This window comes from Vibrio sp. 10N.286.48.B8 (genome assembly GCF_003050085.1).
GTDB classification, from domain to species: domain Bacteria; phylum Pseudomonadota; class Gammaproteobacteria; order Enterobacterales; family Vibrionaceae; genus Vibrio; species Vibrio crassostreae.
Genome location: NZ_PIGD01000028.1, coordinates 1 through 43639 on the forward strand (window position 1 = coordinate 1; position 43639 = coordinate 43639).

At 45.3% G+C, this 43639-nt stretch carries 43 protein-coding genes, 1 tRNA gene and 2 rRNA genes; 32 read left to right on the plus strand and 14 right to left on the minus strand.

Annotated features, from left to right (window positions below):
- The 3 genes from CWO08_RS21930 to CWO08_RS21940 all read left to right on the plus strand — a co-directional run.
- Nucleotides 1-657 (plus strand): 23S ribosomal RNA (locus CWO08_RS21930); the annotation flags it as partial.
- A 131-nt stretch (nt 658-788) separates the two neighbouring features.
- Nucleotides 789-904 (plus strand): 5S ribosomal RNA (rrf, locus tag CWO08_RS21935).
- Between the two features lie 45 nt (nt 905-949).
- A tRNA-Asp gene (locus CWO08_RS21940) sits at nt 950-1026 on the plus strand.
- 578 nt (nt 1027-1604) lie between these two features.
- On the opposite strand, the gene CWO08_RS21945 is transcribed toward CWO08_RS21940, so the two are convergent.
- Genes CWO08_RS21945 through hemC form a run of 4 tightly spaced genes read right to left on the minus strand, consistent with a single transcriptional unit; the run spans nt 1605 to nt 5700 of the window.
- Nucleotides 1605-2786: a heme biosynthesis protein HemY gene (locus CWO08_RS21945; protein WP_048662859.1), complete on the minus strand. Its 1182-nt coding sequence runs from the start codon at nt 2784-2786 to the stop codon at nt 1605-1607.
- The gene (locus tag CWO08_RS21950; protein ID WP_048658902.1) at nt 2786-4012 is read right to left on the minus strand and encodes a uroporphyrinogen-III C-methyltransferase; all 1227 of its coding nucleotides are present in this window, start codon (nt 4010-4012) and stop codon (nt 2786-2788) included. Before CWO08_RS21950 ends, CWO08_RS21945 begins: the two co-directional genes overlap by 1 nt.
- 18 nt (nt 4013-4030) lie before the next feature.
- The gene (locus tag CWO08_RS21955; RefSeq protein WP_108021112.1) at nt 4031-4759 is read right to left on the minus strand and encodes a uroporphyrinogen-III synthase; all 729 of its coding nucleotides are present in this window, start codon (nt 4757-4759) and stop codon (nt 4031-4033) included.
- A gap of 2 nt (nt 4760-4761) precedes the next feature.
- Entirely contained in the window at nt 4762-5700 is a 939-nt protein-coding gene (gene hemC / locus CWO08_RS21960; RefSeq protein WP_048658900.1) for a hydroxymethylbilane synthase, read from the minus strand.
- 344 nt (nt 5701-6044) lie between these two features.
- Between hemC and CWO08_RS21965 the strand changes: the two genes are divergently transcribed.
- Nucleotides 6045-8573: a class I adenylate cyclase gene (locus tag CWO08_RS21965; RefSeq protein ID WP_108021113.1), complete on the plus strand. Its 2529-nt coding sequence runs from the start codon at nt 6045-6047 to the stop codon at nt 8571-8573.
- 71 nt (nt 8574-8644) lie between these two features.
- On the opposite strand, the gene cyaY is transcribed toward CWO08_RS21965, so the two are convergent.
- Entirely contained in the window at nt 8645-8959 is a 315-nt protein-coding gene (gene cyaY, locus CWO08_RS21970; RefSeq protein ID WP_048658898.1) for an iron donor protein CyaY, read from the minus strand.
- Between cyaY and CWO08_RS21975 the strand changes: the two genes are divergently transcribed.
- The 8 genes from CWO08_RS21975 to CWO08_RS22010 all read left to right on the plus strand — a co-directional run bounded on the left by CWO08_RS21975 (nt 8939) and on the right by CWO08_RS22010 (nt 19005).
- Nucleotides 8939-9151 (plus strand): lipoprotein, encoded by a 213-nt coding sequence (locus tag CWO08_RS21975; RefSeq protein ID WP_017104751.1) that lies wholly within the window; start codon nt 8939-8941, stop codon nt 9149-9151. The two genes, cyaY and CWO08_RS21975, sit on opposite strands and share 21 nt — an antisense overlap.
- Nucleotides 9152-9192: 41 nt before the next feature.
- Entirely contained in the window at nt 9193-10446 is a 1254-nt protein-coding gene (gene lysA, locus CWO08_RS21980; protein ID WP_108021114.1) for a diaminopimelate decarboxylase, read from the plus strand.
- A gap of 11 nt (nt 10447-10457) precedes the next feature.
- Nucleotides 10458-11288 (plus strand): diaminopimelate epimerase, encoded by an 831-nt coding sequence (gene dapF, locus CWO08_RS21985; protein WP_017061013.1) that lies wholly within the window; start codon nt 10458-10460, stop codon nt 11286-11288.
- Nucleotides 11289-11332: 44 nt separating this feature from the next.
- Nucleotides 11333-12031, plus strand: coding sequence for a DUF484 family protein (locus CWO08_RS21990; protein WP_108021115.1), 699 nt, complete (start codon nt 11333-11335; stop codon nt 12029-12031).
- Nucleotides 12000-12932 carry a tyrosine recombinase XerC gene (gene xerC / locus CWO08_RS21995; RefSeq protein WP_017061015.1) on the plus strand — a complete coding sequence of 311 codons (933 nt, stop codon included), beginning with the start codon at nt 12000-12002 and terminating at the stop codon, nt 12930-12932. Before CWO08_RS21990 ends, xerC begins: the two co-directional genes overlap by 32 nt.
- Before the next feature lie 15 nt (nt 12933-12947).
- Nucleotides 12948-13664 (plus strand): 5-amino-6-(5-phospho-D-ribitylamino)uracil phosphatase YigB, encoded by a 717-nt coding sequence (gene yigB / locus CWO08_RS22000; RefSeq protein ID WP_102432584.1) that lies wholly within the window; start codon nt 12948-12950, stop codon nt 13662-13664.
- A gap of 168 nt (nt 13665-13832) precedes the next feature.
- On the plus strand, nt 13833-16331 hold the full coding sequence (locus CWO08_RS22005; RefSeq protein ID WP_102432585.1) for an EAL domain-containing protein: 2499 nt from the start codon (nt 13833-13835) through the stop codon (nt 16329-16331).
- 193 nt (nt 16332-16524) lie between these two features.
- Nucleotides 16525-19005 (plus strand): EAL domain-containing protein, encoded by a 2481-nt coding sequence (locus CWO08_RS22010; RefSeq protein WP_108021116.1) that lies wholly within the window; start codon nt 16525-16527, stop codon nt 19003-19005.
- A 145-nt stretch (nt 19006-19150) separates the two neighbouring features.
- On the opposite strand, the gene CWO08_RS22015 is transcribed toward CWO08_RS22010, so the two are convergent.
- A complete protein-coding gene (locus CWO08_RS22015) occupies nt 19151-19747 on the minus strand; it encodes a tRNA-uridine aminocarboxypropyltransferase (RefSeq protein WP_108021117.1) in 597 nt (198 codons plus the stop codon).
- A gap of 2 nt (nt 19748-19749) precedes the next feature.
- Entirely contained in the window at nt 19750-21294 is a 1545-nt protein-coding gene (locus CWO08_RS22020; protein ID WP_108021118.1) for a COG3650 family protein, read from the minus strand.
- A gap of 39 nt (nt 21295-21333) precedes the next feature.
- Here CWO08_RS22020 and CWO08_RS22025 point away from each other — a divergent pair, with 39 nt between their 5' ends.
- Nucleotides 21334-21801: an EVE domain-containing protein gene (locus tag CWO08_RS22025; protein ID WP_048662869.1), complete on the plus strand. Its 468-nt coding sequence runs from the start codon at nt 21334-21336 to the stop codon at nt 21799-21801.
- A 74-nt stretch (nt 21802-21875) separates the two neighbouring features.
- Here the strand turns inward: CWO08_RS22025 and CWO08_RS22030 are convergent, their stop codons facing one another.
- Nucleotides 21876-22703: a Cof-type HAD-IIB family hydrolase gene (locus CWO08_RS22030; protein WP_102432589.1), complete on the minus strand. Its 828-nt coding sequence runs from the start codon at nt 22701-22703 to the stop codon at nt 21876-21878.
- 190 nt (nt 22704-22893) lie between these two features.
- A complete protein-coding gene (locus CWO08_RS22035; RefSeq protein WP_108021119.1) occupies nt 22894-23874 on the minus strand; it encodes an alpha/beta fold hydrolase in 981 nt (326 codons plus the stop codon).
- 81 nt (nt 23875-23955) lie between these two features.
- Here CWO08_RS22035 and rhtB point away from each other — a divergent pair, with 81 nt between their 5' ends.
- The 7 genes from rhtB (at nt 23956) to CWO08_RS22070 (ending at nt 30400) form a co-directional block, all read left to right on the plus strand.
- Entirely contained in the window at nt 23956-24573 is a 618-nt protein-coding gene (gene rhtB, locus CWO08_RS22040) for a homoserine/homoserine lactone efflux protein (protein ID WP_108021120.1), read from the plus strand.
- 45 nt (nt 24574-24618) lie between these two features.
- Entirely contained in the window at nt 24619-25839 is a 1221-nt protein-coding gene (locus CWO08_RS22045) for an EAL and HDOD domain-containing protein (RefSeq protein WP_048662873.1), read from the plus strand.
- A gap of 99 nt (nt 25840-25938) precedes the next feature.
- Complete coding sequence (locus CWO08_RS22050) at nt 25939-26280, plus strand: helix-turn-helix transcriptional regulator (protein WP_102432591.1); 342 nt, start codon at nt 25939-25941, stop codon at nt 26278-26280.
- Nucleotides 26281-26321: 41 nt separating this feature from the next.
- Nucleotides 26322-27326, plus strand: a complete 1005-nt coding sequence (locus CWO08_RS22055; RefSeq protein ID WP_048658885.1) for an ArsJ-associated glyceraldehyde-3-phosphate dehydrogenase — start codon at nt 26322-26324, stop codon at nt 27324-27326.
- An 18-nt stretch (nt 27327-27344) separates the two neighbouring features.
- On the plus strand, nt 27345-27836 hold the full coding sequence (locus CWO08_RS22060; RefSeq protein WP_108021121.1) for a cyclin-dependent kinase inhibitor 3 family protein: 492 nt from the start codon (nt 27345-27347) through the stop codon (nt 27834-27836).
- A gap of 206 nt (nt 27837-28042) precedes the next feature.
- The gene (gene arsJ, locus CWO08_RS22065; RefSeq protein ID WP_048658883.1) at nt 28043-29263 is read left to right on the plus strand and encodes an organoarsenical effux MFS transporter ArsJ; all 1221 of its coding nucleotides are present in this window, start codon (nt 28043-28045) and stop codon (nt 29261-29263) included.
- A gap of 123 nt (nt 29264-29386) precedes the next feature.
- A complete protein-coding gene (locus CWO08_RS22070; protein ID WP_102478821.1) occupies nt 29387-30400 on the plus strand; it encodes an acyltransferase in 1014 nt (337 codons plus the stop codon).
- A 72-nt stretch (nt 30401-30472) separates the two neighbouring features.
- Here CWO08_RS22070 and CWO08_RS22075 read toward each other — a convergent pair whose 3' ends face one another.
- A complete protein-coding gene (locus tag CWO08_RS22075; RefSeq protein ID WP_017061032.1) occupies nt 30473-30802 on the minus strand; it encodes a DUF2500 domain-containing protein in 330 nt (109 codons plus the stop codon).
- A 244-nt stretch (nt 30803-31046) separates the two neighbouring features.
- Here CWO08_RS22075 and CWO08_RS22080 point away from each other — a divergent pair, with 244 nt between their 5' ends.
- From CWO08_RS22080 to CWO08_RS22100, 4 genes are all read left to right on the plus strand, one after another.
- A complete protein-coding gene (locus CWO08_RS22080; RefSeq protein ID WP_004736595.1) occupies nt 31047-31421 on the plus strand; it encodes a hypothetical protein in 375 nt (124 codons plus the stop codon).
- A gap of 927 nt (nt 31422-32348) precedes the next feature.
- The gene (locus tag CWO08_RS22090; RefSeq protein ID WP_048658881.1) at nt 32349-32969 is read left to right on the plus strand and encodes a lysoplasmalogenase; all 621 of its coding nucleotides are present in this window, start codon (nt 32349-32351) and stop codon (nt 32967-32969) included.
- A gap of 90 nt (nt 32970-33059) precedes the next feature.
- Nucleotides 33060-33296: a YecH family metal-binding protein gene (locus CWO08_RS22095; protein ID WP_102432594.1), complete on the plus strand. Its 237-nt coding sequence runs from the start codon at nt 33060-33062 to the stop codon at nt 33294-33296.
- Between the two features lie 231 nt (nt 33297-33527).
- The gene (locus tag CWO08_RS22100; RefSeq protein ID WP_048658880.1) at nt 33528-34112 is read left to right on the plus strand and encodes a YhgN family NAAT transporter; all 585 of its coding nucleotides are present in this window, start codon (nt 33528-33530) and stop codon (nt 34110-34112) included.
- A 117-nt stretch (nt 34113-34229) separates the two neighbouring features.
- Here the strand turns inward: CWO08_RS22100 and CWO08_RS22105 are convergent, their stop codons facing one another.
- Nucleotides 34230-34496, minus strand: coding sequence for a DUF1145 domain-containing protein (locus tag CWO08_RS22105; protein WP_016784000.1), 267 nt, complete (start codon nt 34494-34496; stop codon nt 34230-34232).
- Between the two features lie 10 nt (nt 34497-34506).
- Nucleotides 34507-35109, minus strand: coding sequence for a 16S rRNA (guanine(966)-N(2))-methyltransferase RsmD (gene rsmD / locus CWO08_RS22110; RefSeq protein ID WP_048658879.1), 603 nt, complete (start codon nt 35107-35109; stop codon nt 34507-34509).
- A gap of 230 nt (nt 35110-35339) precedes the next feature.
- Between rsmD and ftsY the strand changes: the two genes are divergently transcribed.
- The 6 genes from ftsY to glpG all read left to right on the plus strand — a co-directional run bounded on the left by ftsY (nt 35340) and on the right by glpG (nt 40953).
- On the plus strand, nt 35340-36566 hold the full coding sequence (gene ftsY / locus CWO08_RS22115) for a signal recognition particle-docking protein FtsY (RefSeq protein ID WP_108021122.1): 1227 nt from the start codon (nt 35340-35342) through the stop codon (nt 36564-36566).
- Nucleotides 36567-36644: 78 nt separating this feature from the next.
- Nucleotides 36645-37322 (plus strand): cell division ATP-binding protein FtsE, encoded by a 678-nt coding sequence (gene ftsE, locus CWO08_RS22120; RefSeq protein ID WP_004736585.1) that lies wholly within the window; start codon nt 36645-36647, stop codon nt 37320-37322.
- On the plus strand, nt 37309-38277 hold the full coding sequence (ftsX, locus tag CWO08_RS22125; RefSeq protein ID WP_017061038.1) for a permease-like cell division protein FtsX: 969 nt from the start codon (nt 37309-37311) through the stop codon (nt 38275-38277). Before ftsE ends, ftsX begins: the two co-directional genes overlap by 14 nt.
- Before the next feature lie 177 nt (nt 38278-38454).
- Nucleotides 38455-39312, plus strand: coding sequence for an RNA polymerase sigma factor RpoH (gene rpoH / locus CWO08_RS22130; RefSeq protein WP_017055518.1), 858 nt, complete (start codon nt 38455-38457; stop codon nt 39310-39312).
- Between the two features lie 428 nt (nt 39313-39740).
- Nucleotides 39741-40061, plus strand: a complete 321-nt coding sequence (gene glpE / locus CWO08_RS22140; RefSeq protein ID WP_048658877.1) for a thiosulfate sulfurtransferase GlpE — start codon at nt 39741-39743, stop codon at nt 40059-40061.
- 49 nt (nt 40062-40110) lie between these two features.
- On the plus strand, nt 40111-40953 hold the full coding sequence (gene glpG, locus CWO08_RS22145) for a rhomboid family intramembrane serine protease GlpG (protein ID WP_107899489.1): 843 nt from the start codon (nt 40111-40113) through the stop codon (nt 40951-40953).
- Between the two features lie 80 nt (nt 40954-41033).
- Here glpG and CWO08_RS22150 read toward each other — a convergent pair whose 3' ends face one another.
- Entirely contained in the window at nt 41034-41441 is a 408-nt protein-coding gene (locus CWO08_RS22150) for a flagellar basal body-associated protein FliL (RefSeq protein ID WP_048662879.1), read from the minus strand.
- Nucleotides 41442-41603: 162 nt separating this feature from the next.
- Between CWO08_RS22150 and CWO08_RS22155 the strand changes: the two genes are divergently transcribed.
- Together CWO08_RS22155 and ubiA are read left to right on the plus strand one after the other, a co-directional pair.
- A complete protein-coding gene (locus CWO08_RS22155; RefSeq protein WP_165886754.1) occupies nt 41604-42146 on the plus strand; it encodes a chorismate lyase in 543 nt (180 codons plus the stop codon).
- Nucleotides 42147-43001, plus strand: coding sequence for a 4-hydroxybenzoate octaprenyltransferase (gene ubiA, locus CWO08_RS22160; RefSeq protein ID WP_048658874.1), 855 nt, complete (start codon nt 42147-42149; stop codon nt 42999-43001).
- A gap of 59 nt (nt 43002-43060) precedes the next feature.
- On the opposite strand, the gene CWO08_RS22165 is transcribed toward ubiA, so the two are convergent.
- The coding region (locus CWO08_RS22165) for a transposase (RefSeq protein WP_146161775.1) at nt 43061-43639 on the minus strand (579 nt) is incomplete at its 5' end.

A 43639-nucleotide genomic window follows, 5' to 3' on the forward strand; every position in this document is an offset into this window, starting at 1 on the left:
CTGGGGCGGTCTCCTCCCAAAGAGTAACGGAGGAGCACGAAGGTGGGCTAAACACGGTTGGACATCGTGTGGTTAGTGCAATGGCATAAGCCCGCTTGACTGCGAGAATGACAATTCGAGCAGGTGCGAAAGCAGGTCATAGTGATCCGGTGGTTCTGAATGGAAGGGCCATCGCTCAACGGATAAAAGGTACTCCGGGGATAACAGGCTGATACCGCCCAAGAGTTCATATCGACGGCGGTGTTTGGCACCTCGATGTCGGCTCATCACATCCTGGGGCTGAAGTCGGTCCCAAGGGTATGGCTGTTCGCCATTTAAAGTGGTACGCGAGCTGGGTTTAGAACGTCGTGAGACAGTTCGGTCCCTATCTGCCGTGGGCGTTGGAAAATTGAAAGGGGCTGCTCCTAGTACGAGAGGACCGGAGTGGACGAACCTCTGGTGTTCGGGTTGTCATGCCAATGGCATTGCCCGGTAGCTAAGTTCGGAATCGATAACCGCTGAAAGCATCTAAGCGGGAAGCGAGCCTTGAGATGAGTTTTCCCTGGCGCTATAAGCGTCCTAAAGGGTTGTCGTAGACTACGACGTTGATAGGCAGGGTGTGTAAGTGCTGCGAGGCATTGAGCTAACCTGTACTAATTGCCCGTGAGGCTTAACCATACAACACCCAAGGGGTTTTGTGGACTCAAAGAAATACCAAACGCTTGAATGAGTTTGAAGAGACTTTTAAATCAGTTTTCCAGATTATTTGCCTTCAGTTTTTTAAAAACTGAAAGTAAAAGCAAAATTTGCTTGGCGACCATAGCATTGTGGACCCACCTGATTCCATGCCGAACTCAGAAGTGAAACACAATAGCGCCGATGGTAGTGTGGGGCTTCCCCATGTGAGAGTAGGACATCGCCAGGCTTTAAATTATGAACGACTTGTCAGCGACGACAAGTAGTCCACTGCGGAGTGGTAGTTCAGTTGGTTAGAATACCGGCCTGTCACGCCGGGGGTCGCGGGTTCGAGTCCCGTCCACTCCGCCACTTATTAGAAAAGCCCTGCTAGCAATAGCAGGGCTTTTTTACATTTGAAGAAAAGTGTTTTGCTGTTAGGTTATATGAGTGTTGTTAAGATACCGAGCCCCTGCACTTCACGCTATTCCGGCACATATTAGAAAGCCTAGTCTGACGACTAGGCTTTCGTCGTTTCTGACGTATGAATGTTATTACTCAACTGCGAGTTTTGTAGAAGTGTTGCCCGTTGATAGCGAACTTTGATATTTCGACATCTATTAAGCAGCCCTACTATTTTTAGTAGGGCTTGGTTGCGTTAGTTGATGTTGTTTACCGCCTTAAAGATTAACCTTTCCTGAGTCTCTTCTAAGAGCTTGTTTCTAAGAATTGTAAAACTACGTACAGACACAATTAAAGCAGTTCTCCGTGTGTTTGATAGACCCTAATGCACAACTTCATAGTTACTTTAATACACTTGGTTTGGTGGCGGTAGACGAGTAAAGACTCGATAGATTATGGTTTATAAGTATCGTTGAAGTTATTTGGGGATAAACAACAGATATAAAAAAGCCGATGCTTGGCATCGGCTTAGTTTGAGTTGTTTTGACTTAAGCTGGCTGAACTAGAGCGAGCGCTTTACGAGAAACCTCATGAGCTGCTTTCGTCAAGTTTTGCTTCTCTAGTGCGTCGGATAGGTATCCGTAATCTGAAACATTTGAGCGAAGTGCTAGGGCTTTTTCGAAGTGGCTTTGTGCTTCCGCCCACTTCTGCTCTCTTAGGTAGAACTGAGCCAACGCGCTGTGTGCTTCGGCATTACCACTGTCTTTACTGATTGCACGTTCTAGCATGACCACTACTGGATGGTGATCGGCAAGGTTAAGCTCTGGAAGCAGCATGTAGAGCTCATTTGAACTGCTCTTAGCAATGTTCTCTTTGATCACTGTGAAGGCTTCTGAGTCGGCTTTACGAGCGATCAGTTGTTTCACAAAGCATGATACAAGGTGTGAGCTCTGCTTCTGCTTTCTTGAAAGCTTGTTCCAGTGACTAATTAAGCCTTCGCTACCTTGCTGTTGTGCGACATCATGAAGTAAACCACATTGTGCTTTCTGTTCTAACTCAACTTGCTCATCAGTCGTAAGAAGCTTGTTTTTAGCTAGCTTAGGCGTTAACTCTAGTAATGGCTGCCAGAGTTTAAGCTGCATGTAGGTGGCTTTTAATAGGCCAAGTACAGCGGTGTTATTAGGGTATGTACCTTTTAAGGTCGAAAGTGTATCGAATGCGGCTTCGTAGTTCGACTCACTGATCTGTTGTTTTGCTTTAGTTAGCTCAACAGCCAGTAGAGAGTCGTCCTGCTGGCTAGCAAGCTCGATGTACTTATCACGCTCTTTCGTATTACCCTGTTCGTGAGCCGCTTGAGAAGCGACTAAATAACAAAGTAGAGGCATGTCGTGGTGATTCGCCCAGCGAGTTACCTTTTTCTCTGCGCCTTTCCAATCACCCTCAAGAAGCTTGATGATGCCTTCATTGGTATAACGACGCGAGCGTTTTAGTTTACGAACGCTGAACCAGTTCCAAGTTGTTGAGCTCGCGTACATAAGCTTCTTAAATAGGTACTCTAAGCCAAACAGTGCGGCCAAAAGGGCAATCACAAAGATAGCCATTGTTGTCACACTCATCTCAATCGTCTTATTGGCAATTGAGATCAGCACATAACCTTGTTGACCCGAGAACTGAGTACCGACAAACAGACCCGCACCGAGTACAAGGAAAAGAAAAATCAAACGAATCATTATTTCTCCTCCGAGGTCATTACCGTTACCTCACGGCGTAGACGTTCACGAATGACATCTGACAACTCATTTTGAGATTCAAGCTTTACAGGGTATTTCACAGAGATGTTCTGTTCACTTAACTGTTTAATTGCTTTCTCAAATTCAATCACTGAGTTGTTATCTTGGTTTAGATACGCTTTCGACCATTCGCTAGCGGTATTAAGAGCTGCGCTATAGAGTTCACCTTGTTCTTTGTAGACGGCGCGAATCGCGGTTTCTAATTTACCTTTGATGTTTTCACGCAGGTAGAAGTGCTGTTCTGGTGATAGTAGAGGGATAACTTCGCCATCACGACTGCGGAATGTGATGAAGTTTTCTGAGAAGTCTTTCATCGACGTCATCAGGTTGTTCTGCCAATCATTAATATCTTGCGATACTGCTTTTTTCTCAACAACTGCGGCTTCAGGAAGAATCGCATTGGCAAGCGGCAGTGTATCGACTTGCTGTTGCAGACTTGTGATGCGGAGAACTAAACCGTCACGGTCGATCAGAGGAATGGTGCGAAGTTTAGTAATGTCATTGGTCATTGATTGACGCAGTGACACTAAGCTAGGGTCGTTCAGTGCTGCGATACGTTGATCGGCACTTTCCATTAACTTGGTTGCGCTAACGGCATCATGCTCTAGGAACAGTTTACGTCCTGCTAGTTTCACAAGGTAATCGGCTTCGGCAAGTAACCAGTCATTCGGGCGGCGACCTTTAACGTCAGCCACTGCTAACTGTAGGCTTTGAATACTCTTCTGCTGTTGAGACTGTACGACCTGAGTTTTCTCCACCGCGTGTGACGCTTCTTGGATAGTCTCTTGCTTGATGGTTTGTAGGTCTTTATTTACTGCAGATTGGGTATTTTGAAGCTGTGCTTGAAGAGCGGCGATTTGAGCTGAATACTCAGCGCTCTTTTGCTGCATTTGAAATGCGATACCGCCACTGAAAATAATCGAAATAGCGATCGCAATAGCGCCTAGTTTGACACCGCGCTTACCTTGCTTTTCTGCTTTCTCTACTTGCTCTTTATGCTCAGTTTGAGGCTGTTCATTTTTAGCGGTCTTTGACGCAGAGGCGTCAAGCTTCTGTTCGGGCTGTTTTGTCTCTGTAGAGTCAGCTTTTTCGTTTTCAACAACTACTGGCTGAGTGTCTTGTTTCTTTTCAGGTTCAATATGCTCGTTATTTTTTTTGCTTGTCATGCTTATTTCCTGTTCTAGCTAGGGCCGGAGAGCAGCCAGTAATATTTGGTTCGTAGCACTGTGAGTATTGGTCACGTTCGAGAAGCCGAGTTGTTGTGCTCGTTCTACTATGCGCTGACTTGGGACAAATAGGTGTCTTGTTGAAAGCCAAGTCAAATACTCATCAGGGGTAATTGAGCAGAGATACTCCAATTGTTCCTGACTAGTGATGACAACTTTGGACGCTTTTTTGTTTATCCATGTTTGATAGGTATTGTGGTCGCTAATGGGAATATATTCTCTACGGTAGGTCTCACAATAAGAGACTTGTGCACCTCGGTTGAGTAGAGAATCTCTAATGAGCTCACGCCCACCATTACCACGTAGTATCAAAATGGACTTATTTTCTACGCCATTAAGTTCAGTAAGTTTAAGAAGGTTTTCACTATCACTAACTTGAGGGTAGTTTACTTTTTGTTTACAGACTTTGCTTAAAACGTGCGCAGTTTTTTGACCAACGCCAAGATAAAGCGGCGAAGTAGGCCAAATGGATGAGGTTTTCGAAAGGATGTTTTGGGCAGCGGTCACGGCGTGGTGACTGACGGCGATGATGATATCGCTGTTACTGAGCTTGGTGCTTAAATCCGCAGAGTTTGGATTATCAACGATACGAATCAGCGGATGATGGATTGCTTGAATCCCTTCATCCGCTAGTTGTTGGCAAAGCGATTGCCCCTCTGAACCGGGGCGAGTCACCAACACTGTCATGATTATTCTTGGTCAGCGTAGAGCTTGGTTAGGATTTCTCTTGCACCATCATCCAGCAATTGATTTGCTAGAGTCACGCCAAGCGCTTCTGCATCCTTACGAGAACCAGAGATCTCACCACGAACCATCTTAGAACCATCCGGTTCACCAACTAATGCACGTAGCCAGATATTGTCGCCGTCTAATAGTGAATAGCTACCGATAGGCACCTGACAACCACCTTCTAGAGTAAGGTTCATTGCTCGTTCGCAAAGCACGCGATCGGCTGTGTCTTGGTGGTTTAGTGGTTCAAGAAGTTTAATCAGACGCTCATCATCAAGACGACATTCAATGCCAACAGCACCTTGACCGACAGCCGGTAGAGACTGCTCTGGTTCGATAAAGCTACGGATACGCTCTTCAAGTTCTAGGCGCTTAAGGCCAGCTGCCGCTAGGACGATAGCATCGTATTGGCCATCATCGAGTTTACCTAGGCGAGTACCAACGTTGCCGCGTAGCTCCTTGATGATTAAGTCGGGGCGAGACTCAAGTAATTGACACTGACGACGCAGGCTGCATGTACCAACGACAGCACCTTGTGGTAGCTCATCAATATTGTTGTAAGTGTTTGATACGAATGCGTCACGTGGATCTTCACGCTCACAAATCGTTACCAGACCTAGACCTTCAGGAAAGTCGACAGGTACATCTTTCATTGAGTGAACGGCTAGGTCAGCACGACCTTCTAGCATTGCTACTTCAAGTTCTTTAACGAACAGTCCTTTACCGCCCACTTTAGCAAGAGGAGTGTCGAGGATGATGTCACCTTTGGTCACCATAGTTACCAACTCAACCTCTAAACCAGGGTGAGCAGCTTGCAGTGCATCCCTTACAAAGTATGCCTGCCAAAGGGCAAGAGGGCTTTTTCTGGTCGCGATACGGATTGGTGCTGAATTTGTCATGGTGGTTCCGATATAGGTTCTGTAATAGCCTAATCCTACCATTATGAGGCGAGAATTCTTACTGTTTGATCATTTGATACTTTGATAGCTCAGAGATTTTCATTAGTTCACCAAAATAGTGTGATTGGTATCTCATTTGAAACATGGGCTATTATTAGAAATAGTCAATAAAGAGGACACTACGGCGCCGTGAGTTTAACTTTCTGTCATCAAGGAATTGACCAGTATGACAGGTTCCTTTGCTTTACCATTAAGGCTAAAAGTGTTAAATTGATCACGTTTTGTTGCTGCTTTCGTTCAGTAACTAGACAGAACTGCACTTAACCTCAAACCAAGGACTTACCTTGCAGGCTTACACTCAAACTTTGATTCAACGATTAGACAATCTAAATCAGCAGCGCATTGATCGTGCGTTGGCGTTGATGAATGTGCAAGGCCAGCGAGTTTTCAACCTTATTCCCGCACTGCTTCACTTTAATCACCCGATGATGCCTGGTTATTACGACCAACAAGTTCCTTTTGGAATTCGTAGCTTCACGCTTAATGAATTCCAAAAGCAATTTGTCTCTGATACCGAATTAACGCTGGGTGGTAAACTTACCGAGGCTGCTGAACCTGCCATCCTTGGCTTGTACACCATGGGTAGTACTTCTTCTATTGGTCAAAGCACTTCAAGTGATCTTGATATCTGGGTATGTGTGTCTCCAGATATGGATGGCGCATCTCGCGACAGCCTAACCAACAAATGTCTGCTGATTACCGATTGGGCTGAAACCTTAGGGGTTGAAGCTAACTTCTTCTTGATGGATGAAGAGCGTTTTCGTTCGAACCATTCAGAAGAGATGACCGGTGATAACTGTGGCTCTTCGCAGCACTTGTTATTGCTTGATGAGTTCTATCGTTCTGCGGTTCGTTTGGCTGGCCAGCGCTTGTTGTGGCAAATCATTCCTCCAGAAATGGAAGAGTGTTACGACGAGTATGTTCAAGGCTTATGTCAGGATGGCTATCTTGACTGCTCACAGTGGATCGATTTCGGTAAGCTGAATCGTATTCCCGCTGAAGAGTACTTTGGTTCTAACCTGTGGCAGCTCTACAAGAGTATCGACTCACCGTATAAATCGGTGTTAAAGGCGATCTTGTTAGAAGCTTATTCATGGGAATACCCAAATACTCAATTGTTGAGTATTGATACCAAGCGCCGTTTCTTTGCGGATGAACCTGATCTGTATGGTATGGATAGCTACTATCTGATGCTAGAGAAGGTGACGCGTTACCTAGAGCGTATCAATGACCACACTCGATTGGATTTGGTAAGACGTTGTTTCTACCTAAAGACTCACGAGAAGTTGTCACGCGAAGCTGGCATTGGTTCTGTTGCATGGCGTCGTGAAGCCTTAACTGAGATGACTAAGTCTTGGGATTGGGGACAGGAAATCATTGCTGAGCTCGATAACCGCCGTAACTGGAAGGTTGAACAGGTTAAAGTGGTGCACCATGCACTGCTTGATGCCTTGATGCTGAGCTACCGCAACCTGATTCAATTTGCGCGTCGTAATGACATCACTTCAGCCATCAGCCCACAAGATATCAGTATCTTGGCACGTAAACTTTACGCTGCGTTTGAGGTCTTGCCTGGTAAAGTGACGCTACTGAACCCACAAATCTCTCCTGATCTGCATGAACCCGACTTGAGCTTCATCGAAGTTCGTCAGGGTCAGTCGAATAAAGCCGGTTGGTACTTGTATAAACAGCCACTGGTAGCGCATCGTATTCTTGGTCAGCCTTCTCTGGAACACCATGAGTACTTGAGTAAGTTGGTTGCTTGGTCATTCTTTAATGGCTTGATTACTGAGTCGACACGTCTGCACTCTGTGGTGCGTGATGCCCATATTGATATCGATAAGTTCTATCAAATGGTGAGTGATCTGCGTAATACCTTCTCTTTACGTAAGCGTCGCCCAAGTATGCAGGCCCTGGCTAGCCCATGTGAGATTAGCCAGTTGGCGATGTTCATCAACTTTGAAAATGACCCGACTTCTGAATTAAGTGGTCGTGCATTAAAAGTGGATCTCAAGAATGCGGATATCTTCAGCTTTGGTGAAGAAGGTAAGAGTTTAGTCGGTAGTGTTGATTTGGTTTATCGTAACTCTTGGCATGAAGTACGTACGCTGCATTTCCAAGGTGATACGGCGATGCTGGATGCGCTTAAGACGGTACTTGGCAAAATGCACCAAGATGCGTTGCCGCCAGAGTCGGTCGATGTGTTCTGTTACAGCAAAAACCTGCGCGGTGTGATGCGTAACATGGTGTATCAACTGCTTGCCGAGTGTATCGACCTAAGATTGAAACCGATTGAACCAGAGAAGCGCCGTCGCTTTAAAGCCATTCGCTTAGCGAATAAGATGTTTGGCCTGTTTTTTGAGCGCCGTGGTGTGTCGGTTCAGATGTTGGAAAACTCGGTCGACTTCTACCGTAGTATCTCAACCAACAAGCTGAAGGGGTCGCCTTTACTGATGCTGGATAAAGAGCAAGAGTATCAACTGCCAGAAGTGGTGGATGGTTTTGCGAGTGAGGGCTTAATTCAGTTCTTCTTTGAAGATACCGATAAAGGTTTCAATATTTATGTATTGGATGAGTCGAATCAGGTAGAGGTGTATCACCAGTACAGCGGCGAAAAAGATGAGATGATCGCGAGTGTGAACTCTTTCTATACGTCGGTAAAAGATGAGTCGAAGATGTCGTCTAAGTTGATTAACTTTAATTTACCTCAGTACTACCAGATTGTTCACCCTGAAGAGGGTTGCTCCTACGTTGTGCCTTACCGTAACGATGCGACGTTAGCTTCTCGGAGTTCAAAGATAGTCAACATCTAGGCTTATTAAGACTGATTGATATTAAAAAAGGAGTGATTGATTCACTCCTTTTTAGTTTTGCTTACAAATGATTAGACCCAATCGATCTCTTCACCTGCATGCTTCACGCATTCTTCTTTCACCATCTCAAACAGCTCCATGCCCGTCTTTGAACATGTCCACTTGTCGTCAACTAGCTTGAAGTGAAAGCCACCAGATTTAGACGCTAACCAGATTTCTTTCATTGGTTCTTGGCGGTTGATAATGATTTGGCTGCGGTTCTCAAATTCGAGTGTCATTACGTTACCAGTCACTTCGTAATCAATATCTGCCTCTGATTCATCGATAGCTTCTTCGATGTTTTGCATCTGTATATCGACCAGTTGATGAAATTCAGTCTCGTTCATCCTTTCTATCCTATTGCTTTTCCTGAGTGTGGTGCGATTATAGGGGGCATTGAGTTAATAATCACGATATGCAAAATGAAAAAATTAATTACCGCTCTGTTTATGGTGTCCGTTATTGGACTTTCTGGTTGTGGTCAAACGGGTCCGTTATACGATCCTGATGAAGTTCAACAGACTGAACAATCACAATAAGTGAAGCACGCAGAAATCGTTATTTATAAGGGATAAGAACTTTGGATTACTTCAACTATCAGGAAGATGGCCAGCTTTGGGCTGAGGACGTCGCACTTTCACAATTAGCAGAGCAATATGGTACACCGCTGTATATATATTCTCGTGCAACATTAGAACGCCACTGGAATGCGTTTGATTCATCGGTTTGTGAGCATCCACACTTGGTGTGTTATGCCGTTAAAGCTAACTCAAACCTTGGCGTATTAAACACTTTGGCTCGTTTGGGGTCAGGTTTCGATATCGTTTCAGGCGGTGAGCTAGAGCGTGTGGTTGCTGCCGGTGGCGATCCAGCTAAAGTTGTATTCTCTGGTGTCGGTAAAACAGCTGCTGAAATGAAGCGTGCGCTTGAGTTGAACATTAAGTGTTTCAACGTTGAGTCTGAGCCAGAACTTGAACGACTGAATAAAGTGGCTGGTGAGCTTGGTGTTAAAGCACCGATTTCACTGCGTATCAACCCAGATGTTGATGCCAACACTCACCCTTATATTTCTACAGGTCTGCGTGATAACAAGTTTGGTATTGCTTTCGACCGTGCTCCTGCTGTCTATGCGTTTGCACAAACACTCGATAACTTGTCTATCCATGGTATTGATTGCCACATCGGTTCTCAGTTAACGGATATCGAACCTTTCATTGATGCGACTGACCGTTTGCTTGCTCTGATCGACCAACTACGTGCTGATGGTATTAACATTAAGCACCTTGATGTTGGTGGTGGTTTGGGTGTGGTATATCGTGATGAATTACCACCACAACCTTCAGATTACGCAAAAGCACTATTGGCTCGTTTAGACAATCATTCTGATCTAGAGCTGATTTTCGAGCCAGGAAGAGCGATTGCTGCTAACGCTGGTGTACTATTAACGAAAGTTGAGTTCCTCAAGCCAACAGAGCACAAGAACTTTGCCATCATAGATGCAGCAATGAACGACCTAATGCGCCCAGCACTTTACCAAGCTTGGCAGGATATTGTTCCTGTGAGCCCGCGTCAGGGTGAAGCGGTGACTTACGATTTGGTTGGCCCAATTTGCGAGACAGGCGATTTCCTAGGTAAAGATCGTGACCTTGTTCTTGAAGAAGGTGATCTGCTAGCGGTTCGTTCTGCGGGTGCTTATGGCTTCGCGATGTCATCTAACTACAACACTCGTTCGCGTGCGGCTGAAGTGATGGTGGATGGCGATAAAACTCATTTGGTTCGTCAGCGTGAAGAGCTTACGAGTCTGTGGGAACTTGAAAACATTCTTCCGGAGTAATTTTAAGCGTTATGCACTTCCACTTTTCTAAAATGCATGGTTTGGGCAATGATTTCATGGTCGTGGACTGCATTACTCAAAATATTTTCTTTTCTCCAGATTTGATCCGTCGTTTGGCGGATCGTCACACTGGTGTGGGCTTTGACCAGCTACTTGTGGTTGAGGCTCCCTATGATCCAGAAACTGATTTCCATTACCGCATATTTAATGCGGATGGCAGTGAAGTGGAGCAGTGTGGTAATGGCGCTCGTTGTTTTGCACGATTCGTTCGCATGAAAGGCTTAACGAATAAGTACAGCATCAACGTGAGTACCAAGAAAGGTAAAATGGTTCTCAAGATTGAAGAGAATGACCTGATCACGGTGAACATGGGCATTCCTGAGTTCGAACCTGGCAAGATTCCATTTAAGGCGAAGCAGCCAGAGAAGACGTATATCCTAAGAACGGATGTACACACTTTATTCTGTGGTGCAGTAAGCATGGGTAACCCGCATGTGGTGACTGTTGTTGATGACGTCGACACGGCTGATGTGGATACCTTAGGCCCGCTTCTTGAATCACATGAACGTTTCCCTGAACGTGTTAATGCTGGCTTTATGCAAGTGGTTAATCGTGAAGAGGTTCGCTTACGTGTTTATGAACGTGGTGCTGGTGAAACTCAAGCATGTGGCAGCGGTGCATGTGGCGCGGTTGCGGTAGGCATTACTCAAGGCTTATTGGCTGAGAATGTAAAAGTTCGTCTACCTGGCGGTGACTTACACATTAGCTGGCAAGGCCCGGGAAAACCTCTGTTTATGACTGGCCCAGCAACGCATGTATTTGATGGTCAACTTTCTTGCTAGTAACGACCAAAAACAAATAGATTCATAAAAATAAAGGATAGGTTTTGTCTTACGTTGAAGCCGACGCACTCACCGCAGAAGTGGTCGCGGAATATTTACGTGATAACCCAGATTTTTTCCAAGACCGAAAAGATTTGGTTGATCGCCTTGCTATCAATAACGTTGAACAGGGTGCTGTTTCTCTGGTTGAGATTCAGCTTAAACGCCAACGTCATCGAATCGAAGAGCTTGAAGAAGAGATCACTGGCTTGATGTCTCTGGCTGCAAATAATGATAAAACCTTCTATGAATTTATGGATCTGCAAGCGCAAGTGCTGAAATGCAGTGACTTCATGCAGGTGATAAAAGCCGTTGAACAAAAAGCGTTAGATCTTGGGCTTAAAGCGCATGTTCGAATTCTTTCGCAACCGGGTTTTTATCAACTTAGTGCCGAGGGTTACTCGAAGTTTTCGCTTAACCATTTTAATGGCAAAGATGCTTATCTAGGACGCCTGAGAAAAGCCGATAGACACGATTTGTTTGGTGATTATCCAGTTCCAGAGCTAGGCTCTTATGTAGTACTACCGCTTGCTAAGCAGTCTCCATTGGGCTTGCTCGCCTTTTCTAGTGAAGATGGCGGACATTTCCAACCCCATATGGATACGCTCTTTTTACGCCATTTAGCACTTGTTGTCGCTCATTTGGCGGACACCTTACCTTGGCAGATAAATAATGAGCCTAGAGCCCAAAATACCTCTTCCTAACAGCCTTCAAAAGCCACTTTCTCGCTTCTATGAATATCTCAGAAGCGAGAAGGGACTCAGCTTACACACCCAACGTAATTACAAACAACAACTTGAAACCATGGCCGGTCATTTAGTTACTCTAGGGCTAAAGGATTGGGGCCAGGTCGATGCGGCGTGGGTAAGACAACTTGCCAGTAAAGGTATGCGTGAGGGAATGAAAGCGAGCAGCATCGCAACTCGCTTGTCGTCACTACGCAGCTTCTTTGATTTCCTTGTGTTGCGTGGCGAAATGACCGCCAATCCAGCCAAAGGTGTCTCTGCACCTCGCAAGCAACGCCCTTTGCCTAAAAACCTCGATGTCGATGAAGTCGGTCAACTGCTTGATGTTAATGAGGACGATCCATTGTCTATTCGTGACCGGGCGATGATGGAGGTGATGTATGGTGCGGGGTTACGATTGGCAGAACTGGTCGGTATCAACCTGAAAGATGTGTTGGGTCGACAAGGCGAAATTCGAGTGATTGGTAAAGGCGACAAAGAACGCAAAGCGCCTTTTTCTGGTTTAGCTAAAGAGTGGGTCGATAAATGGCTCAAAGTCCGTGGTGAGTTGGCTTCACCGGGTGAAACCGCACTGTTTGTCTCTAAGCTCGGGACTCGTATTTCTCATCGAAGCGTGCAAAAACGTATGGAAGAATGGGGCAAGAAGCAATCTGTCGCGAGCCACATCAGCCCGCATAAACTGCGTCACTCCTTTGCAACGCATGTGCTGGAATCGAGCCAAAACCTTCGTGCTGTTCAAGAATTGCTTGGCCATGAAAACATCTCGACGACCCAAGTGTATACCCACTTAGATTTCCAACACTTAGCACAAGCTTATGATCAGGCTCACCCGAGAGCGCGTAAGAAGAACAAAGACTAGATTTAAGGGTTTATTATGCGAATTTATCGAGGGTTAAAGCCCATCAAAGCCATGACCTTTGACTTGGATGACACCCTGTATGACAACTGGCCTGTGATCATGAAGGTTGAGAAGGAGATGGCACAGTGGCTTTATCAAAAGCACCCAGTGTCGGCTTCTTTATCGCTCGAAGAGTGGCAGGGCATTAAGCAGCAAGTCGCATCTGAAAACCCAGCTTTGAAACATGATGTCACCGTGTGGCGTGAAACTCAGATTAAGAGTGGTTTGCTGCAATTGGGTTATTCTCAGCAGCAAGCAGAGCAAGCGGCTCGAGAAGGCATTGAGCATGCCTTGTGGTTGCGTAATCAAGTCGATGTGCCTGACGAAACACATCGAGTGATGACTGAGCTTAGCCAACGTATTCCTCTAGTTGCAATTACTAATGGCAATGTCGACCCGCACAAAATTGGCTTAGGGCTGTATTTTCAGTTAATCCTTAAAGCCGGCCCTGATGGCAGAGCTAAACCTTACCCAGATATGTTTGAAAAAGCTCAGCAGCACCTAGATTGTAATGCTGAGAATATTCTTCATGTTGGTGATCACCTCAAAACGGATGTCTACGGAGCCAAGCAAAATGGCTTCCAAGCATGCTGGTTTAATGACACTGGTTCCAATTTATACCACTCCCCGAAGGCGAGCCTGCTTCCTGATGTTGAAATAGACCAACTTAGCGATCTTATGCGACTAATTTAATGGCTAGGTAGGCTTATTGTGTCGCATTTATGATAGTGAATTGTTACATTAGTCGCCTATAAAAGCCTGATTAGGTTAGGATAATTGGCGACTACTTTTTAGCGATTCATTTCAGTCATAGCAGTGGTTGCGGGTTGTTACTTCACTCGATTTTGAACAAGGGTTGGCATGCAAACATTTACATTTCTCGCAAATACTGAGGCGTTATTTAGAGCTCAATTTGATCAGCGAGAATGGTGTGACAGCAAACAGTACCTTATTCAAATCTTCTCAGCTCAATCTTCAGATCTGGCTCGTCAAATCGCGAGTGTTGCCCTCAATCGCTTAAACAATGCGACGCTAATCGGTCAGAGTGCTCGTCATGTTATCTGTGACAACTGTCTTGAGAGTACATGTACTTTAGTCATCATCAGTGAGTTTAACGAAACCCATCTAACCTCTGCGGTTCAGCCGTTTACTGGCAATCCAACTCAAGACAGCCAAGCGCTTGCTTCTCAGCTAGGCCTAACCAAAGACACCAAAACCGTTATCAGCCTATGTGATCAGGTAGAAGGGCGTGATTACCCTATCTATAGCGCTTTTGAGAATTTGCCTTACGCCTTGCCGATCGCTGGTGGACTGTGTCATGAGAATGAATTTGGCCGTTGGGTTATGTATAACGAGCAAACCTACCAGCACGCCTGTGTTGCGGTGGCTCTGACTAACCCAAGATTGAAGGTTTGGTCGGACGCGTACTCTGAGTGGAACCCGATTGGGATGAAGCTACGAGTCACACACGCAGTTGGAAATCGCTTATACGCGTTGAATGACAAGCCGGCTATTGAGGTATTCAAACATTACCTTGCGGATGGCAAAGACCTTCCTTTTAGTCAACTGATGAGCTTTCCGCTTTATCGAGAGCTTGGCAGAAAGAAGGGTATCTCGACGCCTCTGCGTATTAATGATGATGGCAGTATCGAGTTTGATAGCCCTTGGCATGTTGGTGAAGAGGCGCAGTTTTGTTATAACCACCCCTCTTTGACCGCTGAAAAGGTACGTCATGGTGCCGAGATGCTTGCGATGCATCAGCCTGAATCGGTGATCATCTATAACTGTGTATCTCGACTTGAGTTTATCGACAGTAAACTTGAGCTCAAGCCATTTGAAGGGATAGTGAACACGTGTGGTGCCTACTGTATGGGGGAGCTATACCGTAATGAAGACCGTCAAGAAATACTGCATCACAGCCTGACTTATATTGCTATGCGCGAGTCTGACGAGATCAAAGAGTTTCATTGTGAAGACTTTCAGTGTGGCTCAACAGTGTCGCCATTACTTAACCTGGTCAGAAATGCAGTCGCTGATCTCGACAGTATGAATACTCAGATGGAAAAGAAGCTCCATCAACAAGCGCGTCGTTTAACCGAGAGCTATCGCATTGACTCACGCACTGGCTTGCCGAATCGTATCGTATTAAAAGAACGCCTCAATACGATTCTATTTAGTGAACACTTACTCACGTTAAAGCTAACGAACTTCCATCAAGTTAATGAAAAATACGGCTACCAAGTGGGTGACCAGTTACTGCTTGATCTGTCTAATCACTTTATCGAACGATTGCAGCTTCGTGTCGTGAAAGAGCCTCGCGTGAAGGTTGAGCTGTTCAGTATTGGTGTCGGAGAGTGGGCGATTATCTTTAATGCCAGTGTTGGTAGTGCGAGAATAAAAGAAGGTTTCGTTGAGTTCGCGGATGACATCGAACACATCAACTTTGAGCCGTATGGTTTGGCTGATATTGATTACCTGTCAGTTTCTTTGTGTGGCGGTTTTGCCAGTCGTTGTGATTTCTTAACCGACAGCGGTGACGAAATCTTATTGAAAGCGATCGAAGCTCGACGTTATGGGGTGCGGAACAATACCCACATCACCAATGCCAAAGACATCCAGGTGAGCGAAGAAGACCGCAAAGAGCAACTCGGTTGGCTGAGCTGTGTAAGTCGTGCGATTTTAGATCAGAACATCATCACCTACTCACAGCCGATTGTGGAATCGGGTACGCACGAAATGATTGGCCAAGAGTGTTTGGTCAGAATCATGGAGTCGGACGGTACCATTGTACCACCAGGAAAGTTCTTACCTATCATTGCTGACACCCATCTATACACGCGTCTTAGTCGACACATGATTAAGAGTACTATCGGCTACATGGCGGATAAGCAGAGCTCATTTTCTATCAATCTATCCCCACAAGATTTGTTGAGCGACAAGACGCTTGAGGTGCTCGAGGCTGCGATCAGTGGCATGAACGATCCCACTCGATTAGGTTTAGAGGTTCTCGAGTCAGAACAGATTAAAGATTATGGCCGCATGATTGAGGTGTGTGATCACTTCCGAGCACTCGGGGCGAGAATCATTGTTGATGATTTTGGCTCTGGTTACTCCAATATCGATGAAATCATCAAGCTAGAGCCGCAGATCATTAAGCTCGACGGTAGCTTGATTCGTAATATCGATAAAGACCAAAAACAAAGAAATATCGCCTCTCAGTTGGTTCGCTTATGCCAAGTGTTCAATGCCAAAACGGTCGCTGAATTTGTCCACAACCAACAAGTTTGTGAGATAGCAGAACAAATGGGTGTCGATTATCTGCAGGGTTACTACTTCGGTGAGCCTAAGCGACTGTTTTAGCTGTTAAAGCTTCTAGTATCAGTATAACTACTGACGATAAAAGTACTGCGCCGCCATTAATGACTGCTTTTTGGCGGAATGAATGATGTCTTACTAAGGTCACATTATTCATAGCACGATCGTAAGTATTCCGTGCAAGCCTTATCTATAATAAGCACAATAACAGATCATTAACGTAACGATTAATGTGAATATGCAGTCGACTTCTCTCCTGATACAAGACATTGAGCAAACCCAACTTGAATTGGAAAAGATAGATTTTCATCAACATGAAAGCCTACTGATTCAGGTGTTTTCGTCTTTCGAGAAAGGTTCTGTTTTGGCTGCCTGCCAAGTGATTCAATCGACATTCCCCAATGCCAAACTGATTGGTTGCAGCGCTAACCATTACATTAGCCAAGGTGTCATCCTACACCAAGGTCTTTATCTGATTGTTACCCGCTTTGACACGACGTCTTACTCCTGTGGTGTTGTCGAATATAGCGAACAACCATTGTCTGATAGCCACGCTATGTGGCAACAGCTTGAGTGCAATGATAATACTCAAAGCATCATTTGTTTCGCAGACCGCTTGCAGATAAATAACCGAGATCTATTTTCAGCATTTGAGCAGTCGAGGTATTCATTACCTATCTGTGGCGGTGCATCGACCATCACAGATAATGGGCGATGGGTGATGTTAGACGGCATTTGCTATGAAAATGCCTATGTGATGTTGGCGCTGCACAGTGTCGAACTCTCCATCGCTAAAGGTTATTACACTGAGTGGAATCCGATTGGTCGGACTTTCCGAGTGACAGGTGCTCAAGATAACCGGTTGCTGGAATTGGATGGCATGCCTGTTCGCGAACTCTACAATCGTTACCTCGCTGATGGCTTCGAAGTGCCTTTTGAGCAACTGCATAACTTTCCGTTGATGGTCGGTGAGCCGAAAGAGCAAAACATTCACTTACCGCTCAAGGTAGCGGAAAGTGGAGAGATAGAATTCAGCGGCCAGTTCCAAGTGGGCGATGAGGTCCGGTTTTGTTATGACCATCCATCATTGACCCTAGAGCAAATACGACTTGGCGTGCAGCAGATCGCCTCTCATAGGCCAGAACAGTTCTTCATTTACAACTGCACATCTCGCATCGACTTTATCGATGGCAACCAAGAGGTAGAGGTTTTCCAAAAATTGGCCGACAGCTATGGCGTTTACTGCATGGGAGAACTTTATCAAGAGAATAGCCAACAGCGAATCTTGCACCATAGCCTCACTTACCTTGCGCTTAGAGAAGGCGAGGGTAAGGTGGTATTGCCATTAGAGACACAACCCGCGACCAATATATCCCCTCTGTTTTCATTGATTCGAAATGCACTGCTTGATGTCGATGACATGAACAACAGCATGGCGAGTAAGATTCAGCAGCAAGCTACTGCATTGACGGCGAGCTACCGAATTGATCACCGTACTGGCTTGCCCAATCGAAGTGTGTTGCGTGAGAAGCTGTCGAAGATGAGCAGTGATAGCCACTTGCTAGCTTTGAAGGTCACGACCTTTGGTCAGATCAATGAGAAGTACGGCTATCGAGTGGGTGACAAGCTTCTGCATGATTTGAGTGAGTACTTTCAAAAGGCGCTGTGGCAGTTCTTTGATGAGGGCTGTCAGCTCTACAGTATCGGTATTGGTGAGTGGGCGGTGGTGTTTGATAGTTGGGCGAGCCAAGAACATATCCACCAGCGATTCTCGGAATTTGCTGATCAAACCGAGCATGTGAATTTTGAGCCGACCGGTTTACCCGATATTGATTACTTGTCGGTGTCTATCTGTGCGGGTATTGCCAGCCGTCGAGATTTCCCGACTACCTCTATTGATGACTTATTGTTGAAGGCGATTGATGCGCGGCGTAGCGCCGTCAGCCAAAACAAACACTTAGTGAGCGCCAAGGCACTCATTCAATTGGAGAAGCATCGCCAAGAACAACTTGGTTGGCTGTCGTGCGTGAGTCGCGCTGTGCTTAATCAGAATATTGTGGCGTGTTCTCAACCGATTGTCTCAGCACACAGTCATCAGGTAGAGAGCCACGAGTGTTTGGTTCGAATTGAAGAGGACGGTCAGCTGATTGCACCGGGTAAGTTCTTACCAATCATTGAAGGAACCCATCTCTATACACGCCTCAGTCGTCAGATGATAACGCGCACCTTCGATTTTATGAGTCAGCGAACCGATTCGTTCTCAATTAATTTAGCACCACAAGATTTCAGCAATGAGAAAACCATTCTTCACCTTGAGCAAGCCATCAAGAAAATCAGTCACCCACAGCGTATTGGCTTGGAGGTGCTAGAAACGGAACAAATTCAGGATTACGGTCGCTTGATCGAGGTGTGTAACCACTTCCGCGATCTTGGTGTGAATATTATTGTTGATGACTTTGGTTCGGGCTATTCGAACATTGATGAGATATTGAAGCTAGAACCACAGGTGATCAAGCTTGATGGCAGTTTGATTCGCAATATTGATAAAGATAAAAAGCAACGCAAGATCGCTCAGCAGTTAGTGAGCTTATGCCAGATTCTGAATGCTAAGACGGTGGCTGAGTTCGTTCATAATGAGCAGGTGTGTCGTATTGCCGAAGACATGGGGGTCGATTACCTGCAAGGCTATTACTTTGGTCAACCTCAGCGTTTGTTTTGATGGAGCGAGCGTTTCACGTGAAACACTGGTTGGCTCAATAACTAAAGTACGATGTAAAAAGGGTGAGCTTATGGCTCACCCTTTTTGTTTTTAGTATCGGTCTTGTCCTGAAATGTGTTTATTGCCTCGCGCGCGCCTGCTTGGTCTATTTGAGGGCGTGGCCACACTTGTCTGCATGGAAGACTTTTAGATAATGCTGGTAGTAGTCATCAATGAGCTTGGCTGACTCGCTGTCACCTAAAGATTTGAGTAACTCAATACCCACTTCACAAGTACACAAGTGGCCGCTGTCTTGATTGCGGCGCAAGGTATATGAAGATTCGCTGGTAATGTCGAGGTGAACTTGCGGGACAGCTTGTAACCACGAGCTCTTGTTAAGCATCTTCTTCGCTTCTTGCCATGTGCCATCCAAGATGATGAATAACGGCTTACGACTCTGGGCTTGGGTCACTACGGCTTGCTGACACTCGATACTTTGATCACTTGGGAATAACAGAAACGGTTGTCGTGTTTCATCTTCAAGCAGCGCGATTAGCTCCGCTGGTGGTGTTTTCCTTTGCCATACAATGGACTGACACTGCTCAAGGGATTGCTGAAGCAGCTTTCCGGTGTTGGTATCGCGTGACAGTTCATTCTCATGAGTGAGCAGCACAAGATCGATTTGGCTTTTGACACTAGGTATCAAGTGACAAATACATTGGTGAGTGAAGCCACAACCAGGGCAAGCTTGTTGGTTACTCATGTTTACAGCTTCACTCCACTTTGTGCGGGTGAGATACCATCAGCAAACAAAACCACGTCGCTGATATCAGCATCATCTGCAACTGGAGCAACACTTGGGTTTAGCGGGTAGCTGACACCTGAGTATGACAGGGTGTGTTTTGCAGGTGTAGTACCGCCGCCACTGACATTGAAGATCAGATCCTGCCAGCCGTGGTTTTGCGATTTACCTAAGCGTATGTCGCCCTTAACCAGTGTCACTCGGCTATTGAAGCGCCAGTTATCTTGATGGTTTTCGAAAATCAGCAGTGTACAGCCACCAGAACCACACCAATCGAGTTGGGCGAACAGCTCTTCTTTGCCGTCACCGTTGAGGTCGTAGGTTAACCAGCGGTACTTGGTATCGTCAGGTGAGCTGTTGTTGATCTTAAAATACTCGCGGATCGCTTGGTCGACTTTTGGATCAAGTTGATCACTGGAGTTCACCTGCTTCGCGGTCAGATCAACGTTAGCTTTGGTGTTTACTTGCGCTTGCGCACTCTTAGCTTCGAACAGTACCAGACCTCCATTGGCAATCGGATAGACAACGTTGCCCACTTTCTCTTTTTCAGCGACCAGCTTGCCGTTATCAAGCGTGAAGATGCGCTCGGAGATCAAATACTGTTGCTGATGGCGAGTCATCACCACTTGTACCTGATTTTGGTTCAGTTGCTGCCAGAAGCCCTGCTCAACAATAGAAGGGTCTCCATTGCTGTATGAATAAGTCGTGATAGCACTGTGGTCATCGTTGAGTTCAAGATTGATAGAGAACCCTGAGTTTTGCGTTGAGCTAGCGAAGTAGAGTCCGCTCCAGTTCAGCGTTGGATCTTGGTTAGAGAGCGTTGCACAGCCATTGTAGCTGCTGTCGTTGAGGTTGAGCTTGGCTTCCCAGCCATAGATAGAGTCGCTCATGCCGTCGCTACAGCTTTCTTTGATCAGGTTGAGTTCGCCTTGCGCTGATTGACCTTCTAGTTGGTAGTCACGAGTGCTTGGAGTGGTGCGGCTGGATTCAATGCTGAGGATCTGTGGCTGTTCGCCCATCTTGGTGTATTTCTGCTGGTCTTTATCAAAAGTCGCTGACCAGAATGGTTCATTACCGAACACACGAGTAGAGCGCAAAGGTTGGCCACAACGATCAGGGTTCTCTGCAGTGAGGATATTGACTTGGTCAACCACGAAGCGTGCGGTGAAGTCGGCATTGTATCCAGTTTGGCTTGGTACCGTTAGGTGACCGATGAGCTCACCATACAAGGCTTGATAAGGTCTGGTCGCTAAGCCTTGAGCCTCGAGTGCTAGCTCTGGCGATAAGTCTAACCAGTATTGTTGCTGGCTACCGCAAGGGGTAAAGGTTCGGCTCTCATGGCCAACCACAACCTGACCACGCATGATGAAGGTTTGCGGTTGAATGCTCAGTGGCTCGTCCAAGGTTGCTGGTGGAACTTCAGGTTGTTGCTGCGTATCTGGCGCCGTTACACAACCTTGTAGCGCGAATGCGACTAACCATGTCACTGGGTTTTTCATTACCTTCATGTTATATCTTCCTCGGAGCAACCGTTAATTGGATTTATTATGGCATATTGGTTATTTAAAACAGAACCTGACACCTTTTCTATTCAGACTCTTAGAGTACAAAAAACCTCTTGTTGGGAGGGTGTACGCAACTATCAGGCTCGAAACATGATGCGTGATGACGTCAAGCTTGGCGATCTGGTGATGATATACCACTCATCATGTAAAAAAGTTGGCGTAGCGGGGATCGCTAAAGTAACCAGAGAAGCCTACCCAGACCACTTTCAATTCGATCCTGAGAGTGATTACTACGATCCTAAGTCTTCACCCGATAACCCACGTTGGATAATGGTTGATGTCGAGTTTGTACGAGTGACTGAGCGTTTGATTCCCTTAGCAACATTGAAAGCAATGCCAGAGCTATCAGAAATGCCATTGGTGAAGCGCGGTAATCGCTTGTCCATCATGCCTGTTACAGCGCAGGAGTGGCAGAGCATCTTAAGCAAAGAAGTGCTAGGTTCTCGATAGCGTTAGAGAGAGCTTTTTACGTAAGGTTCAAAAAAGGCAGCCAGTTGGCTGCCTTTATGTTTTATTGGGACTGCTTAGAGTAGGTTCTTTTCTAAGTAGTGAGCAACGGCATCATCTGCGTTGCTGCCAATCACTTCATTGTCTGGCAGAGCTTTCATCACTTTTTCATGTGATGTGCCCATGATTAGGCCTTTACCCGCCATCGCCAGCATTTCAGCGTCGTTCATACCATCACCAAAGGCAACACAGTTATCCAGTGTCAGGTTCAATGATTTCGCAACAGCGTCTAAGGCGTGGCCTTTAGATACTTCAGCAGCCATCACTTCTAAGCACCAAGGTGTAGAGAAGGCGATGTTCAGTTTGTCGCCAAAAGCATCTCTTAGCTTTTGTTCAAACGTGACGAGATATTCGTGATCCTGATCTGGGTGTGTGAAGAAGACTTTCGCGATGCCTTCGCTTGGTGCGTTGTCAGCTTCAAAGCGTTTGTAACTAAAGCCAGATTCACTGTGGAACTTAGCCAGCATTTCATCTTCACGGTCTAGTAGCCAATCTTCATTCTGGTACATGTGAATAAAGAGGTTTGGATCTTGGCGAACGATATCAATAACAGGCTGAACGAGTTCCTGAGGTACGTTCTGGCTATACATCAATTGATCGTTCTGGTCATGCACACGTGCACCGTTTGATGTGATCATGTACGCCGGAATGCCTGCAATCTGACGAATACCCGCCACATCGACGTGGTGACGACCCGTAGCGAAGATGAAGGTATAACCTTGGTCGTGTAATTTCTTTAGCGTCAACTTGGTAAAGTCGCTTAGCTGATGGTTGGGAGCCAAAAGCGTACCATCTAAATCAGAAGCGACAATTTTCACGGAATCTTTAAGTGCAGGAATACTCATTTAACCCTCATTGCAAAATGCTGAATCAATATTGACGCTAGCCAACGCTAGAATCGTTTTAACTACAATATCTCTAGGTAGAAATTGTATGCCAAATTCATGCAAGAAAAGAGGGCAAAGCTCACTTACTTCTCTTCCTCTTTAGCGACTCTCTCTGTTGTCCGTTACTTTTCTTGTTGTCACGCTAACGCTAAGCAAAAAACTGAGTAATAGCCCCCAATGTTGGATTACGATACTCATCTTTCTCAAACAACACCTCATGTCTAGAACCTTCGATGACCTTAAATTGGCAATCCGAGTTGGTTTTCTTCAGCTTATTGATGAACTTCACTTGAGCATCGTTACTGACAATCTTCTCTTCCCCAGCTTGAATCAATAGTAGAGGGATTTTGATTTGGCGAGTTTGTTGAATCGCTTGCTTGGCTGCCATTAATCCTTGCCATACCCAGCGCGTACTTGGCCCACCCACCTGCAAAGAGGGTGACTCGTCATATAAGCGACGGAACCACTGATAGCGAACCTTGCTGTGGCTCAGTAAGTTGTTTTCGAAAGGCTTCGAGTAATACGCTTGCTGCCCCGGCGCGTAAACTGGCTTGGCGTGATATGCGGTAAGCACTTGTCCAACAATCATCGCGATAGGTTTTAGGTACCATTCAGTGTTGATGCCAAACATCGGCGCACACAGAGTGACCTTATCAAACGGATGGTCTGGATGAGTTTGTAGGTAGCGAGTCGCGATGGTACTGCCCATTGAATGCGCGAGCAGATAGCGATTGGAATACTTACTGAGATCAAAACTGGCAATGACGTCAGACATGTCAGATGCATAATCATCAAACTCATGAATGTGACCGATGTCAGAGTCTGTTACCATACGTTCAGACTGGCCTTGACCTTGGTGGTCAAATGAATAAACGTCATAGCCTTGTTGATAGAAATCATAAAAGAGTTCTTGGTATTTTTGGCAGCACTCGATACGGCCATTTGAAATAACAATCGCCTTGGTATGCGCCTTTGAAGTAAGGCTACACCAGTACAGCCTCTTTTTACCGGATGATGTTACATACCCATCTTTTCGTTGTTGCCAAAGGGTGGGGATCGGGTGTTTAATCGCTTGCTCGAATTGAGGTTCTTGCGTGTACGAAAACGGGGCGGCGCTGTGGTTTTCCATGGGAAATTACCTGAACTGGTGCATGTGAGAGCTTTATCGCTACTAATGTTGTTAGATTAAAGAACTAGTAAGGAAATGCAAATGGATACTCATGTTTGGCTTGCTTATGTCGTCACGGCGATTTTGTTCAGTTTGGCTCCGGGCTCAGGTACCGTTAACTCAATCAGTAATGGCCTAAGTTATGGCACTAAGAAGTCACTCGCGTCGATCGTAGGTTTGCAGCTTGGCCTTGCATTTCACATCATGCTGGTGGGCGCGGGTATTGGTGCGTTAGTCGCTCAATCTGCATTGGCGTTCACCATCATCAAATGGGTGGGTGTGGTGTATCTTCTTTGGTTGGGTATTCAAAAGTGGCGTGATAACTCTAGCCTAGTGGCTTCTGAAGAGAGCTCAACGTTATCGAGTGGCAAGCTGCTAAGAAATGCGGTGCTGATCAACCTTACCAACCCTAAATCTATCGTGTTTTTGGTGGCTCTGTTCCCTCAATTTATCGATCCAACACAACCGCAAGCACCACAGTTATTAGTGCTAGGTGTGACGACGGTATTCATTGATAGCGTTGTTATGTTGGGTTACACCTCATTAGCGTCACAAATGGGACGTTTTATTCGTTCAGATCGCATAATGGGTAAGATAAATAAAATCTTTGGTGGTATGTTCATGGGCTGCGGCGCATTGCTGGCTGCCGCTAAAGCCTAGTGAAAGCAATAGAGTTATAGTTCAACCAATTAGAGTTATCAAGAAATGACCGCTACCTACGTTGCTCGACAACCTATCTTAAACCGAAACAAAAACACGCTTGGTTATGAGCTGCTGTTTCGTGACGGAGAAAGGAATGCCTATCCAGCGCATATAGAGTCTAATCGAGCAACGTATCGTCTGATTGTTGAGAATTTCTTGTCGGTCGGGCTGAACCCTTCGATCCCTTCTTCACGCTGCTTTATTAACTTCCCGTATCAAAGCCTGATTCGTCGGCTGCCACTGAGCTTGCCGAAAGACAAGGTGGTGGTTGAGATCCTTGAAACCTGCCAACCGACCGACGAGTTATTAGAAGCCGTTAAAGAGCTCTACCAAGCGGGCTACATGATCGCCCTAGATGATTTTACTTCGACTCCAGAATGGGAACGTTTCCTCAGATATACGCATATTGTTAAGCTCGATATCATGCAGATGGGCTTAGATGAGGCGTGTAATTTGGTTAGGGCGCATCAAGGGAAGAAATTTAGCTTTCTTGCTGAACGAGTCGAAAACGAACAAGAATTCCAGCAAGCGAAAGAGGCGGGTTTTAAGTTCTTCCAAGGCTACTTCTTTAGCAAGCCGGAAATCATCAAGACCAAGTACATCAGCCCTGAACAAGTGATTGCCATGGAGCTGTTCCAAGAAGTGTGCAAGCCGGATGTCGACTTTCAGCGTGTCGAGAGCATCGTCGCAAAGGATGTCGCTTTGTCTTATAAGCTACTGCGTTTTGTGAACACCATGTCGCCTCGTCTTGAGGTGACCATCTCGTCATTTCGTCAAGCCTTGGTTTACTTGGGGCAAGAGAAGCTGAAAATGTTTGTTTCGCTGGCGGTGGCGTCTTATGTCTCTGATAAAAAGCCGAAAGAGTTGTATGGCTTGTCTTTACAGCGGGCGCAATTTTGTCAGCGCATGTCTCGTTACCAAGCGTTTGAAGGGCACACTGAGCAAGCCTTTATGATTGGTTTGTTCTCGTTGCTGGATGCATTGCTCGACCTATCGTTAGAGAATTTAGTTGAGCAACTGCCTTTGTGTAAAAGTATCAAGGTGGCTCTGCTTCGTAGAGAAGGACCATACGGTACCTTACTCGCGCTTGAAGAGAGCTTTGAACATGCCGATTGGCAACAGATTGATGAGCACTGCGCTGATTTAGGGTTAAGCGTGGATCAGGTCAAAACGGAGCTTACTGAAGCTCGCCGTTGGAGTCATACCGTGACCAACAAGCTCTGATGTTTATTCGTTAAACTTTTATGACAATTGAAACGCACGCCTTGACGTGCGTTTTTTTATAACTAATATATGCGCATATCCATATATGAGTATGTAATTATGCTTCCTCACCAATTCTTTAAATTACTGTCTGATGAAACGCGAGTGCGTTGCTTAATGATGATTGTGCGCCAAGAGTGCCTCTCTGTTGGTGAGTTGACTCAGGCATTACAAGAAAGTCAGCCAAAGGTTTCACGCCACCTTGCGCAGTTGCGCTCCAACGGCATTTTGACTGACGTTCGCCAAGGGCAGTGGGTGTTTTACCGCCTGTCACAAGATTTACCGGGTTGGATGCTAAAGTTAATTGATGACCTTATCGCATCGAACTGTTTGAAAACTGAATACCAACAAGACATTGATCGCTTAGAAGAAATGACTTCACGCCCTCAATGTTGCGTTTAATTGAATATTTTTAGATTCACCACTAGCTGAGAGAGCATACGATGACAGTTAAAGTAGGTATTAATGGTTTTGGTCGTATTGGCCGTCTAGCACTTCGCGCAGCATTCGACTGGGCAGAGCTAGAGTTTGTACAAATTAATGATGTCGCGGGCGATACCGCAACGTTAGCACATCTTCTAGAGTTCGATTCAGTTCAAGGTCGCTTTCACCACGAAGTAAATGCAGAAGGCGATGAGATGATCATTAATGGCCAGCGCATCAAGACCACACAAGAGCGCGACATCGATGCGATCGATTGGTCTGGCTGTGATGTGGTTATCGAAGCGACAGGTGTTCACCGTAAGACATCTTTCCTAAACAAATACCTAGAGCAGGGCGTGAAGCGTGTTGTGGTATCGGCGCCAGTGAAAGAAGAAGGCATCGCAAACATCGTTGTTGGTGTGAACGACAACATCTTTGACCCAGCAGTACACAGAATCGTAACGGCAGCGTCTTGTACAACAAACTGTATCGCACCTGTGGTTAAAGTGATCAACGAGAAGCTTGGTATCGAGAATGCCTCTTTCACCACGATTCACGATCTAACCAACACGCAAACTATTCTTGATGCGCCCCACAAAGACTTACGTCGTGCACGTGCATGTGGCATGAGCCTTATTCCTACAACAACGGGCAGTGCTAAAGCGATCGTTGAGATCTTCCCTGAGCTTGAAAACCGTATTAACGGCCACGCGGTTCGTGTACCACTAGCGAACGCTTCTCTGACTGACATCATCTTCGAAGTGAAGCAAGACACCACAGCAGAAGAAGTTAACGCGATGCTAAAAGAAGCGTCTGAGAACGAACTGAAAGGCATTCTTGGCTTTGAAGAGCGTCCGCTGGTTTCTATCGATTACAAAGGCGACCAACGCTCAACCATCGTAGATGCACTATCAACTATGTTAGTGGGTAAGCGCATGGTTAAGATCTACGCTTGGTACGATAACGAAATGGGTTACGCGACACGTACGGCTGAGTTAGTTCGTACTGTCGGCCTTTCTAAATAAGAATCTGGGGAAGACACAATGACACATCCAACGTGGCAACTAGACCTTGAGAAAGGTGCACTTATCCTGACTCCATGCCCAGGCACTAAAGACGCAGACCTAGATGCATCTCTAGCTCAACTTAAAGCGCAAGGCGTAGAAGCAATTGTGACGGCTTTAGACAGTGAAGAACTGGCGAGCAAGAATGTTTCTGAGCTAGGCGAGAAAGCACAAGCACTAGGCATGCAATGGTTCCAAATTGAAATCGAAGATGATTGTGCACCGGGTGCTGACTTTGCGCAGAAGTGGCAAGCAGCAAGCCCAGAGCTACATCAAGTTGTGGATAATGGCGGTAAGGTAGCGATGCACTGCATGGGCGGTTCTGGCCGTACAGGTTTATTCGCAGCTCATCTGCTTTTAGAAAAAGGCTGGGACCTCGATAAGATCGTTCAAGAAGTTCAGGCACTGCGTCCAGGTGCCTTCACTAAATCTATCCAGGTTGAGTACATTAATGGCGTAGCTTCTGCGTAGCTCTTCATACTTGAACCTGCAGCGTTGTTAACTGCGCAAATTCACCCTAATCACATAGAACACCTATGCTCATAGGGCTGAACTTGCTTGTTGCCTAGCTGCAACTCCAATTATTTTGAGTATAAGTTAAGTGGAAAGTAAGAATTAGAGCTTTTGGACACCTATGATCTAAAAGCTCTTTTTGTTTAGATTGCAGAGATAGCGTTATGTTTTCAAATCTAAGTAAGAGCGTTCGCCAATACATGTTGGTGACTTTCAACTACTGGAACTTCACCATTACTGATGGTGCACTTCGTATGCTGGTGGTTTTGTATTTTTACGACCTTGGCTACAGTTCGTTAGAGATCGCCTCGCTGTTCCTTTTCTATGAATTCTTTGGTGTGGTGACGAACCTAATCGGTGGTTGGTTGGGCGCACGTCTTGGCCTCAATAAGACCATGAACATTGGTTTGGGGATGCAAGTTGTCGCCTTGGGTATGCTCGCGGTGCCAACGGCGATGTTGACTATTCCTTGGGTAATGGCGGCGCAGGCATTGTCTGGTATCGCTAAAGACCTCAATAAGATGAGCGCCAAGAGCTCAATTAAGACCTTAGTGCCGGATGAACAGCAAGGCGCGCTGTATAAGTGGATTGCAATTCTGACAGGCTCTAAGAATGCCCTGAAAGGTGCAGGCTTCTTTATTGGCGGTTTACTGCTTTCAACGATTGGCTTCCAATATGCAGTGCTTGCGATGGCAGCTGTGCTGACTTTGGTCTTCATTGGCAGTGTGCTGAGCTTAGAAGCGGACATGGGTAAAGCGAAAACCAAGCCTAAGTTCAAACAGATCTTCTCTAAATCTGAATCCATCAACATCCTATCTGCAGCTCGCATGTTCTTGTTTGGTGCTCGTGATGTGTGGTTTGTGATTGCTTTGCCAATTTATCTCGGCAGCGTGTTTGGTTGGGATCACTCATGGGTTGGCGGTTTCTTAGCGGCTTGGACTATCGCTTATGGCTTTGTACAAGGCATAGCGCCGAAGATTACGGGTAAAGCTCAGGGTAAGGTGCCAGATGGGCATGCCGCGCTGTTATGGGCTGGTGCGTTGGCTATCGTGACCGCTGCCATTGCTTATGCGGTACAGATTGGTTGGCAACCAGAGCTAGTTATCGTGGGTGGTTTGATGGTGTTTGGTGCTATCTTTGCGGTGAACTCATCACTTCACTCATATTTGATTGTGAGTTATGCGAAAGGCGATGGCGTTTCTCTTGATGTCGGTTTCTACTACATGGCAAATGCGATGGGCCGTTTGATTGGCACGATATTGTCGGGCTTGGTATTCCAAATGGCAGGTTTGTCTGCGTGTTTGTGGGTTTCCTTCGCATTCTTAGCGATAACGACGGTGATCTCTCTGCGTTTACCTAGGATACCGCAAATCTCAGCAGCATAAGCTTCAGCCGCATGAGCTAAATTCGCGATAAGCACTCCTTTAACACTAAGCTGACTTGGTATTTATTCCGGTCAGCTTTTTTATTGCTATAGTAGAATGATTGAATATTAATCAGGCATTTACATGAAGCAGCGAATTCTCTTTTTTGATTTAGCCCGATGTGTCGCGGCCGTAGCGGTTATCGCGATTCATGTTTTGGCGCCTTATCGCAATGAGTTAGGAACCGTTCCTTTCGGCGAATGGTTAACAGCAATCAGCGTCAATGGCTTCAGCCGCTGGGCTGTACCTGTCTTTATATTGATAACGGGTGCTTTGATGTTAAGCGATCAGCGCCCGTTTGACGCTAAGTACTACCTCAAGCGACGCCTAGGCAAAGTATTGATACCTTTCATCGTTTGGTCGCTTTTCTATACCTACCTATCTGGTTGGTCTGCGATGGGCTTTGATGCCGACGTCAGTTGGGACGTGTTGCTCAATAGCTATCATCATTACACCTATTACCACCTCGGTTTCTTCTATTACTTTATCCCGCTCTACTTTGTGATTCCGTTCTTGCAGATCATGGTCAGAAAGTACGGTGATAGATCGGTCTATGCCTTTACGGCGGTATGGCTGCTCACAACATTACTGTTCTTACTGAGAATCGACGGTCCTTGGAGCCACGAATTGTGGCTGTACACCGGTTACTTACCATTGGGATACTTGCTGTATAAGATTGTGCCACTTAACAAGGTGACAGTCGGCGTGAGTGTGTTACTGGGTGGGTTAGCGTTACTAACCACGGTTTACATGGTAGTTGATGCAAGCTTGGTAGCAGAAGAGTACACGGTGGGGCGCTGGTTATCTTACAAGACGTTGAATACGGTATTAGCAGCGAGCATGGTGTTTATGCTGTGTCGTTATTACGGAGAAGGATTATCTGAGAAAAGTAACCAAGTGGTTGGCTTTATCAGTAAGCACAGTTTAGGTATCTACCTGCTGCATCCTATCTTCTTGTGGCCAATGAAAGAGTTTGGTTGGTACCAGGGACACCCTGCGTGGGTTATCCCATTATGGATTGTGATCAGTGGCGCAGGTGCGCTTTGGATGAGCTGGATGGTATCTAAGTCTGAGAAAACGCGTTGGTTATTGCCTTAGTCGTTAATACTAAAGCCATTAGTTATTATCGCTGATGGTCGGTTTTTGATGAATCGTTGAAGCGGCTTACGATTAGCGTTTCAACGCAAAGTGTAAGAACTTATCGCCTTGGTAGGTTAAGGTTCCTTTGTCGCCGGGGTTAAGGGCGTGGAAATAGTGGATTCCGACTTGGAATTCGCGTTTCGGACCAACCACACCACGTTGAACGTAAATCCAGTACTCTTGATCTTCTTGGCCAGGTTCTGCGTCAGGAAGGTCGATGGATTGTTTGTCTAACACAGTGACATTCACTTTCTTCTCTGGCGCATTTTCACCTTGCGAGTGTTTTCGATAGAAACCAATAAATACCCAAGCCGCTAGAGCAGCGAGTGCAAAAATGGCAAAAAAGAGTGAATTAGGCATATAACCTCCATGTAGTCGTGATGGTTATTCTAGTCTTTCAGGCAATAAGGATATGTGTTTAAAGCCGTTATTCGTGAACTGTTGTAAGCCAAGCTGATTATTTTTCGGCGGACATCACATTTAATGGCCAGTTTGGGATAAAGCATTGTTATTTATTGTCTCTTTCTCTCGTAAATAACAGTGATTTTGTATAAGAATAGGGAAATGCTCGACTAGAATTATAGTGTGGAGTGGGAGGGCCAAGATGACCGATATTGAAAAAGTGGTGACAAGAACTCGCAATATAGAGAAATTATTGAGGCTTCAATATCATGCCGAAGGCGAAGGATTGCATGAGCTTGTAACAAGCTGTGAAGAAAGGCTACCGCACGATATGGTGAGCAAGCTGCGTTATATCGCAACGTGTCGTAACAAGGTAGTCAATGAACATGAGGCTAAGTTGGAAGACCAACATAAGTTCATCATGATGTGTAACGACTGTGAGAAGGAGCTGACTCCACGTAGTGGTCGTTTTATTTGGCGAGTTGCGATCTTACTAATGATGGCAATGACTTTGGCTGCCGCAGGTTTCTATTATGCGAACTGGGATGTGCTAACACTGCATCTGTTTTCGAAATGAAAAAATTGAACAAAAAAAGGGACGCTCATGGCGTCCCTTTTTTTATCTGTAACTTGCTTAGTACATCATCGGTAGTGTCATTAGACCTACAACTACCGCGATCATTACAAGTCCTTGTCTTTGCGAAGATGAAATCATAACACTACTCCTAAATTTGGTTGTCTCTCGCTATGTTTTAAAGAATAGCACTACTTATGGCTTTAGATCAATAATTACTTTCGAAAGCTTTAAAAGTAGTAGAAAACTATGAGTTTTTTGCTTGTTTGAGTGTATTTAACTGTGTTTTATGGTGTGTTCTTATTTTGTTCGTTGTGATTTATGTTTGTTCTAATTTGGTTTAACCTGTTGTTTTTCAATGGTTGTTTTGTGTAATTTATATTGTTAAAGGTTGTTAAACTGTATTAATAAGGGTTGGCGGTGGCTAGGTTTGTTTTGGTTGATTTTTTAAGTTTTCGACTTGGTTTTTGTGGCGGTTTTTACCGGGGGCTTGAAATAACCTGACAAAACTGGGTTCTAAAAAAGAAAACTGGCTACTTTACAAGTCTAGGGTTGGTCGGAGTTTTTATTTCCCTATTAAGCTTGAGTTTGTTTGTTTAAGTTATTGTTATTGTTTGCTTTAAATGTATTGATTTTAATTTTTTAAGTGTGGTATTTGCCGGAATTTGGCCAGTTTTTATGGAGCCAATAGGTTAGAATTGACCAAAATTCAAGTATGGCGACTCTAATGCCAGTTTGAATAGGTTTTATGATGATTTGCTCTAGTTTTAAACGAATAGTCATTGTCACTGTGGTAATTGTTACGACTTCAATCTAAAGAGACTCTTTTTAGTGGAAGCGTAATCAAGATCCAATTTTGAGGGGCTGAGGCTTTACATCAACACTCGTGTGCCTAGACTGGCGACGATTTAAAGCAATAGGGCAAATGGTATGTGGAGTTGGTTGGCGGTTTCCTTGTCTGGTATCGGAGCAATAGCAGGAACGAAGCATGGACATATCGGTCAGGCCTTATCGTATAAGGTTTTTACCTTTGTATTATTAGCGACCATTGCTTTAACTCAATCTGTCGTTGCTGATTTTACCTATTGGGTCGTTGCTGGGTTGGCGGTTTCTGCGATCGCAGATGTCTTACATACTGTTACTCAAAAACGTCCTCTGCATTTTGTTTGCTTCTTGCTGGCTCAGCTCTGTTACAGCAAAGCATTTTGGTTACAGCTATCAGGAGAAATGGTCTGGTGGTTGTTCGCACTCCTGTTAGCGGCTTGTGTCGTTGCTTTCTTCTTACTTCTGCCTCGCTTAGACAAACTCGTCTTTCCTGTGGTTATCATGGGTATCGTGCTTATTCAGCTTGCATGGGCTTCTGGTGAGCTCTGGTTGCTTGATCCTCAACTGTCGCATGCGGTGGGTTTTGCTGGTTGTGCCGTGTTGCTGCTTTCTGCATTAGCATACGCGCTAAACTTCTATCGTAGCCCCATTAAGGGTGCCTACTTTTGGGTGACGGGCAGTTACTTTCTGGCTCACGCTCTCATTGTTGCTTCCCTTACCATTTAGGGTAGAGCTAGCTTAACTCTGAGCTACATCAAGGCAGCTAAGATGAAAGTAGGTAATCTACGTCTACTTCATTAAACATGAGATAGAGTTATGACTACCGAAATTCATGCACACAACGTTTTAAACCTACTGAGTGAAAAGCCACTGACTTGTGAAGAGTTGACGCAAGAGCTTGCTCAAACTTATGGCGCAGAAGCTCGTTTCCATACCTGTAAGCTGAACGGCCTGGATTTAGATGGATTGCTGAAGTTTTTCCTGAAGATGGAAAAGGTCGTAGTTATTGATGACAAGCTTTGCACTAATCGCGAACGTGTGTGTAACCACTAACTCCCAGTGACTTGGTTTCAGAGCCTTTTGGCTTTTATAGATTAAGAAGAGTGGATGCTATGTTTCGGCTTCACTCTTTAAATTCTCTTTTTACTTTTCTCCTTTCTACTTTTCTATTTGCTCTCGCAAAATTCCCTTCTAATTAGATAAGTTAATCCTTTTATTACTGCGTTCGAAAATCAATGTTGAGGCTGCTATACTCCGCGCACTTACGCTTTTCGAGACAAACTTATGGAAATTTTATCTGCAGCAACCATGCTGTTTCTTATTATGGACCCGCTTGGCAATCTACCAATCGTGCTCTCTATCCTTAAGCATATTGATCCGAAGCGTCGTCGTATTGTTCTTGTTCGTGAACTGATGTTTGCGCTGATTATCCTGCTGTTGTTCTTGTTTGCTGGTCAAAGCATTATGAACTTCCTGCATGTGCAGCCTGAAACCTTGAGTATCTCTGGCGGTATTATTCTGTTCATCATCGCGATTAAGATGATTTTCCCAAGTGCGGGTAGTATTACTGGCCTCGCGGCGGGTGAAGAACCGTTTATTGTGCCGATGGCGATCCCAATGATTGCTGGCCCTTCAGTGATTGCGGCATTAATTCTGTTGTCGACACAGCACCCTGACAACATGTTAGAGCTTTCAGCCGCGGTGATGTTGGCTTGGGGCGCTACCTTCTTCATTCTGATGTTTAATGGCTTCTTCCTGCGAGTGTTGGGTGAGAGAGGCCTTAAAGCCATCGAACGCTTGATGGGCTTGTTGCTGGTTATGCTGTCGACGCAAATGTTCCTAGATGGTGTGAAAGGCTACATGGGTTAACATCAGTATCATCGCTGAATAAAAAAACGCCGCTCAAATGAGCGGCGTTTTTGTCTCTACTGTTTCTGTCATGATGTTTTCTGTAGCTAAGCGTTTTATATCTGAGCTTAAGCTTGATTACATCATGTGCTTGCGTCGGATATCGAGTAGGGCAAAGACACCGAAAATCAATATTGACCACTTCTCCCAACGTGACATTTCGATCTTGTCGCCGAAAGCACCGATAAAAATCAGCATCTGCAGGCCGTGCATGAAGAACAAGAACGCTGTCATGATATAAAGCGCAATCGCCGCATTACCCGGGAACGGGTAGAAAATATTTACGATTAAGATAAACCAAACAAAGGCGATGGCTGCTTTTGCTAGTGGAAGCAAGAACTTCATTCAATAACTCCTATTCTTCAGTGATTCGATTGAACAGTCGGTAACTTGACTGTCCGGTAGTCTTATCGCGATGCAACTCCCAGTTCTCTGGCATAGCTTCGAGTTTCAGCTCTTTCTCTGTCTCGACGTAAATGATGGCATCGTCTGCAAGCCAACCGTTACTCTCAAGCAGTTGTACTGTTTCTGCCAATAAGCCTTTACGAAATGGTGGATCAAGGAAAACCATATCGTAAGGGGTGCCTGGCTTCTTAAGGAAAGAGATAGCGTCAGTATTTACAACATTGATGTTGTCTGCTTTGAGCTCTTTCGCGTTATCAGAAAGTTGTTTAGCAGCCTTTTGGTTCATTTCGAGCAGCGTCACCATTTTTGCTTGGCGAGAAGCTGCTTCAAAACCTAAACCGCCAGAACCGGCAAATACATCCAAGCAAGTTGAATGTGGGATATCTTGAGCCACCCAGTTAAAGAGTGTCTCTTTTACTCGGTCAATGGTTGGGCGTAATCCTTCTAAATCATGGACGGGCAGTTTTCTACCTCTCCATGAGCCACTAATAATTCGAACAAAGCCTCCGGATGGCTTTTTTTGTGATGTGTTTTGCTGGCGACGTCTTACCATAGATTTTTTGACCGCTAATAAAGTGATACTATACCGAGCCCAATTTAAGTGGGTTCGTGTATTAAATAAATTTGCAATGACAAAGTGTATCAAGCTAAAAGCAAACTTATCACTGCTTTGTCATTTTTCTTTACTATTCGTTTGTACAAGCTTGTATTGTATAACAATAGCAAAGAGTCGACGTGTATTAAGTCAATACAGCTAATTAGTAGATCTAGGAAACTCCTCTGATGACGGAAAAAAAGAAGCGCGGATTATTATCGTGGCTTGGTTTTGGTGAAGAAGAACAAAGCCCAAAAACTCAGAATGAAGCGAACGTAGAAAGCGTTGAAGATCAAACTGAAGTTGAATCACAAGTTGAGGCTGAACAGGTCGCGCCTGAAGCTGAAGTCGCTAAGCCAACTGCATCTGAGCAAGCGCTTGAAGAAGCTCAACAAGAACAGCAACCTGTCGCAGCAGAAGCAGAAGCAGAAGCAGAACAGGAAGAAGTGGTTGTTCCTCAAGCTAAGGTTGAAGAAGTACAAGAGAAGCCAACAGAAAGCTTCTTTGCTCGCCTTAAGCGCAGCCTAAGCCGCACTAAAGCAAACATCGGCGCCGGTTTCTTCGGTCTGTTCAAAGGCAAGCAAATCGATGAAGATCTGTTTGAAGAGCTAGAAGAGCAACTTCTGATCGCTGATGTGGGTATGAATACCACGGTTAAGATCATTGAAAACCTGACAGAAAAAGCATCTCACAATGACCTAAAAGACGGTGAAGCGCTTTATGGTCTGCTCAAAGAAGAGATGGCAGACATCTTAAGCCAAGTAGAACAGCCACTGGTTGTTGATACCACTAAAACACCTTACGTTATCTTAATGGTTGGTGTGAACGGTGTAGGTAAGACAACTACGATCGGTAAACTGGCAAAACAATTCCAAAATGAAGGCAAGAAAGTGATGCTAGCGGCGGGTGATACCTTCCGTGCTGCAGCCGTTGAACAGCTTCAGGTTTGGGGTCAGCGTAATGATGTGCCGGTTATCGCTCAGCACACAGGTGCGGATAGTGCGTCTGTTATCTACGATGCGATTGAAGCAGCGAAAGCACGTGGCGTTGATGTTGTGATTGCCGATACAGCGGGTCGTTTGCAGAACAAGAGCAACTTGATGGAAGAGCTGCGTAAGATTGTTCGTGTAATGAAGAAGATTGATGACTCTGCACCACACGAAATCATGCTAACGCTCGATGCCGGTACGGGTCAGAATGCTATCAGCCAAGCGAAACTATTCAGTGAAGTGGCTCCAGTAACCGGTATTACACTGACTAAGTTAGATGGTACGGCGAAAGGTGGCGTAATTTTCTCAATTGCTGACCAGTTCCAGATTCCAATCCGCTACATTGGTGTGGGTGAAGGTATTGATGACCTGCGCCCATTTGAATCTAAAGACTTCATTGAAGCACTATTTAGCCGCGAAGAGTAACGCGAGTAGCAAAGTGGTTTATCCTTAATCTGCTACCGTTTTTAAATTTGATATTAGTGATCGTAAGAGGAATTTTCGGTGATCAAATTTCAGCAAGTGAGTAAAGCCTACCGAGGTGGAAGACAAGCGCTCCAAAAAGTGGACTTTCACCTGAAACGTGGAGAGATGGCTTTTTTGGGTGGGCACTCTGGGGCTGGTAAAAGTACCTTGCTGAAGTTGATCTGCGCGATAGAGCGTCCAACCGATGGACGTGTCTGGTTCAACGATCACGATATCACTCGTATCCCAGCCAAAGACATCCCTTTCTTACGCCGTAATATTGGGATTGTTTTTCAAGACCATCGCCTGCTGATGGACCGTTCGATTTTCGATAACGTCGCTCTGCCTATGCGTATTGAATCTATTTCTGAAAACGAAATAAAACGCCGAGTCAGTGCTGCGTTGGATAAGACAGGCCTATTAGATAAAGCCCGTTGTTTGCCAAGCCAGCTTTCTGGTGGTGAACAGCAACGTGTGGGCATTGCTCGGGCTGTGGTGAACCGTCCAACCCTACTGCTTGCGGATGAGCCGACGGGTAACCTAGACCCTGAATTATCTAACCGTGTGTTGCGATTATTTGAAGAGTTCAACCGCGCAGGTGTGACGATCATCCTAGCGACGCACGATATCGGGTTAGTGAACACTCGCCCTCAGTACCGCCATCTTGAATTAAACCAAGGATTTTTGAGTGAGGTTGAAGACTATGGCCGCGAATAAGCGCATCAAAAAACCTCAATCTAATCGAGCAGCAAACCGCGCTTCAAGCGACGGCTTCTTTGTTGTTCACTGGAAACAAGCCAAGTCATCGTTCTCGCAAATGTGGCAGCGCCCGTTAGGCAACTTGCTGACCCTTGCGGTGATCTCTATGGCGTTGGCGATGCCAGCTTGTTTGTACCTGTTGGGTAAAAATGTGGGTGAAGTAGCGCAAGATGTCACTAGCCCGTCACAAATAAGTGCTTATGTAGAGGATGGTATTCCTGAGCCACGAGTAATGGTGCTCAAGGATGAAATCGAAAGTTGGGATCAAGTTGAGCTGGTGGAGTACATATCTCCGCAGCAAGGGCTTGCAGACCTCAGCCAGTATTCTGGTTTTGAAGACGCCCTAACTATCCTAGATGATTATTCACTGCCAGGTGTGCTGGTGATTACGCCAAGCGTACACAGCGATACCTTAATTAAAGAACTGGCAGGCACAGTTAAACAACAAGAATTAGTAACCGATGTTCGTCTAGACGAAGATTGGTTAGCTCGATTAGATGCGATCAAAGCACTCGCGGCTGTCATCGTGATTACCTTAACGGTATTGATGTTGGGCGCGGTATTTCTGATTATCGGCAATACACTACGATTTAATGTGTTGGCGCATAAAGAAGAGATTCAAACCATGAAGCTGATTGGTGCGACCGACAGCTACATTCTTCGACCATACCTTTATGCTGGGATGTGGTTTGGCGTATTAGGTTCGATTAGCGCTTGGGTAATGACGGCATTAATTACCGTATTACTGAACAGTGCAGTGGATGACTTGGCTCAGTTGTATGACAGCCACTTCCGCTTAATTGGCCTGAGCTGGGATGAATCTTTACTGCTTTTGATCGTCGGAACTCTGCTTGGTAGTGTGGCTGCGAAGCTTTCTGCACAGCGTCACCTAAAAGAAATTGAACCAGTTTAGGTGAATAGAGTCATATTTAGACGAAAAATAGGCACTTCTTAACCAGTTTTTGCCTTGTATAGACGAATTGATTATGCATAATTACTTCCCCCTCCTTGAAACCTGTTCATTTTAGGTTCAAGATTGTCGGGTTTTAATAGATGTATTACTCCAGATCAGAGATTGATGAGGAACCGAATGGCAAACCAAGCGTATCAAATGGCTTTAGTCACACAAGATAGTTTAGATAGCTATATCCGCTCAGCGAACAGCTACCCAATGCTGACACCTGAAGAGGAACGTGGACTTGCAGAGCGATTACATTACAAAGGTGAGATCGATGCTGCGAAAGGCTTGATCCTTTCCCACCTACGATTCGTGGTGCACGTCGCAAGAGGCTACTCTGGCTACGGGCTGCCAATGGCTGATCTCGTCCAAGAAGGTAACATCGGCTTGATGAAGGCTGTTAAGCGCTTCAATCCAGAAGTTGGTGTTCGATTGGTTTCTTTCGCAGTTCACTGGATCAAAGCTGAAATCCATGAATACGTTCTGCGTAACTGGCGCATCGTTAAAATTGCGACAACTAAGGCACAGCGTAAACTGTTCTTTAATCTTCGTAAGTCTAAAAAGCGTTTAGGTTGGTTTAATAACGGTGAAGTTGAGACAGTTGCTCGTGAACTGGGCGTTGAGCCTTCTGAGGTTCGTGAAATGGAATCTCGCTTAGCGGCACAAGACGCGACGTTTGAAGCGCCTATGGACGATGACGACGGCGGTTCTGCTTACACAGCTCCAGTTTACTACCTAGAAGACAAAGCATCAGACGTTGCTGAAACGGTAGAAGCGGCTAACTGGGAGTCACACACCAATAATCGCCTAGGACTCGCACTAGCAAGCTTAGACGAGCGTAGCCAACACATTGTTCGCTCACGTTGGTTAGACGACAACAAAGCAACCCTGCAAGACTTAGCGGATACCTACAGCATTTCTGCAGAGCGTGTTCGCCAGTTAGAAAAGAATGCGATGAAGAAATTGAAGCAAGCCGTTGGCGATTTCTAATAGCATCTAGTTTCTATTAGCTTCAGAGCTAGCAAATAACTGAATTTTGAAAAGGCCGAGATCGAGAGATCTCGGCCTTTTTATTTTGGATCGATTTCTCAACTTTTGCGATCGAAATTTGCAAAATGATTTTGTGGATAACTCTGTGAGAAGTTTATTCGTCAGCTGTCTAAAAGCAGGGTGTAGTAAGGCTTTGACGGGGTTTTTCGAGTGGGGATATTTTTCAGTTAACCCACAGTTAGATCAGGATCCTTACTACATGTTGTGGATCTATTTTTAAAAAGGCACTTTATTCACGCAATTCACAGATTTATCCACAAATGGTGTAAAAGTGATCGCTGGTGGATAACCTTATTAAGTGGATGTGAATGTTAGCCTTGGGATAGGTTACAATGGCAGCAAAGTAAATCAGTATAAAAGAGAAAGTCATGGACCAGTTTAAACATATCGATGTTAAAGGCGCTCAAGCCCTCATTGAACAAGGCAACGCTCGACTTGTCGATATACGTGACCCGCAGTCTTTTGCGGTTGCCCACTCACAAACAGCCTACCACCTGACTAACGATACGATGGTGTCGTTCATGGATGAGGTTGAGTTCGAACAACCTATCTTGGTGATGTGTTACCACGGTATTAGCAGCCAAGGTGCAGCACAATATTTAGTGAACCAAGGCTTTGAAGAGGTATATAGTGTAGATGGCGGTTTCGAAGCTTGGCACCGTGCTGAACTTCCTGTGATTGCTGGTTAATTACCTTTATCGCTCCAAGCATCTCTCATAGTATGAATAGGAAGTACCAATGATTAGATTGATGGTGTTAGACAACCCACGTCTTGCTCAAGCATTTATTGATTATATGGCGTCTCGTCAGATCCCTATTCAGATGTCTCCTGAGGGGGAAGGGCGTTTTGCGCTTTGGCTTATTGATGGTCAATTTCAAGTTGAAACCGAAGCTGAGCTCAATCGCTTCTTGTCGGAACCCAATCATAAGCGCTATCAAGCGGCGTCTTGGGACATGGCAGAGACCAGGAAGAGCAACTTTCATTATCATACACCAAGCTTCATGGGCATGATAAAAGCCAAAGCAGGCCCTGTGACACTCAGTATCATGCTGGTATGTGTGGTGATTTTTGCTCTGCAGCAGATAGGTTTCGGGCAGGCGATTTTTAACACCTTACATTTCCCTGCGGTTGATGGGCAGCAATGGCAATTATGGCGCTGGCTCAGTCATGCTGTTTTGCATTTCTCGGTTATGCACATCGCATTCAACATCTTGTGGTGGTGGCAACTGGGCGGAGATATTGAGAAAAAGTTAGGTGGTCTTAAGTTACTTCAGATCTTTGCCGTATCTTCAGCGATTTCTGGTGCCGGACAATACTGGGTCGAAGGGGCGAACTTCGGTGGTTTATCTGGAGTAGTGTATGCCTTGGTTGGTTACTTATGGGTTGTCGGAGCAAAGGCGCCGCAACTCGGTTTAGGTATCCCAAGACAGATCGTTGGCTTTATGTTGGTGTGGTTAGTTCTTGGATACATGCAGCCATTTATGGCCATCGCTAATACCGCTCATTTGGCAGGTTTAGTCGCAGGTGTGATTATCGGCTTTATAGATTCAATGAAAGCGCCGAAATCGGCAACAAGCTAGCGCGTTAGTTACCGAGAATCGATAGATACAAAAAAGCGGCCAGATGAGCCGCTTTTTTATTAGGATTCGTTTTTACATCATTACTGATAAAGGTATTTGGTAAACAGTAAGTCAGCAATCAGGGTTTTGCCCGTCTCAGGCAGAAGAATCTTGTTGAGGTGTTCAACCAAAGTCTTTCTCAAATCTTCACGACCAGACAGAGACTTAATCGTTTCTTCGTTTTGTTTACCAAGTAATTCAATCACGGCATCGCGGATTAATGGTTGGTGATGCTCAATGGCAGCTAGGTCATTGCTGTTCGCAACCATAATATCGAGGCGAACCTGAATGTAGCCCAGTTTTTTACCTTTAGTGTAAAAATTGGTGGTCAGGTCTGGCTCTAGCGTGAAGTAGGCTAGTTTGGGTGCCAATTCCTCTTCAGCGAAACTTGATGCTGAAAAGAGTAGGGTAATCGCAAGAATTATTTGGGCTACATAACGTTTGTGCATATTTGTGACTTTTCTTTAGTTTATTCGCGATATTCGAAACGCATTAGTCTTGTTACAATGAGCGGTCTAAATCTAAATACGTTTACAATTCGAAGAGCGCTTTAATTTTGTTCGAAAGTTGAAGCTTTATTGTACGTGTAAAGTCACCTATTGAATACTAGTATGAATCAGCCAATATCGCTGTATCTTAATTCGTTAATGAATGTAGATTGGCAAAGTACAGAAACATTTGATTTTCCTAATGAAACCACCAAAGAGTGGCTTATGGAGCAAGGTTCTCTTTCCCGCAAGTTGGGTAAGAGCTGTCAGCACCTGTCTGTTGAGTTGCTTCATAATCAAGTTGTAGAACGCTCAAGGCTACAACAAGACGAGGAACATCTTTTATCATCGTTTGATTGCTTACTGCGTAAAGTGATTTTAAAGGGTGATGATGAACCGTGGGTGTTAGGTCGAACCTTGATTCCCCGAGTCACGCTAGAAGATCATCAGCACTCTGACCTTTCTCAACAAGGTAATGTCCCGCTTGGATTGACCGTTTTCAGTGCTGAGAACGTGGAGCGAGATGCGCTGCAAGTCGGTTGGGTTATCGCGGGCGATGAGCAATTACTCGCACGTCGTTCTCGATTATGGATGAACCATAAACCGATGCTTGTGGCTGAACTGTTTTTACCAACATCACCCATTTACTCTAAGGAGAGTGTGTAAATGCTTGCCACCAAAGCGAAGGCGTATTGGCAATTAACGCGAATGAATCGCCCGATTGGTACCCTGTTACTTCTTTGGCCGACCTTGTGGTCACTGATTATCGCCGCACAAGGTATGCCTGATTTTGATGTCTTGGTTGTTTTCGTACTCGGTGTGGTGTTGATGCGTTCGGCTGGCTGTGTGATCAATGACTTTGCTGACCGTAAAGTAGATGGTCATGTTAAACGTACCAAGCAGCGTCCATTACCTTCAGGTTTGGTTTCCAGTAAGGAAGCGATTCTGCTCTTTTTAGTGCTAGCCGTGGTTTCCTTCTTGCTGGTACTGACCATGAATCCACTGACCATTAAGCTCTCATTTATTGGTGTTGGTCTGGCGTTCATTTACCCTTTCATGAAGCGTTTTACGCATCTTCCACAGTTGTTTCTCGGCTTAGCGTTTAGTTGGGCGATACCAATGGCTTGGGCGGCACAAACCAATGAACTGCCAAGCATTGTGTGGTTTATATTCGTGATTAACGCGTTGTGGACGATTGCTTACGACACGCAATATGCGATGGTTGATCGAGATGACGACCTGAAGATTGGTATTAAATCGACGGCGATTTTATTTGGTCGCTTCGATAAACTGATTGTTGGCTCTTTGCAACTCGTCACCCTAGCGATGCTGATTGCGTTAGGCATGCATTACCAACTAGGTGATACCTTCTATTGGGCATTGTTGGTAGCGGGAAGCTTGTTTGTGTATCAACAACACCTGATGCGCCACCGTGATCGAGACCTTTGTTTCCAAGCATTTCTCAACAATAATTATGTTGGAATGGCAGTGACTGTAGGCTTATTCATTACCTTCTGGTAAGCATCAGCTTTTCGAGTTAACGAACGCTAAAGAAAAAGGCACCCAGTGGGTAATGCCAGTCAGTTAAGCTGACTGGCATTTTTTCTATTTGTCGCATATTTCTTGGGTTTCAGTTTCACCCAGCGAAGATAACTTCTATCTTCTCTTCGGGGTGGCAGGATAAACATGGATATTTTCTGTAGTAGTACTTCATAGTGTTTAGGGAGTTTCCCAGGACTCGTTAAAGGTAAAGCTGCAAAGTATTGAGTCACAGCCATGGCACTACTCGTAAAGCTTAATTGATTCGGCCAGACGCTATCTAACTTACTCGCGGCCTTTGTCATAACCTGCCTTATAAGGTTATAGGCTAACAAAATCCCCCAGAGCTCCTGTCTAACCATATCTGGGCGCTTACTTCGCAATGTATATTCACTATCAAGCAAAGTTTGCTTCATTTCCCTATAGCCTAATTCGATTTCCCAACGATAGCGATAGAGCTCTACGATGTCTTCTCCAGGAAAGCGCAACCCATCACGCATTGATGTAAGTACCTGATACTCTTTACCTTTGATGACTTTCGATACCAACCTTGCTTCTATTATCTCAGGCAGGTCACTGAACTTCTTCCTTGCCTGAAGTGATGTTTTTATAGCAACGAT

Bases quoted from the DNA above. Each gene is read 5' to 3' on its own strand.
- CWO08_RS22060 (WP_108021121.1), top strand. From the start codon at position 27,345: ATGACACATCCAACGTGGCAACTAGACCTTGAGAAAGGTGCACTTATC.
- CWO08_RS22075 (WP_017061032.1), bottom strand. From the start codon at position 30,802: ATGCCTAATTCACTCTTTTTTGCCATTTTTGCACTCGCTGCTCTAGCG.
- yigB (WP_102432584.1), top strand. From the start codon at position 12,948: ATGCGAATTTATCGAGGGTTAAAGCCCATCAAAGCCATGACCTTTGAC.
- ubiA (WP_048658874.1), top strand. From the start codon at position 42,147: ATGCTTGCCACCAAAGCGAAGGCGTATTGGCAATTAACGCGAATGAAT.
- CWO08_RS22100 (WP_048658880.1), top strand. From the start codon at position 33,528: ATGGAAATTTTATCTGCAGCAACCATGCTGTTTCTTATTATGGACCCG.
- CWO08_RS22010 (WP_108021116.1), top strand. From the start codon at position 16,525: ATGCAGTCGACTTCTCTCCTGATACAAGACATTGAGCAAACCCAACTT.
- CWO08_RS22080 (WP_004736595.1), top strand. From the start codon at position 31,047: ATGACCGATATTGAAAAAGTGGTGACAAGAACTCGCAATATAGAGAAA.
- ftsY (WP_108021122.1), top strand. From the start codon at position 35,340: ATGACGGAAAAAAAGAAGCGCGGATTATTATCGTGGCTTGGTTTTGGT.
- glpG (WP_107899489.1), top strand. From the start codon at position 40,111: ATGATTAGATTGATGGTGTTAGACAACCCACGTCTTGCTCAAGCATTT.
- CWO08_RS22020 (WP_108021118.1), bottom strand. From the start codon at position 21,294: ATGAAGGTAATGAAAAACCCAGTGACATGGTTAGTCGCATTCGCGCTA.
- ftsX (WP_017061038.1), top strand. From the start codon at position 37,309: ATGGCCGCGAATAAGCGCATCAAAAAACCTCAATCTAATCGAGCAGCA.
- rsmD (WP_048658879.1), bottom strand. From the start codon at position 35,109: ATGGTAAGACGTCGCCAGCAAAACACATCACAAAAAAAGCCATCCGGA.
- CWO08_RS22155 (WP_165886754.1), top strand. From the start codon at position 41,604: ATGAATCAGCCAATATCGCTGTATCTTAATTCGTTAATGAATGTAGAT.
- CWO08_RS22005 (WP_102432585.1), top strand. From the start codon at position 13,833: ATGCAAACATTTACATTTCTCGCAAATACTGAGGCGTTATTTAGAGCT.
- CWO08_RS22150 (WP_048662879.1), bottom strand. From the start codon at position 41,441: ATGCACAAACGTTATGTAGCCCAAATAATTCTTGCGATTACCCTACTC.
- CWO08_RS22070 (WP_102478821.1), top strand. From the start codon at position 29,387: ATGAAGCAGCGAATTCTCTTTTTTGATTTAGCCCGATGTGTCGCGGCC.
- rpoH (WP_017055518.1), top strand. From the start codon at position 38,455: ATGGCAAACCAAGCGTATCAAATGGCTTTAGTCACACAAGATAGTTTA.
- CWO08_RS21945 (WP_048662859.1), bottom strand. From the start codon at position 2,786: ATGATTCGTTTGATTTTTCTTTTCCTTGTACTCGGTGCGGGTCTGTTT.
- CWO08_RS22090 (WP_048658881.1), top strand. From the start codon at position 32,349: ATGTGGAGTTGGTTGGCGGTTTCCTTGTCTGGTATCGGAGCAATAGCA.
- CWO08_RS21955 (WP_108021112.1), bottom strand. From the start codon at position 4,759: ATGACAGTGTTGGTGACTCGCCCCGGTTCAGAGGGGCAATCGCTTTGC.
- arsJ (WP_048658883.1), top strand. From the start codon at position 28,043: ATGTTTTCAAATCTAAGTAAGAGCGTTCGCCAATACATGTTGGTGACT.
- xerC (WP_017061015.1), top strand. From the start codon at position 12,000: ATGAGCCTAGAGCCCAAAATACCTCTTCCTAACAGCCTTCAAAAGCCA.
- CWO08_RS21950 (WP_048658902.1), bottom strand. From the start codon at position 4,012: ATGACAAGCAAAAAAAATAACGAGCATATTGAACCTGAAAAGAAACAA.
- dapF (WP_017061013.1), top strand. From the start codon at position 10,458: ATGCACTTCCACTTTTCTAAAATGCATGGTTTGGGCAATGATTTCATG.
- glpE (WP_048658877.1), top strand. From the start codon at position 39,741: ATGGACCAGTTTAAACATATCGATGTTAAAGGCGCTCAAGCCCTCATT.
- CWO08_RS22050 (WP_102432591.1), top strand. From the start codon at position 25,939: ATGCTTCCTCACCAATTCTTTAAATTACTGTCTGATGAAACGCGAGTG.
- hemC (WP_048658900.1), bottom strand. From the start codon at position 5,700: ATGACAAATTCAGCACCAATCCGTATCGCGACCAGAAAAAGCCCTCTT.
- CWO08_RS22025 (WP_048662869.1), top strand. From the start codon at position 21,334: ATGGCATATTGGTTATTTAAAACAGAACCTGACACCTTTTCTATTCAG.
- CWO08_RS22045 (WP_048662873.1), top strand. From the start codon at position 24,619: ATGACCGCTACCTACGTTGCTCGACAACCTATCTTAAACCGAAACAAA.
- CWO08_RS22095 (WP_102432594.1), top strand. From the start codon at position 33,060: ATGACTACCGAAATTCATGCACACAACGTTTTAAACCTACTGAGTGAA.
- rhtB (WP_108021120.1), top strand. From the start codon at position 23,956: ATGGATACTCATGTTTGGCTTGCTTATGTCGTCACGGCGATTTTGTTC.
- CWO08_RS22030 (WP_102432589.1), bottom strand. From the start codon at position 22,703: ATGAGTATTCCTGCACTTAAAGATTCCGTGAAAATTGTCGCTTCTGAT.
- cyaY (WP_048658898.1), bottom strand. From the start codon at position 8,959: ATGAACGAGACTGAATTTCATCAACTGGTCGATATACAGATGCAAAAC.
- CWO08_RS22105 (WP_016784000.1), bottom strand. From the start codon at position 34,496: ATGAAGTTCTTGCTTCCACTAGCAAAAGCAGCCATCGCCTTTGTTTGG.
- CWO08_RS22035 (WP_108021119.1), bottom strand. From the start codon at position 23,874: ATGGAAAACCACAGCGCCGCCCCGTTTTCGTACACGCAAGAACCTCAA.
- CWO08_RS21975 (WP_017104751.1), top strand. From the start codon at position 8,939: ATGAAATTCAGTCTCGTTCATCCTTTCTATCCTATTGCTTTTCCTGAG.
- CWO08_RS22055 (WP_048658885.1), top strand. From the start codon at position 26,322: ATGACAGTTAAAGTAGGTATTAATGGTTTTGGTCGTATTGGCCGTCTA.
- CWO08_RS22015 (WP_108021117.1), bottom strand. From the start codon at position 19,747: ATGAGTAACCAACAAGCTTGCCCTGGTTGTGGCTTCACTCACCAATGT.